The organism is Ensifer sp. LC11, assembly GCF_001695835.1.
Lineage (GTDB): Bacteria > Pseudomonadota > Alphaproteobacteria > Rhizobiales > Rhizobiaceae > Ensifer.
In genome coordinates this window covers 1-54224 of sequence record NZ_MBSO01000017.1, presented here as the reverse complement: position 1 = coordinate 54224, position 54224 = coordinate 1, and the positions used below count along the sequence as shown (strand labels likewise).

The 54224-nt window shown below is 63.4% G+C and carries 63 protein-coding genes and 1 pseudogene (1 of these 64 running past the window's edge); 37 read left to right on the top strand and 27 right to left on the bottom strand.

What is annotated here, in order from left to right:
• From BBX50_RS13950 to BBX50_RS13935, 4 genes are all read left to right on the top strand, one after another.
• Positions 1-243, top strand: the 3' portion of a protein-coding gene (locus BBX50_RS13950) for a di-heme oxidoredictase family protein (RefSeq protein WP_065775926.1). The gene continues 1287 nt to the left of window position 1, outside the view; the window shows 243 of its 1530 coding nt (coding positions 1288-1530); the start codon falls outside the window, past its left edge; the stop codon is at positions 241-243.
• Positions 243-1355 carry an imelysin family protein gene (locus BBX50_RS13945; protein ID WP_065775925.1) on the top strand — a complete coding sequence of 371 codons (1113 nt, stop codon included), beginning with the start codon at positions 243-245 and terminating at the stop codon, positions 1353-1355. The genes BBX50_RS13950 and BBX50_RS13945 overlap by 1 nt, the downstream gene beginning before the upstream one ends.
• Before the next feature lie 208 nt (positions 1356-1563).
• Entirely contained in the window at positions 1564-2553 is a 990-nt protein-coding gene (locus tag BBX50_RS13940) for a magnesium transporter CorA family protein (protein ID WP_065775924.1), read from the top strand.
• A gap of 73 nt (positions 2554-2626) precedes the next feature.
• On the top strand, positions 2627-3712 hold the full coding sequence (locus BBX50_RS13935; protein WP_065775923.1) for a DUF1513 domain-containing protein: 1086 nt from the start codon (positions 2627-2629) through the stop codon (positions 3710-3712).
• A 13-nt stretch (positions 3713-3725) separates the two neighbouring features.
• Here the strand turns inward: BBX50_RS13935 and BBX50_RS13930 are convergent, their stop codons facing one another.
• Positions 3726-4280 (bottom strand): GNAT family N-acetyltransferase, encoded by a 555-nt coding sequence (locus BBX50_RS13930; protein ID WP_065775922.1) that lies wholly within the window; start codon positions 4278-4280, stop codon positions 3726-3728.
• A gap of 387 nt (positions 4281-4667) precedes the next feature.
• On the opposite strand from BBX50_RS13930, the gene BBX50_RS13925 reads away from it, so the two are divergent.
• The 3 genes from BBX50_RS13925 to guaA all read left to right on the top strand — a co-directional run bounded on the left by BBX50_RS13925 (position 4668) and on the right by guaA (position 7412).
• The gene (locus BBX50_RS13925; RefSeq protein WP_065775921.1) at positions 4668-5120 is read left to right on the top strand and encodes a PaaI family thioesterase; all 453 of its coding nucleotides are present in this window, start codon (positions 4668-4670) and stop codon (positions 5118-5120) included.
• On the top strand, positions 5117-5755 hold the full coding sequence (locus BBX50_RS13920) for a 5'-methylthioadenosine/S-adenosylhomocysteine nucleosidase (protein WP_065775920.1): 639 nt from the start codon (positions 5117-5119) through the stop codon (positions 5753-5755). Before BBX50_RS13925 ends, BBX50_RS13920 begins: the two co-directional genes overlap by 4 nt.
• A gap of 94 nt (positions 5756-5849) precedes the next feature.
• Positions 5850-7412, top strand: coding sequence for a glutamine-hydrolyzing GMP synthase (gene guaA, locus BBX50_RS13915; protein ID WP_065775919.1), 1563 nt, complete (start codon positions 5850-5852; stop codon positions 7410-7412).
• A gap of 96 nt (positions 7413-7508) precedes the next feature.
• Here the strand turns inward: guaA and BBX50_RS13910 are convergent, their stop codons facing one another.
• Complete coding sequence (locus BBX50_RS13910; protein ID WP_065775918.1) at positions 7509-7955, bottom strand: MarR family transcriptional regulator; 447 nt, start codon at positions 7953-7955, stop codon at positions 7509-7511.
• 148 nt (positions 7956-8103) lie between these two features.
• On the opposite strand from BBX50_RS13910, the gene BBX50_RS13905 reads away from it, so the two are divergent.
• Entirely contained in the window at positions 8104-8862 is a 759-nt protein-coding gene (locus BBX50_RS13905) for an alpha/beta hydrolase (RefSeq protein ID WP_065775917.1), read from the top strand.
• Between the two features lie 93 nt (positions 8863-8955).
• On the opposite strand, the gene BBX50_RS13900 is transcribed toward BBX50_RS13905, so the two are convergent.
• Positions 8956-9846 (bottom strand): LysR family transcriptional regulator, encoded by an 891-nt coding sequence (locus tag BBX50_RS13900; protein ID WP_065775916.1) that lies wholly within the window; start codon positions 9844-9846, stop codon positions 8956-8958.
• 95 nt (positions 9847-9941) lie between these two features.
• Here BBX50_RS13900 and BBX50_RS13895 point away from each other — a divergent pair, with 95 nt between their 5' ends.
• Entirely contained in the window at positions 9942-11075 is a 1134-nt protein-coding gene (locus tag BBX50_RS13895; protein WP_065775969.1) for an epoxide hydrolase family protein, read from the top strand.
• Positions 11076-11108: 33 nt separating this feature from the next.
• Here BBX50_RS13895 and BBX50_RS13890 read toward each other — a convergent pair whose 3' ends face one another.
• Entirely contained in the window at positions 11109-12023 is a 915-nt protein-coding gene (locus tag BBX50_RS13890; RefSeq protein WP_065775915.1) for a LysR family transcriptional regulator, read from the bottom strand.
• 131 nt (positions 12024-12154) lie between these two features.
• Between BBX50_RS13890 and BBX50_RS30750 the strand changes: the two genes are divergently transcribed.
• From BBX50_RS30750 to BBX50_RS13860, 6 genes and pseudogenes are all read left to right on the top strand, one after another.
• On the top strand, positions 12155-12526 hold the full coding sequence (locus BBX50_RS30750; protein WP_083213682.1) for an Atu4866 domain-containing protein: 372 nt from the start codon (positions 12155-12157) through the stop codon (positions 12524-12526).
• 164 nt (positions 12527-12690) lie between these two features.
• Positions 12691-13425: an SDR family oxidoreductase gene (locus tag BBX50_RS13880; RefSeq protein ID WP_065775913.1), complete on the top strand. Its 735-nt coding sequence runs from the start codon at positions 12691-12693 to the stop codon at positions 13423-13425.
• A gap of 180 nt (positions 13426-13605) precedes the next feature.
• Complete coding sequence (locus BBX50_RS13875; RefSeq protein WP_065775968.1) at positions 13606-13935, top strand: metalloregulator ArsR/SmtB family transcription factor; 330 nt, start codon at positions 13606-13608, stop codon at positions 13933-13935.
• Positions 13932-14398: pseudogene (locus BBX50_RS13870) on the top strand (SRPBCC domain-containing protein). Before BBX50_RS13875 ends, BBX50_RS13870 begins: the two are co-directional and overlap by 4 nt.
• 125 nt (positions 14399-14523) lie before the next feature.
• A complete protein-coding gene (locus BBX50_RS13865; RefSeq protein WP_065775912.1) occupies positions 14524-14937 on the top strand; it encodes a GFA family protein in 414 nt (137 codons plus the stop codon).
• 139 nt (positions 14938-15076) lie between these two features.
• Entirely contained in the window at positions 15077-15658 is a 582-nt protein-coding gene (locus tag BBX50_RS13860; RefSeq protein ID WP_139108321.1) for a hypothetical protein, read from the top strand.
• A 29-nt stretch (positions 15659-15687) separates the two neighbouring features.
• Here BBX50_RS13860 and BBX50_RS13855 read toward each other — a convergent pair whose 3' ends face one another.
• The gene (locus BBX50_RS13855) at positions 15688-16314 is read right to left on the bottom strand and encodes a glutathione S-transferase family protein (protein ID WP_065775910.1); all 627 of its coding nucleotides are present in this window, start codon (positions 16312-16314) and stop codon (positions 15688-15690) included.
• Positions 16315-16484: 170 nt separating this feature from the next.
• Here BBX50_RS13855 and BBX50_RS13850 point away from each other — a divergent pair, with 170 nt between their 5' ends.
• Positions 16485-17543, top strand: coding sequence for a succinylglutamate desuccinylase/aspartoacylase family protein (locus tag BBX50_RS13850; RefSeq protein WP_065775909.1), 1059 nt, complete (start codon positions 16485-16487; stop codon positions 17541-17543).
• Positions 17544-17603: 60 nt separating this feature from the next.
• Here the strand turns inward: BBX50_RS13850 and BBX50_RS13845 are convergent, their stop codons facing one another.
• Positions 17604-18077 carry an Lrp/AsnC family transcriptional regulator gene (locus tag BBX50_RS13845; RefSeq protein ID WP_065775908.1) on the bottom strand — a complete coding sequence of 158 codons (474 nt, stop codon included), beginning with the start codon at positions 18075-18077 and terminating at the stop codon, positions 17604-17606.
• A 210-nt stretch (positions 18078-18287) separates the two neighbouring features.
• On the opposite strand from BBX50_RS13845, the gene tatA reads away from it, so the two are divergent.
• The 5 genes from tatA (at position 18288) to BBX50_RS13820 (ending at position 21776) form a co-directional block, all read left to right on the top strand.
• A complete protein-coding gene (gene tatA / locus BBX50_RS13840) occupies positions 18288-19457 on the top strand; it encodes a tyrosine aminotransferase (protein ID WP_065775907.1) in 1170 nt (389 codons plus the stop codon).
• Positions 19458-19464: 7 nt separating this feature from the next.
• A complete protein-coding gene (locus BBX50_RS13835) occupies positions 19465-20097 on the top strand; it encodes a YitT family protein (protein ID WP_065775906.1) in 633 nt (210 codons plus the stop codon).
• A gap of 110 nt (positions 20098-20207) precedes the next feature.
• Positions 20208-20561, top strand: coding sequence for an ArsC family reductase (locus BBX50_RS13830; protein WP_065775905.1), 354 nt, complete (start codon positions 20208-20210; stop codon positions 20559-20561).
• A 29-nt stretch (positions 20562-20590) separates the two neighbouring features.
• Positions 20591-21064 (top strand): Cys-tRNA(Pro) deacylase, encoded by a 474-nt coding sequence (gene ybaK / locus BBX50_RS13825; protein ID WP_065775904.1) that lies wholly within the window; start codon positions 20591-20593, stop codon positions 21062-21064.
• A gap of 124 nt (positions 21065-21188) precedes the next feature.
• Positions 21189-21776 carry a dual specificity protein phosphatase family protein gene (locus tag BBX50_RS13820; RefSeq protein WP_083213678.1) on the top strand — a complete coding sequence of 196 codons (588 nt, stop codon included), beginning with the start codon at positions 21189-21191 and terminating at the stop codon, positions 21774-21776.
• Between the two features lie 209 nt (positions 21777-21985).
• On the opposite strand, the gene BBX50_RS13815 is transcribed toward BBX50_RS13820, so the two are convergent.
• Entirely contained in the window at positions 21986-22441 is a 456-nt protein-coding gene (locus tag BBX50_RS13815) for a MarR family winged helix-turn-helix transcriptional regulator (protein ID WP_065775903.1), read from the bottom strand.
• Between the two features lie 84 nt (positions 22442-22525).
• On the opposite strand from BBX50_RS13815, the gene BBX50_RS13810 reads away from it, so the two are divergent.
• The 3 genes from BBX50_RS13810 to BBX50_RS13800 all read left to right on the top strand — a co-directional run bounded on the left by BBX50_RS13810 (position 22526) and on the right by BBX50_RS13800 (position 25506).
• Positions 22526-23206 (top strand): glutathione S-transferase family protein, encoded by a 681-nt coding sequence (locus tag BBX50_RS13810; protein ID WP_065775902.1) that lies wholly within the window; start codon positions 22526-22528, stop codon positions 23204-23206.
• A 94-nt stretch (positions 23207-23300) separates the two neighbouring features.
• The gene (locus BBX50_RS13805) at positions 23301-24179 is read left to right on the top strand and encodes an MBL fold metallo-hydrolase (RefSeq protein WP_065775901.1); all 879 of its coding nucleotides are present in this window, start codon (positions 23301-23303) and stop codon (positions 24177-24179) included.
• A gap of 73 nt (positions 24180-24252) precedes the next feature.
• Positions 24253-25506, top strand: coding sequence for an aminopeptidase (locus BBX50_RS13800; protein ID WP_065775966.1), 1254 nt, complete (start codon positions 24253-24255; stop codon positions 25504-25506).
• A 60-nt stretch (positions 25507-25566) separates the two neighbouring features.
• On the opposite strand, the gene BBX50_RS13795 is transcribed toward BBX50_RS13800, so the two are convergent.
• The 3 genes from BBX50_RS13795 to BBX50_RS13785 all read right to left on the bottom strand — a co-directional run bounded on the left by BBX50_RS13795 (position 25567) and on the right by BBX50_RS13785 (position 27567).
• On the bottom strand, positions 25567-25965 hold the full coding sequence (locus BBX50_RS13795) for a VOC family protein (protein WP_065775900.1): 399 nt from the start codon (positions 25963-25965) through the stop codon (positions 25567-25569).
• A gap of 21 nt (positions 25966-25986) precedes the next feature.
• Positions 25987-26616 carry a sigma factor gene (locus BBX50_RS13790; RefSeq protein ID WP_244513155.1) on the bottom strand — a complete coding sequence of 210 codons (630 nt, stop codon included), beginning with the start codon at positions 26614-26616 and terminating at the stop codon, positions 25987-25989.
• A gap of 72 nt (positions 26617-26688) precedes the next feature.
• Positions 26689-27567: an EamA family transporter gene (locus BBX50_RS13785; protein ID WP_065775899.1), complete on the bottom strand. Its 879-nt coding sequence runs from the start codon at positions 27565-27567 to the stop codon at positions 26689-26691.
• A gap of 88 nt (positions 27568-27655) precedes the next feature.
• Here BBX50_RS13785 and BBX50_RS13780 point away from each other — a divergent pair, with 88 nt between their 5' ends.
• Complete coding sequence (locus BBX50_RS13780; RefSeq protein ID WP_139108326.1) at positions 27656-28150, top strand: MarR family transcriptional regulator; 495 nt, start codon at positions 27656-27658, stop codon at positions 28148-28150.
• A 64-nt stretch (positions 28151-28214) separates the two neighbouring features.
• Here the strand turns inward: BBX50_RS13780 and BBX50_RS13775 are convergent, their stop codons facing one another.
• The 3 genes from BBX50_RS13775 to BBX50_RS13765 form a co-directional block, all read right to left on the bottom strand.
• The gene (locus BBX50_RS13775; RefSeq protein ID WP_065775897.1) at positions 28215-28805 is read right to left on the bottom strand and encodes an NAD(P)H-dependent oxidoreductase; all 591 of its coding nucleotides are present in this window, start codon (positions 28803-28805) and stop codon (positions 28215-28217) included.
• Between the two features lie 93 nt (positions 28806-28898).
• Entirely contained in the window at positions 28899-30503 is a 1605-nt protein-coding gene (gene xseA, locus BBX50_RS13770) for an exodeoxyribonuclease VII large subunit (RefSeq protein WP_065775896.1), read from the bottom strand.
• 75 nt (positions 30504-30578) lie between these two features.
• On the bottom strand, positions 30579-32399 hold the full coding sequence (locus tag BBX50_RS13765; protein ID WP_065775895.1) for a hypothetical protein: 1821 nt from the start codon (positions 32397-32399) through the stop codon (positions 30579-30581).
• 172 nt (positions 32400-32571) lie between these two features.
• On the opposite strand from BBX50_RS13765, the gene BBX50_RS13760 reads away from it, so the two are divergent.
• From BBX50_RS13760 to BBX50_RS13745, 4 genes are read left to right on the top strand one after another with little or no spacing between them, the layout of a single operon-like run.
• Positions 32572-33579 carry a glycosyltransferase family 2 protein gene (locus BBX50_RS13760; RefSeq protein ID WP_065775894.1) on the top strand — a complete coding sequence of 336 codons (1008 nt, stop codon included), beginning with the start codon at positions 32572-32574 and terminating at the stop codon, positions 33577-33579.
• Positions 33576-34280: a class I SAM-dependent methyltransferase gene (locus tag BBX50_RS13755; RefSeq protein ID WP_065775893.1), complete on the top strand. Its 705-nt coding sequence runs from the start codon at positions 33576-33578 to the stop codon at positions 34278-34280. The genes BBX50_RS13760 and BBX50_RS13755 overlap by 4 nt, the downstream gene beginning before the upstream one ends.
• Positions 34281-34283: 3 nt before the next feature.
• Positions 34284-34652 carry a transporter gene (locus tag BBX50_RS13750; RefSeq protein WP_083213676.1) on the top strand — a complete coding sequence of 123 codons (369 nt, stop codon included), beginning with the start codon at positions 34284-34286 and terminating at the stop codon, positions 34650-34652.
• Between the two features lie 23 nt (positions 34653-34675).
• Positions 34676-34888 (top strand): hypothetical protein, encoded by a 213-nt coding sequence (locus BBX50_RS13745; RefSeq protein ID WP_065775891.1) that lies wholly within the window; start codon positions 34676-34678, stop codon positions 34886-34888.
• Positions 34889-34984: 96 nt separating this feature from the next.
• Here BBX50_RS13745 and BBX50_RS13740 read toward each other — a convergent pair whose 3' ends face one another.
• Positions 34985-35764: a helix-turn-helix domain-containing protein gene (locus tag BBX50_RS13740; protein WP_065775890.1), complete on the bottom strand. Its 780-nt coding sequence runs from the start codon at positions 35762-35764 to the stop codon at positions 34985-34987.
• Between the two features lie 125 nt (positions 35765-35889).
• On the opposite strand from BBX50_RS13740, the gene BBX50_RS13735 reads away from it, so the two are divergent.
• Complete coding sequence (locus tag BBX50_RS13735) at positions 35890-36303, top strand: hypothetical protein (protein ID WP_065775889.1); 414 nt, start codon at positions 35890-35892, stop codon at positions 36301-36303.
• A 64-nt stretch (positions 36304-36367) separates the two neighbouring features.
• Here BBX50_RS13735 and BBX50_RS13730 read toward each other — a convergent pair whose 3' ends face one another.
• Positions 36368-37354, bottom strand: a complete 987-nt coding sequence (locus BBX50_RS13730; RefSeq protein WP_065775888.1) for a Gfo/Idh/MocA family oxidoreductase — start codon at positions 37352-37354, stop codon at positions 36368-36370.
• A 198-nt stretch (positions 37355-37552) separates the two neighbouring features.
• On the opposite strand from BBX50_RS13730, the gene BBX50_RS13725 reads away from it, so the two are divergent.
• Entirely contained in the window at positions 37553-38503 is a 951-nt protein-coding gene (locus tag BBX50_RS13725; protein WP_065775887.1) for an aldo/keto reductase, read from the top strand.
• Positions 38504-38522: 19 nt separating this feature from the next.
• Positions 38523-38996 (top strand): GNAT family N-acetyltransferase, encoded by a 474-nt coding sequence (locus BBX50_RS13720; RefSeq protein WP_065775886.1) that lies wholly within the window; start codon positions 38523-38525, stop codon positions 38994-38996.
• On the opposite strand, the gene BBX50_RS13715 is transcribed toward BBX50_RS13720, so the two are convergent.
• Together BBX50_RS13715 and BBX50_RS13710 are read right to left on the bottom strand one after the other, a co-directional pair.
• On the bottom strand, positions 38948-39583 hold the full coding sequence (locus BBX50_RS13715; protein ID WP_065775885.1) for a hypothetical protein: 636 nt from the start codon (positions 39581-39583) through the stop codon (positions 38948-38950). The genes BBX50_RS13720 and BBX50_RS13715 overlap by 49 nt on opposite strands.
• A 97-nt stretch (positions 39584-39680) precedes the next feature.
• Complete coding sequence (locus tag BBX50_RS13710; protein WP_065775884.1) at positions 39681-40571, bottom strand: LysR family transcriptional regulator; 891 nt, start codon at positions 40569-40571, stop codon at positions 39681-39683.
• Positions 40572-40806: 235 nt separating this feature from the next.
• On the opposite strand from BBX50_RS13710, the gene BBX50_RS13705 reads away from it, so the two are divergent.
• From BBX50_RS13705 to BBX50_RS13695, 3 genes are all read left to right on the top strand, one after another.
• Entirely contained in the window at positions 40807-41802 is a 996-nt protein-coding gene (locus BBX50_RS13705) for an aldo/keto reductase (RefSeq protein ID WP_065775883.1), read from the top strand.
• Between the two features lie 98 nt (positions 41803-41900).
• Positions 41901-42260, top strand: a complete 360-nt coding sequence (locus BBX50_RS13700) for a nuclear transport factor 2 family protein (RefSeq protein WP_065775882.1) — start codon at positions 41901-41903, stop codon at positions 42258-42260.
• 65 nt (positions 42261-42325) lie between these two features.
• Positions 42326-42655 carry a VOC family protein gene (locus BBX50_RS13695; RefSeq protein ID WP_065775965.1) on the top strand — a complete coding sequence of 110 codons (330 nt, stop codon included), beginning with the start codon at positions 42326-42328 and terminating at the stop codon, positions 42653-42655.
• Between the two features lie 65 nt (positions 42656-42720).
• Here BBX50_RS13695 and pheT read toward each other — a convergent pair whose 3' ends face one another.
• From pheT to infC, 10 genes are all read right to left on the bottom strand, one after another.
• Positions 42721-45147, bottom strand: a complete 2427-nt coding sequence (gene pheT, locus BBX50_RS13690; protein ID WP_065775881.1) for a phenylalanine--tRNA ligase subunit beta — start codon at positions 45145-45147, stop codon at positions 42721-42723.
• A gap of 33 nt (positions 45148-45180) precedes the next feature.
• On the bottom strand, positions 45181-46263 hold the full coding sequence (gene pheS, locus BBX50_RS13685; protein WP_065775880.1) for a phenylalanine--tRNA ligase subunit alpha: 1083 nt from the start codon (positions 46261-46263) through the stop codon (positions 45181-45183).
• 58 nt (positions 46264-46321) lie between these two features.
• Complete coding sequence (locus BBX50_RS13680; RefSeq protein ID WP_083213675.1) at positions 46322-47089, bottom strand: hypothetical protein; 768 nt, start codon at positions 47087-47089, stop codon at positions 46322-46324.
• A 146-nt stretch (positions 47090-47235) separates the two neighbouring features.
• Positions 47236-47640, bottom strand: a complete 405-nt coding sequence (rplT, locus tag BBX50_RS13675) for a 50S ribosomal protein L20 (RefSeq protein ID WP_029742440.1) — start codon at positions 47638-47640, stop codon at positions 47236-47238.
• A gap of 39 nt (positions 47641-47679) precedes the next feature.
• A complete protein-coding gene (gene rpmI / locus BBX50_RS13670) occupies positions 47680-47883 on the bottom strand; it encodes a 50S ribosomal protein L35 (protein ID WP_065372108.1) in 204 nt (67 codons plus the stop codon).
• Positions 47884-48119: 236 nt separating this feature from the next.
• The gene (locus BBX50_RS13665) at positions 48120-49487 is read right to left on the bottom strand and encodes an ATP-binding protein (RefSeq protein WP_065775878.1); all 1368 of its coding nucleotides are present in this window, start codon (positions 49485-49487) and stop codon (positions 48120-48122) included.
• Entirely contained in the window at positions 49484-50149 is a 666-nt protein-coding gene (locus BBX50_RS13660) for a response regulator transcription factor (protein WP_065775877.1), read from the bottom strand. The genes BBX50_RS13665 and BBX50_RS13660 overlap by 4 nt, the downstream gene beginning before the upstream one ends.
• Positions 50150-50156: 7 nt before the next feature.
• Entirely contained in the window at positions 50157-50639 is a 483-nt protein-coding gene (locus tag BBX50_RS13655; protein ID WP_065775876.1) for a hypothetical protein, read from the bottom strand.
• Positions 50640-50931: 292 nt separating this feature from the next.
• Positions 50932-51429: a hypothetical protein gene (locus tag BBX50_RS30475; RefSeq protein ID WP_065775875.1), complete on the bottom strand. Its 498-nt coding sequence runs from the start codon at positions 51427-51429 to the stop codon at positions 50932-50934.
• 165 nt (positions 51430-51594) lie between these two features.
• A complete protein-coding gene (gene infC / locus BBX50_RS13645; RefSeq protein WP_083213674.1) occupies positions 51595-52131 on the bottom strand; it encodes a translation initiation factor IF-3 in 537 nt (178 codons plus the stop codon).
• 219 nt (positions 52132-52350) lie between these two features.
• Here infC and BBX50_RS13640 point away from each other — a divergent pair, with 219 nt between their 5' ends.
• Together BBX50_RS13640 and BBX50_RS13635 are read left to right on the top strand one after the other, a co-directional pair.
• The gene (locus tag BBX50_RS13640; protein WP_065775964.1) at positions 52351-53151 is read left to right on the top strand and encodes an alpha/beta hydrolase; all 801 of its coding nucleotides are present in this window, start codon (positions 52351-52353) and stop codon (positions 53149-53151) included.
• Positions 53152-53439: 288 nt separating this feature from the next.
• Entirely contained in the window at positions 53440-54060 is a 621-nt protein-coding gene (locus BBX50_RS13635) for a transglutaminase-like cysteine peptidase (protein ID WP_065775873.1), read from the top strand.
• Positions 54061-54224 lie beyond the last annotated feature (164 nt).

Below are 54224 nucleotides of genomic sequence, written 5' to 3'. Positions count from 1 at the left end.
CTCGCCGACGGACAGCAGGTGGGGGTTGCGAGCGGCCGCGAATGGCGCACCCCGCCGCTCTGGGGCATCGGCTTGACGAAGACCGTCAGTGGGCACACTTTCCTGCTGCACGACGGACGCGCCCGCAACTTCACCGAAGCGATCCTCTGGCACGGCGGCGAAGGGCAGACGGCCCGCGACGCCTTTGCCGCCCTTGCGGCAAGCGATCGCCGCGATCTCCTTGCCTTCCTGGAGTCACTCTGATGTCCCACCTACGTTCGTTTGCCCTTGCTCTCACGCTGAGTGCCGCTGCCCTACCGGCGATGGCGCAGGAAGGAAGCGCGCTTTCCCCGCGGGTCGTCAACGAGGCCGCCGTGCCGACCGTCATGGCCAAGGCCGTCGACGCCTTCATCATCCCCGGCTACCGCAACCTGTCGCAGAAGACTGCGGCCGCGACGGAAGCGACCACCAAGCTCTGCCAGGCGCCCTCGGGACCCGCATTGGAAAACGCTCAAGGCGCGTTTTCCGATCTGGTCGGCGCCTGGTCGGCGATCGAGGTGGTGAGGCTCGGTCCAGCGCTCGAGCAGAACCGCTTCGAACGCTTCCTCTTCTACCCCGACCGCAAGAGCACGGGCCTCAAGCAGGTGCAGGCGATCCTTTCGAAAAAGGACGACGGCGCCACGGATGTGGCAAAGCTCAAGGGCAAGAGCGTCGCCGCGCAGGGGCTCGGCGCACTCGAATACGTGCTTTACGGCACGGGCTCAGAGGTGCTTTCGGGCAAGGACGGCGATTTCCGCTGCCGCTATGGCCTGGCGATTACAAGGAACCTCGACGACATCGCCAACGAATTCCTGGCTGCATGGCAGAAGCCGGACGGCATCCAGGCCGCCTGGAAACATCCGGGCCCCGACAATCCCGAGTTCCGCGACAATCGCGAGGCGGCCACCGAACTGCTCGGCATTCTCGTGCATGGCGTCGAGACGGTGAAGGATCAGCGGCTGAAGCCGTTCTACGAAGGCAGGGACGACAAGGGACGTCCGAAGCTGGCGATCTACTGGCGCTCCGGCAACACCATGGCGTCGATCGCCGGCAATGTGCGGGGGCTGAAGACGCTGTTCGACGTCGCCGACATGCAAAGCCTGCTGCCGGAAGACAGCCGCTCGGTCGCGGGCTCTGCCGATTTCGTCTTCAAGTCGGTGATCGGCATGGCCGGCAACATCGACGGGCCGATCGACGCGGCACTTACGGACAAGGACAAGCGCGCGAAACTCGCTTTCCTCTCGCTCAACACCAACGACCTGCTCGACCGGTTGAACAAGGATTTCGGCGGCGCGATCGGGCTTGGCGCCGGCTTCTCGTTTGCCGACGGCGACTGACAAAAACAGCCCTTCGGACCGGGTGTTGACAATCACGGCTTTTGGGCGCAAAGCGCTTCCCGTGTCCGCTCTCGTGGGCACGTTTCACCACAAGGACCAACTCACTATGAACCCCGACAGTCGAAGTCGAGCCTTCACGCTCACGACCGTCCGGTCCTGATTGATCAGGGCTTCAGGCGGTCGGATGACTCGCCCTATGGAGCCCAATATGCTGCGCATCTACAAAAGCCAGAACAGCCATCTCGTGCTCGTCGACATGATCGACGGCATTGCATCGCCAGTGCCCGCCATCTGGTATGATCTCTACAATCCATCGGCCGAGGAAACACGCCTTGTCGAGGGCCAGCTCGGCATCGAGATCCCGACCCGCGACGAGATGCAGGAGATCGAGCTTTCCGACCGCCTCTATCAGGAGGACGGCGCCGAATTCATGACGATGACGGCCGCCGCCAAGCTCGACAGCGATTACCCGGTCAAGGTGCCGGTGACCTTCATCCTCAAGGGGGCGACGCTGGTGACGGTCCGCCATGCGGACCCCAAGCCGTTCCAGAATTTCTCCAACCGCATCCAGAAGGCCAACGGCCAGATCTGCGAGAGCGGCGAGCTGGTGATGCTGGGGCTTCTCGAAGCCATCATCGACCGCACCGCAGATGCGCTGGAGCGCGCCGGCAGCGAGGTCGACGCCATCTCGCGCGAAGTGTTCCGCAAGACCAATGCCAGCGCCACCAAGAAGACGCGCGACCTGCAATCGCTGATCGAGCAGATCGGCCAGAAGGGCGACCTTCTGACCGTTATCCGCGAAAGCCTGGTCAGCATCGGGCGGCTGGTCGCCTATCATGTGGCGCTCGAAGGCATGGGGCCGCGCAAGGCTGGAAAGGAAAGCCGTCAGCGGATCAAGCTGATCCAGCGGGACGCGACTTCGCTTGGCGATCACGCGCTGTTTTTGTCGAACAAGATCAACTTCCTGCTCGACGCGACGCTCGGTCTCATCAATCTCGAGCAGAACCAGATCATCAAGATCTTCTCGGTTGCCGCCGTCGTCTTCCTGCCGCCGACGCTGGTCGCTTCGATCTACGGCATGAACTTCGAGGTGATGCCGGAGCTGCAATGGCAGTTCGGCTATCCTGCGGCACTGGTGCTGATGGTGATCTCGGCGATCGTGCCCTATTTCTACTTCAAGCGGCGCGGCTGGCTCTGAGCGCGTCATCCGCCATTCGCAGCCCCGACGGCCTCGTTCGGGACTGCGCGTTTCTAAAGCAAGCGAGGATGGCATGACGGCCACCACGGGACTGATCGACCGACGCAGTTTCCTGACGATGGCGGGCGCGGCCTGGGTGGCGAGCCTCGCACCCGATCGCGCCTTCGCCCTCACGAGGGCGGATGCCGTCTTTGCCTCAGCCTTCATGGCGCCGGACGGAAGCTATGGCGTTGCGACGCTGACGGAGACGGGCGAGATCATCGACCGTGCGACGCTTCCGGCGCGGGCACATGGCATGGCCTATTCGCCCGTCAGCCGCCGGGCGGTCGCCTTCGCCCGCCGGCCCGGCACCTACGCGATGATCCTTTCAACCGACAGCACGGCCGAACCGGTGGTCATCGCCGCGGCCGAGGGTCGGCATTTCTACGGCCATGGCTGCTTCTCGGCTGACGGGCGGCTACTCTACGCGACCGAAAACGACTTTGCCGGCAACCGCGGCATGGTCGGCATCTATGACGGCAGCGACAACTTCACCCGCATCGGCGAATTCCCGACCTACGGCATCGGCCCGCACGACATGACGCTTGCTGCCAACGGACGACTGCTCGCGATTGCCAATGGCGGCATCGAGACCCACCCGGACTTCGGCCGCACCAAGCTCAATCTCGACCATATGGAGCCGAGCCTGACGCTGGTCGACACCAGCACCGGAGCGCTCGTCCAGAAGCATGGGTTGCCTGACGACCTCAGCCGTCTTTCGACGCGCCACGTCGATATCGGCCCGAAGGGCGAGATCTGGTTTGCCTGCCAGTATGAGGGCGCGCGCAACGACCTGCCGCCGCTGGTTGGATCCTTCTCCAAAGGCGAGGACCTGAAGTTCCTGTCGCTGCCCGAGCGGACGACGGAAGCGCTGGCAAACTATGTCGGCGCGATCGCGGTCAATCGCCGCGAAGGGCTTGTTGGACTGACCTCGCCGAAGGGCGGTGTCGCGATGACGCTCGACGCACGGACCGGTGTGGTGCTGAGGCAAGAGCGCGTCGTCGATGCCGCGGGTGTCGCTGCCGCCGACCACGGTTTTGCCGTTTCCTCCTACGATGGTCACTTCAAGCAGCAGAAAAGCCGTGTCACCTGGGACCAGCACATCGTCCGGTTGGTTTAACCCCAAGACGATCTCAGGCCGAGAAGCGGCCCTCGCCGGCAAGCCTTGCGAGATCATTCCAGCGATAGGCGATCTGCTCATGATTTTCGCCGCCGAGGCTGACCTGGCCCTGGCCGACGGCGGTCGCACCCAGATGCTCGTAGAATGCCCTGTTCGGGTTGCTGGAAAGCACCCAGGCAAACAGCGACTTGCCGCCCAGTTCGCGGCAATGGGCCGCAACGCTGCGCACCAGCGCCGAGCCGATGCCCGCCCCTTGAAATTCTTCGAGTACATAGAGCGCATAGAGCTCGCGATCGAAGCGCGGCGGCATCGAGCGGGCCTTTCCATAATTGGCAAAGCCGATCACCCGGTTGCTGCTCATGTCGACCGCGACCATGTGGAAGACGTCGGCGACGCGCATGCGCCGGGCATGTCGCAAGGCCTGTTCCTCAACCGTCATGGCGTCGAGAAAGCCATCGGAAATCAGCCCACGGAAGGTCGATCGCCAGGTATCGACGATAACGGAGGCGATCATCATGATGTCATCAGGGCCGGCCGGCCGGATATCGATGCGTCGGATGGTCTTCATGGCCCCTGATATAGGTGCCGCAGAGCGGCTTCCAAACAGTGTTCGCTGCTGGAAAGCCTGAAAGTCTGTTCTATCTGTGGCAGCGGTGAAAAGAACCATCGTCTACGCGGCCTTCATCGCCACCGTTCTCGGCCTCGGCCTTGTTATGGGCTACACCAACATCCCCGGCGCTCACAAAACCGGCCCTCAATCTGCCCGACTGGATCTTCGCCCCGGTCTGGTCGATCCTCTACGTTCCTGCCCTATCTCGCCTGGGTGGCGTTCGCGACCATGCTCAACGGCTCGATTTTCCTCATGAATTGAACTTGTCGTACCCTGACGGCCATGCCACTGTCCGGCGACGTGCGGGGCAATGGTGCCGCCGAGCGAACAGGGTCTTGTTGACTGATGGACGATATCGATCCCCCGGATTTCCGCAGGCGCATCCGCGAGAGTTTCGCGCGCCAGGCGGCGATGCGCACGATCGGCGCGGAACTGACGCTCGTCGAGCAGGGCACCGTCGAGATCGAGCTGCCCTTCGACGACAAGCTGACGCAGCAGCACGGCTTCCTGCATGCGGGCGTGATCTCGGCGGCAATGGATTCGGCTGGCACCTATGCCGCCTATTCGGTGATCGATCCCGACGCCTCGATCCTGACGATCGAGTTCAAGGTCAACCTGCTGTCGCCCGGACGCGGCGAGCGGTTCCTGTTTCGCGGCGAGGTAACCAAACCCGGTTCGACGATCATCGTCTCGGACGGACGCGGCTACGCGATCCGCTCCGACGGTCCGGCGAAGCTGATCGCCTCGATGACCGGAACGATGATGGTGGTGCGCGGTCGCGAGGGGATCGAAGGATGAGTTTTGGCATCAAGGGCGTCGCCGGGCGCAGGCTTCTCTATGTCATGGCGGTCGATGCCGAATACGGGCCGCACCTCAAGGAGCGTATCCAGCCGCTGATGACCGGCGTCGGGCCGGTCGAGGCAGCCGTCTCGCTGACGCGCACGCTTGCCGAACTCGCAGCGCGACAGTCTCTGCCGGATCTCGTGGTCTCGCTCGGCTCGGCCGGCGCTGCCACACTCGAGCAGACGGAAGTCTACCAGGCCGTTTCCGTCGGCTATCGCGACATGGATGCCTCGCCGCTCGGCTTCGAAAAGGGCAGGACGCCCTTCCTCGACCTGCCGGCGGTGGTGCCGCTGCCGCACAGAATTCCCGGCGTGCCGGAGGCGCGGCTTTCGACCGGCGCCAACATCGTCTCGGGTGCGGCCTACGAGGCGATCGATGCCGACATGGTGGAGATGGAGACCTTCGCGGTTCTGCGCGCCTGCCAGTCCTTCGGCGTTGCCTTGATTGCGCTTCGCGGTATTTCCGACGGCAAGGCGGAACTCAAGCACGTCAGCGACTGGACGGAATATCTGCACGTCATCGACGAGAAGCTTGCTGAAGTGATCGACCGGTTGGAAAATGCGGTTTCGAACGGCGAAATCCGGCTCTGAAACCCCGGAATTGTCGGGGTGCAATTGAATTGTTGCGCTGATGGCGGCCTTTCATTAAAGGCTCGCCATGATCAAGCTTGTTTGAAGGCCCCCAATGACCCAGACAGCCCATCCCGACACCGTCCTCATCGTCGACTTCGGCAGCCAGGTGACGCAGCTCATCGCAAGGCGCGTACGCGAAACCGGTGTCTATTGCGAAATCGTACCGTTCCAGTCGGCGGAAGAAGGCTTCCAACGGTTGAAGCCGAAGGCGGTGATCCTTTCCGGCAGCCCGGCCTCCACGCTCGACATCGGCTCCCCCCGCGCGCCCCAGGTGATCTTCGATTCCGGTCTGCCGGTGTTCGGCATCTGCTACGGCCAGCAGACCATCTGCGCCCAGCTCGGCGGCAAGGTCGAAAGCGGCCATCACCGCGAATTCGGCCGTGCCTTCCTCGAAGTCGAGAAGGACTGCCCGCTGTTTGAGGGCCTCTGGTCTGTCGGCTCGCGCCACCAGGTCTGGATGTCGCATGGCGACCGCGTCACCGCGATCCCCGAGGGCTTCGAGGTCGTGGCGACCTCCGCCAACGCCCCCTTCGCCTTCATCGCCGACGAGAAACGCAAGTACTACGCCGTGCAGTTCCATCCGGAAGTGGTGCACACGCCCGACGGCGCCAAGCTGATTTCCAACTTCGTGCACAAGATCGCCGGCATCAAGGGCGACTGGTCGATGTCGGCCTACCGCGCCAAGGCGGTCGAGGCGATCCGCAGCCAAGTCGGCGACAAGAAGGTCATCTGCGCGCTTTCGGGCGGCGTCGACAGCTCGGTCGCAGCGCTGCTCATCCACGAGGCCGTCGGCGACCAGCTCACCTGCATCCTCGTCGACCACGGCCTGATGCGCAAGGATGAGGCGAAGAACGTCGTTGCGATGTTCGAGGAACACTACAACCTGCACCTCCTGCACATCGACGCCTCCGACCGCTTCATCGGCGAACTCGAAGGCCAAAGCGATCCGGAGACCAAGCGCAAGATCATCGGCCGCCTGTTCATCGAAGTGTTCGAGGAAGAGGCAAAGAAGCTCGGCGGCGCCGACTTCCTTGCCCAGGGCACGCTCTACCCCGACGTCATTGAAAGCGTCTCGTTTACCGGCGGCCCGTCGGTGACGATCAAGTCGCACCACAATGTCGGCGGCCTGCCGGAGCGCATGAACATGCAGCTCGTCGAGCCGCTGCGCGAACTGTTCAAGGACGAGGTCCGCGTGCTCGGCCGCGAGCTCGGCCTGCCAGACAGCTTCATCGGCCGCCACCCCTTCCCGGGTCCGGGCCTTGCCATCCGCTGCCCGGGCGGCATCAGCCGCGAGAAGCTCGAAATCCTGCGCGAAGCCGATGCGATCTATCTCGACGAGATCCGCAAGGCGGGCCTCTACGACGCCATCTGGCAAGCCTTTGCCGTGCTTCTGCCGGTACAGACCGTCGGCGTCATGGGCGATGGCCGCACCTATGAATTCGTCTGTGCGCTCCGCGCCGTCACCTCGGTCGACGGCATGACGGCCGACTTCTACCACTACGACATGGAATTCCTCGGCCGTGCGGCGACGCGCATCATCAACGAGGTCCGCGGCATCAATCGCGTCGTCTACGACGTCACCTCGAAGCCGCCGGGCACCATCGAGTGGGAATAGGCGCGGACGCGTTTCCGGCGTCAGCGATAGAAATTAAAGGGCGTGCTTCGGCGCGCCCTTTTTTGCTTTCGGCCACCGCCGCCTGGAAATGCGGCGTTACTTCACTGCCACCCGCATGCCCTCGCGCAGTTTGCGAACCCGCTCGTTGAGATCGATCATCTCCGGCACCGTGAAGCCTGAATGCTCAAGCAGGGAGTCGGTCAGGCAGCCGGTCTTGATGTGGAGATCGCGACCTTTCGCGGTGAGATGGACTTCCACCTGCCGCTCATCCGTGACGCTGCGATGTCGACCGAGAAAACCTGCAGCCTCAAGTCTTTTGACGGCCGGCGTGATCGTGCTCGATTCCAGGCTCAGCCGATCGGCGATCGCCGAGATCGTCAGGCCGTCCTTCTCCCAGAGCGTGCTGAGCACGAGATACTGCGTATAGGTCACGCCCAGGGCGTCAAGCATGGGCTTGTAGACACGGTTGATGGCGATCGACGCCGAATAGATCGAGAAACAGAGCTGGCTGTCCAGCGGCAGGGTCGTGGGGTCGTCGCTCATCGTGGGCTCCGGAAGGGTTGCGTGCTCTGCTCCGCGAAAATCAATATCGCGATAAAAAGTATCTTTACAACAAAATCGAGTCGGCGTACATGATGATTATCGCGATAACAATTTTCGCGAAAACAAATTCAACTCAAGGAGACCCGAAATGATCAAGACCCTCATTACCGCCGCCGCATTCGCACTTTCCGCAAGCGCACTCACTCCGGCCCAGGCCGCCCCTGCCGCCAAGAATGTCGTTCTCGTCCACGGCGGCTTCGTTGATGGTTCCGGCTGGCAGGGCGTCTACAACATCCTCAAGAAGGATGGTTACAACGTCACCATCGTCCAGAACCCGACCCTTACGCTTGCCGGCGACGTCGCCGTCACAAAGCGTGCGATCGCCGCACAGGATGGCCCGGTCGTACTCGTCGGCCACTCCTATGGCGGCGTGGTCGTTTCGGAAGCCGGCACCGACCAAAAGGTGAAGTCCGTGGTCTACATCGCTGCCTTCGCACCGGATAAGGGCGAGTCGGTTTCCACGCTCATCGCCAACCCGCCCGCCGGTGCACCGGTTCCGCCGATCCTGCCGCCGGTCGATGGTTTCCTGGCGCTCGACAAAGCGAAGTTCGCCGCCGCGTTTGCAGCCGACGTCGATCCCGAGCTTGCCGCCTTCATGGCCGACTCGCAGGTTCCGTGGGGTGTCGAAGCGGCAGCCGGTGCCGTCACCACTCCGGCCTGGAAGGAAAAGCCGAGCTTCTATCTCGTCGCCACCGACGACCACATGATCCCGCCGGCCGCTCAGCGCCTGATGGCAAAGCGTGCAGGCTCGACCGTCGTCGAGACCGCCGGCAGCCACGCCGTCTATGTCTCGAAGCCCGACGCCGTCGCCGCCCTGATCGAACAGGCGGCTCAAGCAAGCGAATAAGCGCAAGCAAAGATCACAGTTGAAAACAGAGTGGCGGGCCCTGGTGCTCGCCCCTTTCTCGGTTGAAACCGCTAAAGAGCCGAGCGTTCCGAGCTAGCTGTTCACATAGGACCGCAAACCCATTGCGAGATAATCGAAAACCAGGCGGCACTGGGGAACGTTCTTCTGATCCTCATGCATGCACAGCCACATGCCAATCTTGGGAGAAAAGACCGCGGGAAGTACTGGCGTAAGCCCCTCTCGCCGGGCGAGCGGGCCGTGGCACACGCCGATCCCGCAACCGGAACGGATTGCCGCGAACTGTCCGGTATCACTGTCGGTGCGGTAGGAGAAACGCTCCCGCGTCACAGGTCGCCCCTGCAGCTGGAATGTGCGCGTGTAGGAAAGCGGGATATCGAAGCCGACGATGGCATGCGCGTCGAGAAGCTCTTCCACGCTTTGCGGCGCCGGACGCGTCTTCAAATAGGCCGTAGCGGCAAACAGGCCGAGGTCCACGTCGCCGATGCGCCTTGCCAACAGGGCGTCCTGCTGCGGTTGCGCCATGCGGATTGCGATATCGGCATCGCGGCGCAACAGATCTTCCAGGCGATTGCTGACAGCCAGTTCCACGACGATCCCCGGATGGTCGCACTGCAACCCTGCCAGAACAGGGGCAACGACTTCCGCCGCTACGATTTCACTGGTCGCGATCCGTACCGTTCCGACGTCGTCCGCCGGAAGTCCGGAGGCGGCTCGCAACAGGGCGTCGGCCGCGGCTGCGAGTTCTTCAGCCCGGGGACGCAGCATCTTTGCCGCGCTGGTCGGAATGAGCCCGTCGGGAGACCGGGTAAAGAGCCTGTGACCGAGCGCCTCTTCAAGCGCCGCGATGTGACGACCAAGCGTCGGTTGGCTCACGCCGAGCACACGGCCGGCGCCCGACAGCGACCCCTCTCTCAGGACAGCGAGGAATGAACGATAAAGCGACCAGTCAGGCGAGACTACCATTCAAACATGAATAGCTGATCGCCAATGACATGCAATTTCTTTTCTCCCTTATGAAGGGCAAGCTCCGGCTCGACAGAATGACGAGAAGGACAAACATGAACATCGCCCCTCCGGTAGCCTTTCAGGTCGACATACCGCAAGACGTGCTCACTGACCTGCAAAACCGCCTCAGACAAAGCCGCATCAGCAGCGTTCTGACAAAGCCATCGACGAACCTTGGCGTTTCGACCGAGCGTTTGAACGAGATTGTCCAGCACTGGATTTCGTTCGATTGGAGAAAAGCCGAGACAGCCATCAACGCCGTGCCGGCGTTCAAGGCGGAGATCGACGGCGTCGACGTCCACTTCCTCCATCTGCGCGGACAGGGACGAAGCAGCGTTCCAATCATCCTGACGAATGGCTGGCCGAGTTGTTTCCTGGAGCTGATGCCGCTCATTCCGCTCCTTACGCAGGACATCGATGGCCTTTCGTTCGATGTCGTCGTTCCGTCATTGCCCGGTTACGGATTTTCCGGACTTCCAGAGGGACCCGGTCTGAACATCACCCGCATCGCCGCCCTGTGGGCCGCACTGATGAAGAAACTCGGCTACACCCGCTTCCTCGCGCATGGCAGCGACATGGGCGCCGGCGTGGTGGAGCGATTGCGGGCAAACCACGCGGCCCAGGTGCTCGGCATCCATATGGTCAACGTGAACTGGTTCTATCCGCGGCCGCACGACATCACCGCAGAGGAGGAAGCCTATCTCCAGGCCGCCCATCGCTGGCAGGCGCAGGAGGGTGCCTATGCCATGCTGCATGCCAGCAAACCGCAGACGCTTGCCGCCGCCCTGCTGGATTCGCCGGCCGGCCTCGCCGCATGGATCGCCGAGAAGCTCGACGCCTGGTCTGATCGCACCGAGCCTAGCGGCGCTCTGTCACTTGACGTCATCTGCACCCTGCTCACGATCTATTGGGCGACGGGCACGATCGGACCGTCGATGTATCTCTACTATGAAGCGTTCGCCGATGCAGGCGTGATGCTGCCGCCGCCAAAACAGGGTGCACCGGTTGCCGTCGCCGTTTTTCCTGCGGATATCCTGCCGGCACCTCGATCCTGGGGCGAGCGATGGTACGAGGTGACGCGATGGACGGAAATGCCACGCGGCGGACACTTTCCGGGATTCGAGCAGCCAGAACTTCTGGCAAGTGATCTGCGCGCTTTTGTCAAGGATCTGGGCATTCATGGCTGACACTGGCCGCGTTGCGCCACGGCTGGGCCGCCACTAAGGCGCCGTCGGGCCGTGCCGCCGGTTCCACTGCCGCAGATGCTCGACGAGCGCACGCAGCTTTGGCGGCTGCTGCTGCCGGCGCGGATAGTAGAGATAGAAGCCGGGGAACGGCGGGCAAAACGCCTCCAGAAGCGGCGTCAGCTCGCCTTTCTCGATGTAGGTCTGAAAAGTCTCGCGCATGCCGAAGGTGATGCCAGCGCCGGAACAGGCGAGGCGGATCATCGTGCTCATGTCGTTGGTCGTCACGCGCGGTTCGACCGAAACGTCGAAGTCGCGGCCGAACTCGGTAAACTCCCATCGATAGGGCGCAATGTCCGGCCTCGCCCGCCAGCCGATGCAAGTGTGCGAAAGCAGGTCGCGCGGATGCTGAGGAATGCCGCGTCGCGCCAGATAATGTTCAGACGCCACGGCCACCTGCTGCTGCTCCGCCGACACCGGAATGGCGATCATATCCTTTTCGACCACCTCGCCGAGCCGGACGCCGGCGTCGAAGCCTTCGCGCACAATGTCGTACTCCTCATCGGTAACCGTGAGATCGACGCTGATGTCGGGATAGTCCTCGATGAACGCGGTCAGCGCCGGGCCTGACAGGAAGCTCTCGGCGATCGAGGAGACACTGAGACGAAGCAGGCCCCTTGGGCGCGCGCGGAGTTCCTGCACAGTCCGTAAGGCGGTCACGAGATCCGTGAGCGCAGGCCGCGCGCTGGCATAGAGCTGCTCGCCGGCTTCCGTCAGCCGGACGCTTCGCGTGGTGCGCTGGACGAGCGCCACGCCCAAGCGATCCTCCAGCCGCTGCAAGCCCTGGCTGACGGCTGAACGGGTCACGCCAAGCCGCTCCCCCGCGAGCCGGAAACTGCGCGCTTCCGCGACTGCGATGAACGTGGACATTCCTTCGAGAGCATCGGTCATTGGTTAGCAATACTAACCACGTCATCTTCGATTGGCAACTTTATCGATCATATCCGGTTTTCTATCTTTCCTCTCACCGGGCGAAACAAACCATCGGGATCGACGCCTGCGCAAAGCGAATGGAGACAGAAATGGCAGTGTTCCCTTCCCGTCACGTCGCCGGGTTCTCGCTCGCCGCCATGGTCGCCTGCGGCGTGGCCGTTGCGGCTTCAGGTGATGCGCGACCCGGTGAGAAAACCCGACTGACGAAAGGCGAAAGCGAAATGGCAGAGCATCCTTATGTGGGAATGTGGGTGACCGATGACGGTCATGTGCGTCACGAGCTGCTGGCGAATGGACGCTACGACGAAGCGCGAGGCGATCGGGAGAGTGCCTATCAGGGGCGTTACGCGGTCAACGGGACACACATCGACTATTGGGACGATACCGGCTTCACGGCGGACGGGGTCTTTGTGGACCGCAACACCTTGCATCATGGCGGCATGATCCTTCGCCGTCGCTGAACCGAGATCCCTCGCGGCCAGCCGGATAGCCGCAACAGCCATCCATCGGAAGACCGGTACCTTACCGGCAACGACCCAACCCTTTGCAGAGCAGCGCCCACGGACGTTCGCAGCACCGGCGGAACTGCTGCTGCCGCAAACCGATCTATCCTAAGGAGAAAACGATGAGCAGTGTAAGAGACAAAGTCGTGGCGATCACCGGCGCAAGCAGCGGCATTGGCGAGGCCACCGCCAGGATGCTGGCAGCCGGCGGAGCCAAGGTCGTCATCGGCGCGCGCCGCGCCGGCCGGCTGGAGCGCATCGCCGCCGCAATTGCCGCCACCGGCGGCGAGGTGCGCTTTCGCACGCTCGACGTCACCAAGCGCGACGAGATGGTCGCCTTTGCCCGGTTCGCCGAGACCGAGTACGGGCGGCTGGATGTGATTGTCAACAACGCCGGCGTCATGCCGCTGTCCCCGCTGGCGGCACTGAAGGTTGAGGAATGGGACCGGATGATCGACGTCAACATCAAGGGCGTTCTGTACGGAATAGCGGCCGCGCTCCCGATCATGAACGCGCAGGGTTCGGGCCAGATCATCAACGTGTCTTCGATCGGCGGCCATTCCGTTTCACCGACAGCCGCAGTTTATTGCGCCACCAAGTTCGCCGTCCGCGCGATTTCGGACGGCCTGCGGCAGGAAACCGATCGCATCCGCGTTACCGTCATCTCGCCCGGAACGACGACGTCCGAACTTGCGGACACCATCAGCGATCCGATTGCCAAAGACGCAATGAAGGCCTGGCGCGCAATCTGTATCAGCCCGGACGCCATCGCCTCCTCGATCGCCTACGCCATCGGCCAGCCCGAGGATGTCGACGTCAGCGAGATCGTCGTTCGCCCGACGGCAAGTCCGCATTGAGACGAATGCGATGGCGAGGCGGGCGGCGCGCAAGGCAGCCGCCCGTCCTGGGCGCATCGATGTTTCGGGGCATGCCTCTCTGGCATGCCCTTCTTCATTTTCGATAGCGCCTCCGCATGCGTGCGGCCAAAATCAATAGCATTGACTAATCAATTAGTATCGACTATTGATTTTTACATGATGATCGAAACCGCCCCCATCACGACAGTCATGCGCGCCCTTTCCGATCCGACCCGACGGGCCGTGTTTGAGCGCATCGCCAGCGCCAACGAAATCACCGTGGTCGAACTGACCCGCGGCAGTGGGGTGACGCAGGGTGCGATTTCCCAGCACCTCAAGTCACTCAAGCAGGCCGGGCTGGTCGCCGAACGCCCGGAGGGACGGAACGTCTATTACCGCGCCGAGCCCGAGGGGCTGGCGCCTCTCGTCGACTGGATGAGCCACTATGGCAGCTTCTGGCGCGACCGCTTTGCCAATCTGCGCAATCTTCTCAAGGAGATCGATCCATGACCGACGCAGCAGCCTTGAAAATCGAGACACAGGACATCGTCATCGACGAGGTGTTGCCGCATGCACCCGAGACGATCTGGAAGACCTTGACCAATGGCGACCTAATGGGTCGCTGGATCATGCCGCCGACAGGCTTTGCACCCGTCGAGGGCACCCGCTTCACCTTCCAGACGACGCCGGCCGGCGCCTGGGATGGGACAATCCAATGCCGGGTGGTGGAGGTACGCCCCAACGAGCGCTTTGCCTATTCCTGGAAGGGGGGAGATGAGGGCAATATCGGCTACGGCTCCCGTCTCGACACGGTGTCACCTGGACGCTCACCAAGGTCGACAACGGCACGCGCCTTCGTCTCGTTCATTCCGGCTTCGTTGTGCCGAAGAACGACACGGCGTTCAGCAACATGAGCAACGGCTGGCCGAAGGTCCTGTCGCGCCTCGGCGCCGTCACCGACGAAGAGAACTAAGGCCAGAGCCGGATCGTCGTTTCGACGGTCCGGCAGCCACCAACACCGAAACAATCGAAGAGAACTGTCGCCGCCGCGCATCGCGACGCGTGCAGGCCTTGCTGTGCCAGAAACCGGAGGCAGATATGAGCAAGCCCTATATCGGTGGATGCGCCTGCGGCGCTATCCGCTACGAAATTTCAGGAGAACCGGTGTTCTCGAACGATTGCCAATGCCGCGACTGCCAGCACGAGAGCGGCACCGGACATGGCTCGCATATGACATTCCGCCGCGACGGCGTGAAACTCGAAGGTGAAGCGACGCTCTGGGACATGGTCGCCGACAGCGGCAAAGTGAAGACCCGCGGCTTCTGCCCTACCTGCGGCTCGCCCGTCTACATGACCTTCGCGGCCATGCCCGAATTCTTCACCATACGCGCGGCAAGCCTTGACGATCCAAGTCGCTACCGACCTCAGGTCGTGACCTACACCGCCCGCGGGCATGATTGGGACCGCCTCGATCCGGCCCTTGCGAAGTTCGAGACGATGCCGCCGATGTGAGAGCGCTGTAACGCCCTTGCGGCGCCGGTACTCGCCTCCCGCGAGCCTTGGCGCGGCCCGCCTGCATTCCCATCTCTGGTCGACGTACAACTGAAGTGCTGCGGTGGCGCGGTCACTTTGACTTGCGATGGAGAATGGCGTGTCTTCGGGCCAACTCGCTTTTGACCTCGGCGCCCCAGGCCGGGCGCCTGTAATCGACATCCTCTACTTCTCATTGCTGCCGGACAGAGAAGTCGCAAGGCGGGCGATGACGATTGCAGAACGAGACTTCGCCGACCAGGCCGTCTCCGGCTTCCTCTATATGCCCGACCGATTGCACCTATCCGTCGACAAGCGCTGGGAGGGAAGCGGCCTCCCCGACCTTGCCGTCGACGATGCGCTGAGACGCGGTGCGCGCGTGGATCTTCCGCCCGTTGCGATCGAGCTTGATAGACTGGAAAGCAACGGCAACGGCACGGACCGGCCGCGCGTTCTGACGACGCACGCGGCATCGCCTGGGTTCAGTGCGCTGGTCCGGCAGGTCACTGGCTTGAACCGCCCTCTAATGGCTGTTCCCCATATGACGCTGTACCGTGCCGTCAGGGCCGCGCCCGCGATCAGCCTTCCTGATCCCATTACCTTTACCGCACGCGAACTCGTGCTGATCCATGCGCGTAAGGGAACGGGCACCTGGAGGATCCTCAAGCGTTGGCCGCTTGCGGCGCCTGTTCACGTTGACTGAGGCGCATCTGCTTGCCGGTTGCGGCAGCCTCACGCCGGCGGGATGAACGGCTGGCTGATCGTCTGGAACACGGGCAGCGCCTCCAGCGTCTCCGCATGCGCCTGCAAGTGCGGATAGTTCGCGATGGTGACCAGACTTGCGTGCACGTCATGCAGGAAGCGAAGAACGACCGCGACGGCGATGTCGGCATGGCCGATGCGGTCGCCGAACCAATACTTGCTCGCGCCTTGCGAGCGGCTTGCTTCGAGCACGCCAAGCGTCTCCTCGATCTGGCGGCGGCAGCGGTCGACCCAAAGGACCGAGACCTCGCCATGTAACCGATTCTCGTAGAACAGGCTGACGGCCTTGTCGCCGAGCCCCGTGGCAAGCGTGGCGATCCTCAGCGCCCGATGGCGCTCCGGTTCGGATCGCGGAAACATGACTTGCTCGTCGGATACGAGGCTATCGAGATAGTCGAGGATGATGTGGCTGTCGGTCAAGGCAAGCCCGTCATCCAGGACCAGGGTCGGCACACGCGTCAGCGGGTTATAGGCCCGAATCTCATCGGCGTTGCCGAAGGAAGACCAGGGACGATGCTCGAACGCAATGCCGTAAAGGGTTAGGGCAATGCCCACCCGACGGACGAAGGGAGAGTCATATTGGCCGATCAGGATCATGTGCCGTCTCCTGCCTGTGCTGGCGGTTTCAAAGAACAATAGGCCCGACCCGGATGTCAAAGCCAGAGCGACAGCTGCGCAATCTGATGTGCTACCCCAGTTCTTAGCGACTTGCAGAGCGCAGCCGGAATGCCGATAAGCGCCACCAATAAACGATACGGGAGGAGCCCATGGATATTTCCGAAATCATCATCGCCGGCGATACGGCCGGCATCGAATGGCGTCTACCGGTCTTCCGCTTCAAGGGCAGAAATGCCGCGGCACCGAAGACCTACATCCAGGCGGCACTGCATGCCAACGAACTGCCGGGCACGGCGCTGGCACACTTCCTGCTTGAAAAACTGCAGCAGGCGGAAAAGAACGGCGGCATCCTCGGCGACATCACCGTCGTGCCCCAGGCAAACCCGATCGGCACGGCGCAATCGCATTTCGGCGAGTTGCAGGGCCGGTTCGATCTCGGATCCCGCACCAACTTCAACCGCGACTTCCCGCTGATTTCGCTCGCCGACCGCGACAGCCTGATCGACGATCTCGACCGCCATTCGGCGACCGACCGGCTAAAGCGGCAGCTGCTGCACGTGGCGCTCGGCGCCGACCTGATGCTGGATCTCCATTGCGACGACGAGGCACTGCAATACGCCTATATCGACGACGCCTTCTGGCCGGAAGCAGGCGACCTCGCCTCGGCGCTCGACATGGAGGCGGTGTTCCTTTCGGACGGTGAAAGCTCCGCCTTCGAGGAGGCCGTCGCCTACGCCTGGAAATACGAAACCGGGCAGAAGAAAACCCGGCTTCCCGGTCGCCTGTCGGTGACGGTCGAGCTGCGCGGCACGCGCGACGTCTATCCGGAACTTGCCAGCAAGGACGCCGAAGGCGTGTTCCGCTTCCTCGTGGCGCGCGGTGCCATCTCCGGCGACACCGATGCGCTCGCCCCATTTGCAGGCGTCATCGCGCCGCTCGACAATATCGAGATGATCCGGGCGCCCGAAGCCGGCGCCATCCTGTTCCATCGCGACATCGGCGAGAGGGTGAGGGCCGGCGACCTGCTGGCCACCATTCTTGCGCGTCCCGGCCAGACCAATGGCGCGCTCGAAGTGCGCGCGCCGCAGGACGGGCTGATCGTCACCCGTGTCTCAACCCGTCTTGCGCGCCGTCGCTCGGACCTGATGAAGATCGCCTGTGCCCAGCCCTCCGGCGCCGTGCGCAAACCGGGTCCGCTCGAGGCCTAAGACACCCGAGGAAATGTGCGGAGCGGTTTTCCGCCCCGACGTCTAAATGTTCAGCGGCCGTCACGCCACCGTGGCGGCCGTCATCTTCGGGCTGTCGAGCAGGATGGTCGAGCGCAGCGTCTTGATCTCGGAGATTTGTTCGAACTCGCTCCAGAGCAGCCGCTTGTAGTCGGCAACGTCGCGCACCGCGATCTTCAGAAGAAAATCGAAGTCACCGGCAACCGTATGACATTCGACGACCTCAGGCATGCGAGCGACCATTTCGATAAAGCGGTGGCCGACCTTGCTGGCCGTTCGCTCCAGAGTCACCTCGACAAAAGCCTGGAAGCCGATGCCGGCGGCCTTCGGATCGACCACGACCGTCTGGCGAATGATGCCCGCCGCATAAAGCCTGGCGAGGCGACGCGACAGCGGCGCCGGCGAGAGCCCGACCTTGGCGGCGAGCTCGTTGTTGCTCAGCGAAGCATCCTCGACCAGCAGCCGGATGATCCGCCGGTCGACCTGATCCAGCTCCATCGATACCTTCTCGACCATGCCCAAACTCCATGTGCGCAAATCAGCAAATGATATGCAGGATTTTGCGCAAATTGTGCGATGTCAACATTGTCTCCATGGCAAAAATCTCATCGATTTTGCGCCGATCCTGACCTAAGAAGGAAGTCGCAGGGCGGCCGGAGGAACGGCGGCCGGCAGGCTTTCTCGACCGATATCGCATCGCTGCCATTCAAGGGGAGATTTTCCGGCATGTTCGACGCTCTGACCCGCCAACCCGATGATCCGTTGCTGGCCCTGATCGGGCTCTACCGCAAGGACGAGCGCCCCGGAAAGGTCGATCTCGGCGTCGGCGTTTACCGCGACGAAACCGGTCACACGCCGATCTTCCGCGCGGTCAAAGCGGCTGAGAAGCGCCTGCTTGAAAGCCAGGACAGCAAGGCCTATGTCGGCCCGGAAGGCGATCTCGTCTTCGTCGACCACCTCTGGACGCTGGTCGGCGGCGACACCGTCGATCGCAGCCACGTTGCCGGCGTGCAGACGCCCGGGGGTTCGGGGGCACTGCGGCTTGCGGCCGACCTCATCCGCCAGATGGGCGGCAAGCGCATCTGGATCGGGCTGCCGAGCTGGGCGAACCATGCAAGCATCTTCAAGGCGGCGGGCCTTGAGCCCGCAGGTTACCCGTTCTTCGACGTGCCGTCGCAGACGGTACTCTTCGACAACATGATGACTGCGCTGCAGGGCGCTGCAGCCGGCGACGCCGTTCTCCTGCATGCGAGCTGCCACAACCCGACGGGCGGCGTCATCACCGACGCACAATGGATGGAGCTTGCCACCGTCATCGCCGAGCGCGGCCTGCTGCCGCTCGTCGATCTTGCCTATCAGGGTTTTGGCCGCGGTCTCGACGAGGACGTCGCTGGGCTTCGCCACCTGATCGGCGTTGTACCGGAGGCGCTGGTTGCCGTTTCCTGCTCCAAATCGTTCGGCCTCTATCGCGAGCGCGCCGGTGCCATCTTTGCGGTCACCAGTTCGGCTTCCTCGGCCGACACGGTCCGCTCCAACCTCGCCGGCCTTGCCCGCACCAGCTATTCGATGCCGCCGGATCATGGTGCGGCCATCGTGCGTTTGATCCTTTCCGACGCGGAACTCTCGCGCGACTGGAGGCAAGAGCTTGAAACCATGCGGCTGCGCATCACCAACATCCGTCGGGCGCTCGCCGAGGGCCTGCGCGACCGCTGGCAGGCGCTCGGCGCCGTCGCCGGCCAGGAAGGCATGTTCTCGCTGCTGCCGCTCGCCGAGGCCGACGTCATGCGGCTGAGGAACGAGCACGGCATCTACATGCCCGGCTCCGGCCGCATCAACATCGCCGGTTTGAAGACGGCGGAAGTCGACGGCGTCATCGCCAAGTTCAAGGACCTCTGAGGACAAGATGGCCGAGCGAAGCATCGACGTGCCCGAAATTCCCGCCGCGCGCCATCGCCTCTACGAGGATGCGCTGGCAATCCTGACGGGCACGCTGATCATGTCGCTCGGCGTCATCATCTACAGCAAGGCGATGCTCTTGACCGGCAGCACGTCCGGCCTGGCGCTGCTCCTGCAATATGCGACCGGTGCCGAGTTCTGGCTGGTCTTTTCCCTCGTCAACCTGCCCTTCTACATCCTGGCGGTCAAAAGGCTCGGCTGGATGTTTGCGCTGCGCACGTTCCTCGCCGTCAGTCTGGTGTCGCTGTTTTCACGGCTGACGGCCGGCTGGGTGGAAATCGCCCGGCTTGATCCGATCTATGCGGCCGTCGTCGGCGGCGGGCTGATGGGCACGGGCCTGCTCATTCTCTTCCGCCATCGCACCGGGCTTGGCGGCATCAACATCGTGGCGATCTATCTCCAGGAGAAATTCGGCATCCGCGCCGGCTACTTCCAGCTCGGCGTCGATCTTGCCATTCTCGCCGCAGCCTTCTTCGTCTTGCCGCCCGCAAACCTCGTTCTTTCGGTCGTTGGAGCCGCCGTCGTCAACATGACGCTGGCGATCAACCACAGGCCAGGCCGCTATGCCGGCGTGACCTGAGGCAACGTCTTCCCTCGAGCGCGCCGGGACGCTATCACTCCTGCCACGCTTTGAAATTGCGCGATTCCGGACGGTTTCCTGAGACGCGCGCCACGATGTTGGGACATGGCATGACGGTTACGATCTACGGCATCAAGAACTGCGACACGATGAAGAAGGCGCGCACCTGGCTCGACGGCCGCGGCATCGCCTATCGCTTCCATGACTACAAGGCCGAGGGCATCGACCGCCCGCATCTCGAAAGCTGGTGCAAGGAGGCCGGCTGGGAAACCGTGCTCAACCGTGCCGGCACGACCTTCCGCAAGCTCGATGAGGCCGACAGGCAGGATCTCGACCAGGAAAAGGCGATCGCCTTGATGCTGGCACAGCCGTCGATGATCAAGCGCCCGGTGCTTGAAGCCGATGGCAATGTGCTGATCGGTTTCAAGCCGGAGCTTTATGAGGCCCTGCTCGCCACTGCATAGTTTGCGCGCCTCAATCCGGAGCGAAGTCGATGTCAAAGACCACGCGTGCCACACAGACGCTCGCAAAAGCCGGCGTCGCCTTCAGCGTCCACACCTATGATTATAACCCCAATGCCGAGCGCGTCGGCCTGCAGGCGGCCGAAGCCCTCGGCGAGGATCCGTGCCGTGTGCTGAAAACGCTGATGGCCGAGGTCGACGGCAAGCCGGTCTGCTGCGTCGTGCCCTCCGATCGCGAAGTCAGCATGAAGAAGCTCGCCGCCGCCTTTGGCGGCAAGTCGGCCGCGATGATGAAGCCGGCCGATGCCGAGCGTTTGACCGGCTACCACGTCGGCGGCATCAGCCCGTTCGGGCAAAAGAAGGTGGTACCAACGGCAATCGAGGAAGCAGCCGTTGCCGAAGCGCAGGTCTATATCAACGGCGGGCAACGCGGGCTGCAGGTGCGGCTTGCACCGCGCGATGCCCAGGCCGCGCTGAAGGCGGTCGCGGCCCCGCTCATCGCCTGACCCTTGCCATCAAAACATCACGGATGCCCTATAGCAGCGGCTGAAGCAGGGTGAGAAGCGCGGGCGCTGCTCCGCCCGCATCCTGCTGATACGTATGACAGCGGGCCGGCCTCGGGGTTCATTCATGGCATCTGCCAATCTTCTGCGTGTGAAGCGTGTCCTGAAGCGCCTCGCCTTTATCACCGCTGCGCTTGGCGCGAGTTTGGCTCTTTACCTTGCCGGCCTGCAATGGACCGGCAATTTCCACACGCTCGTTGCCGGCGAGGTTTATCGCTCGGCCCAGCCAGGCCCCGAGGCAATTGCCGCCTATTCCAAGGCCTACGGCATCCGCACCATTCTCAATCTGCGCGGCGAGAAGACGGATGAGCGCTGGTACCGCGACGAAGTTGCGGCGGCCGCACAGAACGGTATCCGGCTCATCAATTTCCCGATGTCGGCCTCGACGGAAATCGACCGCAAGGAAACCGACGCCCTGATGGCGATCCTGAGAGACGCGCCAAAGCCGCTACTGATCCATTGCCGGGCTGGCGCCGACCGCACCGGCCTCGTCTCGACGATCTACCTGCAGCAGATCGCCGGCGTCGATGAGGAGACCGCCGAGTGGCAGCTTTCGCCGCTCTACGGTCATGTGGCCCTGCCCTATCTCTCCGGCACCTTTGCCATGGACGAGGCCTGGGAAGCGCTGGAGAAATCGTTCGGGCTCAGCAGTTGAGGCGGGCGCGGATTGCGCCACCTTGAACTGCCCCTCATCCGGCCTGCCGGCCACCTTCTCCCCGCAGGCGGGGAGAAGGGAGGTTGCGGCACCCCGCCAAACCAGATGAGAAAAACGAATAGCTAATCGTATCGTGGGTCCCCTCTCCCGGCGGGCGGGGAGAGGGCTAGGGTGAGGGGCAAATCCCAGCACGGCCGGATAACCAAGATCTACCGCAGCTTCGCCAGCAACGCAGCCAGTTGCCGCGCCTCGTCTTCGCTCAGCCTCTCCCCGACATGCGCGTCGATCGACGGGCCGTAAGTTAGCCACATGCGTTCGCGCATCGCCCTACCGGCCTCGGTGATGACAACCCATTGTCCACGACCATCGGCATCGAAGGCCTCGCGACGGACCAGCCCCTCCTTGGCCAGGCGGTCGATCAGACGCGAGAGATTGTATTGGGCAAGCAGCGTGCGCGCTTCGATCTCATAGGGGCGCAGCCGCCCGTCTTCCGCCTGAACCAGTTCCCACAGCACATCGTACCAACCGAGCGGCGGCAAGGCGGCAGCCTTGAAGTCGGCTTCGATGCGCGCAAGCACCCGCTCACGGGCGCGCATCAGCCCGATCCAGACCTCAGTGGTTTCCGGTCCGGGGCGGTTCCCGGCTGCTTTCGCTTCTTTCGTCATAGATGCAATTACATCCATCTTGAAAATCAACGCAAGCCTACATACATGCAACTGCATCTACCTACCTTGACCAGGAGACCGCACATGACCGCCACGCTTACCCTCGTCAGCCACCATCTCTGCCCCTATGTGCAGCGCGCCTCGATCGCGCTCGACGAAAAGGGCGTTCGCTTCGAACGGACCTATATCGACCTCAAAGCCAAGCCCGACTGGTTCCTGAAGATCTCGCCGCTCGGCAAGGTGCCGCTGCTTCAGGTACCGCAGGAAGGCAGCGAGGCGGTGCTGTTCGAAAGCTCCGTCATCGCCGAATATGTCGAGGAAACCCAGGGCGGCCCGAAGCTGCACCCGGCAAATCCGTTCAAGCGCGCCCGCCATCGCGGATGGATGGAGTTCGGCTCGTCGATCCTTTCGGATCTCTGGGGATTCGAAACCGCCAAGGACGCGGAAACCTACGAGCTGAAACGCCAGGCGATCACCGGCAAATTCGCGACCGTCGAGACGGCGCTCGGTGAAGGTCCCTATTTTGCCGGCGACGCCTTCTCGCTCGTCGATGCGACGTTCGCGCCGATCTTCCGCTACTTCGACCTGTTCGACACGCTCGCCGATCACCGCGTCTTCGACGGGCTCGACCGCGTTGGCGCCTGGCGCAGGGCGCTTGCGGAACGGCCGAGCGTCAGGGCGGCGGTGACGGCCGACTACGGCGAGCGGCTCATGGCGTTCCTTTCGGATCACGACGCATACCTGCTGCGCGCCGGGCGAGCCTGAGCCGATTGAGCCGAATGATGCGGCCCTTCAGTTTTGCGCTCTGCTGGCCTATGACAGGGACCAAGTCCTGCCGGAGGAGCGCAACTTGACGAATATGACATCGACCTTGACGATCCTGGAGCCCTACCCCGGCATCTACGCCTATTATGACGGGCGCGTCGCCGGGGTGCGGCTTTATTCGCAGGTGTCGAACTGGCTCGATGACGGCGCCTACGAGCTCGGCATCGCCTCCTATGCGATCGTCGGCGGCAACGAGGCGTTGGTCTATGATACCCATATCTCGCTCGACCATGCCCGGGCGATCCGCGGACATCTCGAAGGTCTCGGCGTCACCACGATCCGCGTCGTGCTCAGCCACTGGCACAAGGACCATGTGGCAGGAAATGCGGCCTTTGCCGATTGCGAGATCATCGCGCTCAACCTGACCGCGGAGCGCCTTGAGGAAAACCGGGAGAAGATCGAAGCGGCAACGCCGCCGATCCGGCCGCTCGTCATGCCCAACCGGCTGTTTGCGGAGACGCTGACACTGACCGTCGGACAGCGGCAGGTGGAGCTCCATTACTTCGCCATCCACAGCGCCGACGGCAACGTGATCTGGCTGCCCGAGGAGCGGCTGCTTTTTGCGGGCGATACGCTCGAAGACACAGTCACCTACGTCAGCGAAGCCGATCAGACAGCGACGCATATCGCGGAACTCGCGCGTCTGCGCCAATGGCCGATCGCCAAGATCCTGCCTTCTCATGGCGACCGCGAGCGCATCGCCAGCGGCGGCTATGGGCCGGACCTGATCGATGCCAACCGGCGCTATATCGAGCGGCTGACGCATGCGATCTCGGTCGGCGCCCCGGTCGGTTCACTCAAGGATTTCGTTGCCGAGGAAATCTCCACGGGCGCAATCCACTACTTCCAGCCCTACGAGGCCGTGCACCGGAGCAATGTCGAGCGGGTGCGCGCTGCGCTCGGCGCGCGCTGATTGCAACCACGCTTCATTTTCGCCGCAAAGCGCCCTAAATCTTCTTCTTCCGAATTCAAAAGACAGGCAGATCATGACCTATCCCGCCAACACGCCCAATCCCATCGACCCTGTGAAACTCGACAAGCTCGCGGAGGTCGCGATCCAGGTCGGCCTGCAGCTGCAGCGCGGCCAGGACCTGGTGATGACCGCGCCGGTCGCGGCAATGCCGCTGGTTCGCCTGATCACAAAGCACGCCTACAAGGCGGGCGCAGGCCTGGTCACGACGCTCTACTCCGACGAGGATACGACGCTGGCGCGTTACGCCTACGCGCCGGATGAAAGCTTCGACCGGGCGAGCGACTGGCTCTTCAAGGGCATGGCCGAGGCCTTTGCTGGTGGCGCTGCGCGCCTTGCGATCTCCGGCGACAACCCGATGATGCTGTCGGCTGAGGATCCGGCCAAGGTCGCGCGCGCCAACAAGGCGAACTCGATCGCCTACAAGCCGGCGCTCGAAAAGATCTCGAACTTCGACATCAACTGGAACATCGTCTCCTATCCGAACCCGTCCTGGGCGAAGCTCGTCTTCCCGAACGATGCGGAAGACGTTGCAGTCGAGAAGCTCGCCAACGCCATTTTCGCCGCCTCGCGCGTCGATGTCGCCGACCCGGTCGCGGCCTGGAAGGAGCACAATGCGAATCTCGCCCGACGTTCGGCCTGGCTGAATGGCGAGCGCTTTGCGGCGCTGCACTTCACCGGCCCCGGCACCGACCTGACCGTGGGATTGGCCGACGGCCATCTGTGGTGCGGCGGCGCGTCGGAAGCCAAGAACGGCGTTACCTGCAACCCGAACATCCCGACCGAAGAGGTCTTCACCACGCCGCATGCGCTGCGCGTCGAGGGTCACGTCTCCTCGACCAAGCCGCTTTCACACCAGGGCACGCTGATCGACAACATCCAGGTGCGCTTCGAGGGCGGCCGGATCGTCGAGGCCAAGGCGTCGCGCGGCGAGGAAGTGCTCAACAAGGTGCTCGACACCGACGAGGGCGCGCGCCGGCTCGGCGAAGTGGCGCTGGTGCCGCATTCCTCGCCGATCTCGGCCAGCGGCATCCTGTTCTACAATACGCTCTTTGACGAAAACGCCTCGTGCCATATCGCGCTCGGCCAGTGCTATTCGGGCTGCTTCGTCGACGACATCAAGCTGACGCCGGAACAGATTCGCGCCCAGGGCGGCAATTCGAGCCTGATCCACATCGACTGGATGATCGGCTCGGGCCAGGTCGACATCGACGGCGTGCGCGCCGACGGCAGCCGAGTTCCGGTTATGCGAAAGGGCGAATGGGCCTGATTTGATCCATCGGCCGCCGCATATCCTGCGGCGGCCGAGTCTTCAGCAAGTTGCGTTCGGTCAGCCGTTGGCCGCGCGCTTGAGACGCGGCATCTGCGCCGACTGATAGAGTGACAGCACGTGGCCATCCGGATCGGCGAATTCCGCCGACCAGCCGCCGGGCGCATGGCTGACCGGCGTGACGATCGTCGTCCCCTTTTCAGCGAGGCCGGTGACCACATCGTCGATGCCGCCCTCGGCGAGATCGAAGACGACGATCGGCGTGTTGCCCGGCTTGCTTTCCGCAACGAAGAAGACCAGCTCGACCTCGTCTTCTATCTTCGCCATCAGCCAGCTGCCGGCTTCGTCGTCCTCCATGCGCTGGACCTTGAGACCAAGAACATCACCATAGAAGGCTTCCGTTCGGGCGAGATCCGAGACGAAATAGCAGATGGCCCCGATACGTGGTTTCGACAGCATTGGTTGCTCCCTTTCTGTTTGTTACGCCGGCTTGTTGCCGCCGGTTGCCGTTTCGTGAGACGCGCGCGGTGAAAAATTGATCGCGAAGAGATGACCATCCGGATCGTGGCTGGCAAAAGCGGCGCGGCCGCTCCGCGTGACCGGCAGCAGTGCCTGGCGGATGCGGCCGCTTTCGAGCGGATAGCGCAGCCCCGTCAGTTCCAGACTGGTCTCGCCGTGGCCGGCATCACGCCACGCGCGGCGCAGCATCAGGATGCGCTGGCGTAGCGCGTCGTCGGAAATGCCGAGGAGATGGCGAATTTCGAGGCGATTGTGACCGGCGATCGCAAGCAGCATCACGATCCGGAGGCTGGCCGGAAGCGTGGTCGCGAAAATCAACGGATCTCCAGAACGCTCCTCTTCCGGTTCCGGCACCTCCATCTGCTGTTCGCGGCCAAGGCGACGAGCGGCCGTGCGCGCCTGCATCGTGGCGAGCTTGCGGATGACGCCGCAGAACCAGGCCCGATCGCCGCCGGTTGGAAATCGTCCGGCCTTGAGCGCGACGATCAGCGCTTCATGCAGCAAATCCTCCGCTTCGGCCGCGCGGCGACTCTGCCGCCTGGCGAAACGGAGGAGATCGGAATAATGCGCCGGCGTCAGGTGCTCGGTCATCAGGGCAGCGCTTCCCAAGGATTAAGGTTCCCGCCAATGTGAAGCGCCCGCCCTATGGTTGCAAGTCCGCACTCAAGCGCGGGCCGGCCGCACCTTCGGCAGCAGCTGCGCGCGCTGACTGAGCCAGACGCTGACGAAGACGACGAGGATGCCGAGCGCCTGGACCGGCGTCAGTTGCTCGCCAAGCACGCCCCAGCCGAGCAGGATGGCGACGACCGGGCTGAGGAACCCCAGCGGCGAGACGGCCGACGGCTCAAGGCGCGACAGTCCACGAAACCACAGCAGGTAAGTGAAGGCCGCGCCGATCAGGCCGAGATAGGCAAGGCCGAGCATGTTTGCCACCGTCAGCGACGGCAGGGATGGCTCGAAGAACAGCACCACCGGCACCAGCAGCAGACCGCCCGCCGCCAGCTGCCAGGCGGTGAAAGTGAGCGGGGGCACGGGCGGCGCCCAGTGACGGCTGAGCACTGTGCCGAAGGCCATGGAGACGGCGCCGGCAAGACCGGCAAGAACGCCGAGCGGATCGAGCGTCGCCCCAGGTGTCAGCACCAGGAGACCGACGCCGACGATGCCGGCAAGGCCGGCGACGACACTGAGGGTGCGAATGGGCGAGCCGAGAAAGACACGCGACAGCAGGATGACGATCAGTGGCTGGACGGCGCCGACCGTGGCAGCGACGCCGCCCGGCAACCGGTAAGCCGAGACAAACAACATCGCCCAGAAAAAGGAGAAGTTGAGCGCGCCGAGGATGAAGGTGCGCGGCCACCAGATGCCCTCGGGGAGGCGCCGGACGATCAGCAACAGGAGGAGCCCGGCAGGCAAGGCGCGCAGCATCGCAACCGTCAGCGGGTAGCCGGCGGGCAGAAACTCTGTGGTCACGAGGTAGGTACTGCCCCAGATGGCCGGAGCGAGTGCGGTCAAGGCGAGGTCGACGGTTCGGTTCGTGCTCATATCTTTATCTCAAGAATCTCTATATCAAGATAAATTGAACCTACCACGGTTTATCTCTATGTCAAGATACTCTATGCTGAGGAAAATGATGGAGGCTTTGATGGATCGCGTCGACAGGATACTGGCCCAATGGAACCGGGAACGGCCGGATCTGGACGTGTCGGCCATGGGCCTTCTCGGCCGCCTGTCGCGGCTCTCGGCCCATATCGCCCGCGAGATAGACAAGAGCTTTTCCGAACGTGGCCTCAACGCCTCAAGCTTCGATGTGCTGGCGACGCTGCGGCGGTCCGGCGCGCCCTATCGGCTCTCGCCCGGTGAACTCTTGGATACGACCATGGTGAGTTCCGGCACGATGACCAACCGCATCGACCAACTGGAAAAGGCCGGTCTGGTCGAACGGATCGCCAATCCCGAGGACAGACGCAGCGTCATCATCGCCCTGACGGAAGAAGGGTTGAGCCGTGTCGATGAGGCGGCGACAGCGCATGTGGCAAACCAGCACCGGGTCGTTTCGGCGCTGTCGCCGGAGGAGCGCACGGCACTCGACTGCCTGTTGCGCAAGTATCTCGCGGCGTTCGAGTAACGCAGTTCCAGGAAACATGTGAAACGGTTTTCCGTCCGGCGCTGCGTACTTTCAAGGGACCCGATCAGATGGTGGCGACCAGCCGGCGGACGCGGTCCAGATGCGCTTTGCGTTTGGCATCCGTTGCACGATCCATGTCGTGCAACGCGAGCATGCGGAAGTTCAATCCCTTGGCGCAGAAAGCGGCGATGCCGCGCTTCAGCAGCCGTTTCACCGGATTGCCCATATAGAGGTGCACCACCCACCAGGGCGAACCGGTCGTCGTCAGCGCCCAGAAAAGCTTGATGTTGTGAAGGCGCGGGATGATGCGGCCGCCGGCCGGATCATTGTCGAAGGCGACGCCGGGCGCAAAGACCCGATCGAAGAAGCCTTTCAGGATCGCCGGAAAATTGAACCACCACTGCGGAAAGACCAGAACCAGTCCGTCTGCCGCCTGCAGCCGCGCGATCAAGCCGGCTGTTGAGCTGGCATCGTAGTTGTCGGTGAAGTAGGTGCCACGTTCCGCCAAGCTCAGGCGCGGATCGAAGTCTTCCCGGTAGAGATCGAGCAGATCGACGGAATGGCCGCTTGTTTCCAAAACCGATTGCGCTTCGCGCGCGACGCTCGCGGCAAAACTGTCTTCGAGCGGGTGAGCAAGCACGAGCAGGATACGCATGGTTCTCCCTGATGATCAGTCAACGGACAGTGCCTGCGTGGCACTGGCTTTGCCGGTGCGGCGTTGTCGCCGCGCCGGCAAAGCTTGGCCCGGCTAAAAAAGACTGCCCTGCTTCGGCGCCCCTCCCGTTGGCTCCGGGTCCTTCGCCGGCTTCTTGCGGGGCGCTGGCGTTTGCGAAACGGGTTCGCCGCCACCCTCGCCGGCGACTGCCGAGACGCGGCCATCGGCAAACTCCAGGCTGAGCGTCATGCCCGGAGCAACGGCAGCCGCCTGGCGCACCGGACCACCGTCAGCGTCCCTGACCAGCGCGAAGCCGCGCTGCAGCACGTTGCGATAGGAGAGCGACTGCAGGATGCGGTCCTGAGCGACGATGACGCTGCGCAAACGGCGAACATCGGCGCGCACGGCCGCATCGGAGCGGGCGGCAAGCCCGCCAACGCGGTCCGATGCCCGATGGATCTGGCCGACAAGACGCGACGGCAGCGCGCGCAAGGCTGCGTCTGCCGCCGACACGCGTGCTTCGCCGCGATGCACCTGGCGCTCGACGATGCGCTCGGCCTTGTGCATGGCGTCGACGATGCGCTGGCGGCGCTCCGAGAGCTTGCCCTTGAGAAGATCGGACCGCAACTCGGCCGAGACACGTTCGAACTGGCGCCTTTTATTGGCGGTGTTCATCTGAAGGCCGCGCCCGAGACCGAGCGCCGCCTCGTCAAAGCGGCGGCGCGGCAGCGCCAGCAACTGGTCGAGGGATGGCAGAGCACGCGCGAGCGCTCGCACCGCCTGACGGCGATTGTCCATCTGCCGCCCGACTGCCGCCTTGAGGCGCGCCGAAAGGCCGGAAACTCCCGCTTCAAGATCGGCCCTGACCGGCACCGCCATTTCCGCAGCCCCCGTCGGCGTCGGCGCGCGCTGGTCGGCGGCATAGTCGATCAATGTCCAGTCGGTCTCGTGTCCGACCGCAGATATCAACGGGATCTGAGAAGCGGCGGCGGCGCGAACCACAGCCTCGTCGTTGAAGCCCCAGAGATCCTCGAGGCTGCCGCCGCCGCGCGCGACGATCAGCACGTCCGGCCGGGCAATCGCCCCGCCTGGTTCGATGTCGTTGAAGCCGCGGATTGCCGCTGCCACCTCGTCGCCTGAACCATCGCCCTGGACCCGAACCGGCCAGACGACGACATGGACGGGAAAACGGTCGGCGATACGGTGCAGGATATCGCGGATGACCGCACCCGTCGGCGAGGTCACGACGCCGATCACCTTGGGCATGTAGGGCAGCGGACGCTTGCGGCCGGCATCGAAGAGGCCTTCGGCGGCAAGCTTGCGCTTGCGTTCCTCCAGCAGCGCCATCAAGGCGCCGGCACCAGCCGGCTCCATCGTCTCGATGACGAGCTGGTACTTCGACGAACCGGGGAAGGTCGTGACCTTGCCGGTCGCGATCACCTCCATACCCTCTTCAGGGCGGAAGCGCAGACGCGAGAACGTGCCCTTCCAGATCACCGCATCGATGCGCGCCCGGTCGTCCTTGAGCGCGAAATAGGCGTGCCCCGACGAATGCGGGCCGCGATAACCGGAAATCTCGCCGCGCACACGCACCTGATCGAAGGCCTGTTCGACCGTTCGCTTGATCGAGCCCGAAAGCTCGCTGACCGAATACTCGGTGAGATTGCTCGGAGAATCGCTGTCGAAGAAAGAAGCCATGGCTTCTTTTACCGCACCCTTCGTCGAAGACCAGCATATCCGTTCAGCTATCCACCCGCCAAAGGCAGGCGCCGCTCAGGGTTTCAGGGTAAAAAGCTGGATGGGCGAACCTTGCGAAACCGGCAAAGGTGACAGGAAGGCCGGGACACGCCCGGCAGCCAACGCCGCATAGAGCCCTTGCGGGGCACGGGCGACGATCAGTTGCGTCTGAACGTCGGCGGCGCAGAAGGCGAGGATCGGATGTCCAAGCCTGCGCAGCATGGCAGCTGCGTCCTCTGGCTGCGCCAGGCCGATTTTCAACTCCTCCAGCATGCCGCCCGCGTTTCGATGGTAGGGCGCGCTGAGCACGCGGTGTCGGGTGCGGCGAAGGAGTGTCGCGCCCGCATCCGACGGGCCGACAACGAGCGACGGCGCCAGGCCTTGCAGATCGGCAAGCGCACCTTTTGCCAGGCACGCCTCGCCGTTGGTGAGCTCGGTTTCTGTCGCTGCAAGTTCGCCGATCCCCGTTTCGGCGAGCGCTCCGGCAACGGCCCAAACCGCCGGAACGGAAATGACGAGCGCGCCGACGTAAAGCAGGGACGCCCCCGCACGGGCGGTTCCACCGCCGGACAACACCCGGAGATCCGAAAGCAGCAGCGAAATCGGCACGATGGCCAGCAGATTGGAGAAAGCCATGCCGCGAACCTGGACTAGCGCGATCGCGAGACTCGAGAACACCAGAGCGAAGAGGACGAGGCTGAGGCCGACCCGGTCGCGGCGCCAGATGCGCCAGATGCAGATGGCCGAGGCGAAGGCGCCGGTGAAATAATAGGCGCCGAGGTTCGCCGGCTCCTGTCCGAGCAAGGCAAGGAAGGAACGGGCCTCGATGACATGGTCGAGCCAGAGTTCGACAAGCAATGGGTCGAGACTGGCCAGCGGATTGCCCAGGCACTGCGGCGCGACCGCAAGTGCCACGGCGACGACGCCGAGGCCGCAGCCGCCGAGTGCCGCAAACCGCACCGCCCGCGAACGACCGCTTGTCAGAGCGGCTGCGAGCGACAGCAGGAGACCACCGGCCAGCGCCAAGGCATAAAAAGCGATCGAGAGATTGTCGCAGGTCACGGCCAGATAGAGCCGCGGCGGAACGGTCGCAAAGAAGATGACGCTGAGGCTCGACGCGAGCGAAAGGCCGAAGGCGACCGTCGCGCGCGCCGCCGCTTGCCCGACGATGACCCATTGACAGGCTACAATGGCGCAGACCACGGCCACGAAGGGTGTCGTTTCCGCCCCGACCGCGATTGCAAGCGCGGCGGCCGCGCCGGCAATGGCATAGCTTGAGGCGTGGAACTGCCGGTCGACCAGCATCGCCGTAAGCACGGCGGCCAGGACCAGCTGCACGTTGTGGTGATCGATCGCCCCTCCCAGAAACCGGTTCGACGTGGAGATGAAGACAGCCGTCAGGACCAGGCAGAAATGCATGGCCGCGGTGCCGCCGGCGCGTCGCCCGGCAAGGCCCATTGCCGCCAGCAGCGGAACGGCGAGGAAGATCGGCCAGACCGCCAGCGCCAGGACTTCGGCCTGCGCGGCGCCGGCAAAGGGCCGAAAGAGGGATATCAACGCGGCGATCGGCAGGTCGATCAGACGCGACCAGTGCATCAGCGTGCCGCCCTCGAGGCCCAGACGGATTTGCGTCAGGTCGAACCAGCTTTGGCCGGCCAGGAGATCGCGGACCTCGACCAACCGCATGACGTCGTCGTTGTCGCGCCCCACATAGTCGGTCGCGCCGCGAAACCGGACGACGAGCAGGAGGATGGTCGGAAGTCCGTAGAGGAGCACCATCCACGGCAGGCTCGACCACAGTCGCCCCGTCCTTCGCGTCGCCGCCATTTCCGATAGTGTCGCCGTGTCGCTCGACATAGGTCCTGCCCTCTCGATCCGGGGCCACATACTAAGAGCTCGCGATCAAGAAAGCGTAAAACCGCAGCCCGTGATCGCCCTCGTCGAACGGCCTGGCGCCCCGGCCCTTGGCGTCTTGTTAACACCCTGCCGCCTATGATGGCCGCAACCCAACTCGAACCGAGCCTTCCGGATGTTCGACCGCTTCAACATCGCCGTTCTCCTGCCTTGCTACAACGAGGCATCGACCATCGGACAAGTCGTCCTGGGCTTCCAGGCGGCGCTGCCGACCGCGCGTATCTACGTCTACGACAACAACTCGACGGACGGCACGGCTCTCAAAGCCATGCTCGCCGGTGCGACCGTCGTGCGGGAACGCAGGCAGGGCAAGGGGCACGTGGTGCGCCGCATGCTCGCCGACATCGACGCCGACATCTATGTCATGGCCGACGGCGACAGCACCTATTGCCCGACCGATGCGGAAGACCTCGTGCGCACGCTGATCACCGAACGCGCCGACATGGTTGTCGGGACGCGCCGCGGCGTTCACAACGACGCCGGCCGGCAGGGTCACGCCTTCGGCAACAGGATTTTCAACATCCTCTACCGGTCGATATTCGGGACCGATTTCAACGACATTTTCTCCGGCTACCGCGTTTTTTCGCGTCGCTTTGCCAAGAGTTTCCCGGCCGTTTCCAACGGGTTCGAAATCGAGACCGAGATGTCGGTGCACGCTTCACGGCTGAAACTGCCGGTGGCCGAACTCGAACTCGATTACGGTCGGCGCCCGGAGGGATCCCATTCCAAGCTGTCAACCTTCAAGGATGGCGCCAAGATCCTCTGGACCTTCGTGATGCTGATGAAGGAAACGCGGCCATTCACTTTCTTCGGCCTCATCAGCCTGGCGTTTCTGGCCGCAAGCACAGCCTTCATGACGCCGGTCCTGCTCGAATACTTCGCGACCGGGCTCGTCCCCCGCATGCCGACCTGGGTCCTCTCGCTGGCCCTGCTTCTGGTGTCGATCATGATGTTCACGGCTGGCCTGATCCTCGATTCGGTCTCGCGCGCCCGCACGGAACAACTTCGGCTGCACTATATCGCGACCCCCGCGCGGGTCGCATCCTCGGAGATCGGCAAGAGCGAGGACCGCGCAACCGCGACGCAGCCGATGGCAAGAATTGTTGGGGAACGCCGCGGATGAACCGGGAAACGACCAACCGCATACGCTTCCTCATCGAAGACGTCATTCCACCGATCTTAAGGGACTCGCGCCTTTTCAAGGGCATGGCGAGCCTCGCCTGGGGCAAGCATATCGCGCATCTCGCCGAGTTTCGCGCGCGGGCACCCTTCCTGTCAGCCGGTGAATATGAAGACCTCTACCGGAAACATCCGCGCGTTCATGAGGGAACGGACAATTCCGAAGCCTGCGTGCGCAAAATCGCGGCAAGCGTCGCCGGCGAGAGCGTCTGCGATGTCGGCTGCGGCACCGGCGTCCTGTTGAAGCGGATCCGCGCGGCCAACCCCAGGGTCGGGAGACTGACGGGCGTCGACTTCGCCGTCGACGACGCTGCTGCCATCGAAGGCGTGGAATACCGCGCGGCGATGATCGAAGACCTGCCGTTTGCGGACGGTGAATTCGATACCGTCGTCTGCACCCACGTCATCGAGCACATTCTCGACTACCGCAAGGCGATCGCCGAGCTGCGCCGGATCACCCGCCGGCGTCTGATCATCGTGGTGCCGCGCGAGCGCGAATACCGCTACACCTTCAATCCGCACTTCAACTTCTTCCCCTATACCCACTCCTTCCTCAGGGCGGTCCACCCCGTTCCAGCCGAGCATGAGTGCATCGATATCGGCCGCGATATCTACTATCGCGAAGACAAAGCTTCGGCGGCGTAAGGCATGGCGATGAATCTCAGTCTCGCCCCCACCGTCTGGATCGGACTGGTCTTCACACCGGTGCTGATCTCTGCCGGACAGATCCTCTTCAAGCTGACAAGTGCCAAGACCGGTGACGCCAATGCGCAAGGGCTGTTGGCGCTTGCGCTCAGCCCGACCTTGCATACCGCCTTGGCCGTCTACGGCATCGGCACCATCATCTGGATCTTCACGATCAAGTCGGTGCCGCTGACAATCGCCTATTCCTTCATGGCCCTGACGTTCTGCATCGTGCCGCTGCTTGCCGCCGTTTTCCTCGGCGAGGCGGTGACGCTGCGCTACGCCTTCGGCGCCGCGCTGATCATCAGCGGCATGATCATCATCAACGCTTAAGGGATGGCCGGGATCAGCACCCCATGATCGTCATCGCCTCGTTCCTTCTCGGTATCCTCGCATGCGGCCTCAGATCGACGCGCGCCTGCCTGTTGGCCGGCATGGCGGTGCTGGCACTGGCAGGCCTCGGCGGAGACTGGATCCAGGCAACCGCAGCAATCGGCGCCTACAATATGGGCGTCGCACTGGCGCTTTGCGGCGCCATCGCCATCGGCCTGCAGCGTGACCGCCGGTAGAACACGAAGCTGGCGTCCGCTTGAGAGCGGCATGCTCGAGAACAATTCCAGAAAAGGTGTGAAGCGTTCTTCCGTCGACGTTTCAAATGTGTTGGCTCATCCCTTCCGCTCGAAAAACGCCTTGGTCTCCTCGTCCGCCGGGAAGAAGGATTCAATCAGAACGCCCTCGACCAGGGCATCCTGGGTCGAGCCGAAGGTCTGCAGCGTGGTGATGAAGCTTAAGCGCAAGCCGCCGATATCGAGGTCGATCGGCAGCACCGGCAACCGGTCCGTATCGGGGTGGTTTTCAATGGCGCGCTCCACGGCGGGATTAGACGCGGCTTTTTCCAGGCGCTTGCCGAGGCGGCTGCGCGGCCCCTGCAGCCAGGCCTCGGTGCGCACGCGCTGCACGAGATCTGCTGCGGCCGCTTCCCAGTTCAGGACCAGCCTTTGAACATTGTCGTTGCCAAGGAAGGCATCGAGAAAATTCTCGCCCGGCTGGAAAGGCACGTCGGCTGCGGCCGCCAGGCTCGCCAGCGCCGGATTGACGACGAGCAGCGTATATTCGTGGTCGAGCACCAGGCCGGGATAGGGATCGTGACGGGCCAGGATGAGCCTGATGGCGTTGGCGACGGCCGGGGGCATGGCATCAAGCCCGGCGGCGGGCCGCGTCGCCATGCGCGGTCGATAGCCGGCTGCGGAAAACAGCGTGCCCTGGTCGCGCGCCGGGATATCCAGCACCGAAGCCAGCCGCAGGATCATGCCTTCCGAGGGTTTGGAGCGCCCGGTTTCGAGGAAGGACAGGTGGCGCGCCGATATGCCCGCCGCCACGGCCAGATCGAGCTGGCTCATGCGGCGATGCCCGCGCCATTCCTTCAGGTGATTACCGAATTGCATGCCGATTCTCCGTTTTTCCGGAGAGTGGCCCGCGCCGCGGGCAAAATCCATTACCTTGGAGGTAATTGGTTTGATGACGCCGAGCCGGCAATCTCCAGCCATCGACAAACGGACGGATCCGACCGATGACCCTCTCGAACCGCAGCCTGCTCAACAAGACCTTCCTCGCCGACGGCGCCTACTCGCTCGCCGTCGGCGCCGTGCTGATCCTCGGTGCGGCGCCGCTTGCCGCGCTCTTCAGTCCCGCCGCAACGCCGGCCATGATGAAAGTGCTCGGTGTCGGGCTGATATTCTGGGGGATCTTCCACCTTTCGGCAGCGCGCAACGGCGGCCCGGTCACGACGGCGGCGCGCATCAGCATAACCGGCGACGTGCTCTGGCAGGTGGCGAGCCTCGCGCTGCTTGTCGCGGCTTACCCATCGCTCTCGGTCGCTGGCATAGGTTTCATCGTCATCGGCTTGATCACGGTCGCCGACTTCCTGTTCTTCAAGGTACGGGGCCTGGCGCGGGAGCGGACGGCGATTGCCTTGAGAGGATGATCGCAAGAGATCAGGAAGAGGCAAGTGGCCCGCCGGCCAACCGGCGGGCCACTTGCCTGTGCGGTCAGATCGTCTCCCAACCGTCCTTGTCGCTGGCGCGATAGATGGCATCGATGAATTTCTGATTGAGCCGCGAGTTTTCGAGCGTCACGACCTCTTCCGGCTCGCCCTTGGCGGCTCGGGCGAAGGCCTCCGCCTGTAGCTTGTACTGGCGCGCGTCCTGGAAGCGGAAGAGCTGGGACTGGGCGTGGTTCTGATTGGTGAGCTCCACTTCCTCGCGACCGTAGCGATCGGCATTGAACGGCGACTTCACCTCGATGAAACCCTTGTCACCGTGGAAGACCATGATCTGGCGGCCGGCGAGTTGGGTGGAGATGTAAAAACTCAGCTCGAAGTCACCGAAATCAGCCCGCACGCTCGAATAGATGTCGGTGCCGAACTCCGGATCGCGGTCGGTGCTCGCCTGCACGCGCACCGGTTCCTTGGCCGTGACAAAGCGGGTGGTGATCGTCGGGTAGACGCCGATATCCGGCAGGCCGCCGCCGCCGAGCGCCGGGATGTTGCGCATGTTGCCAGGGTCACGGTTGTAGTAGGTGAAAGCGCCTTGCACGTGACGCAGCCGGCCGATCGCACCCTCGGCGATCAGCGAACGCACCTTGCGCCAGACGGGGCTATAGGTGACCATGAAGGCTTCGGCGATCAGCACGCCGTTGCGGTCACGCGCCGCAATCAGCGTATCGATCTCGGAGGCACGCAGCGCGATCGGCTTTTCGCAGAGCACGTGCTTGCCGGCATTGGCGGCCTTGACCGACCATTCCACATGCTGCGCCGTCGGCAGCGGGATATAGACCGCATCGATGACATCCGACGCCAGCATCTCCTCGTAGGACCCGAATGCGTGCGGCGCCGAGAAGCGGTCAGCCATGGCCCGCGCCTTGGCGAAGTCGCGGCTGGCGACAGCCGATACAACGGCGTTTTCGGCATCCTGGATGGCCGGCACGACGAGGTCGCGGCCGATCCTGGCCGTCGACAGAATTCCGAAACGTAACATGATGGAGCTCCCTGATTTGGTGAGAGAGACTAGCGCCGAGGTACGTACCTATCAAGCGGCAGACTTCGGTTCGGCGGCGATGAGCCGTGCTCAGAAAAATGCCGAAGGACGGGTGACAATGTCAGCTTATCTGCCCTATCTTTCCCTGGCATCCTCCCGATCGCAATGTGCTTTCATCCAGTCCAATGGAGCGAAACCATGGAAAAACTGAGACTTGGCCGCACCAACCTGACAATCGCACCACTCGTCTTCGGCGGCAACGTCTTCGGCTGGACCGCCGACGAGAAGACCTCTTTTGCCCTGCTCGACGCCTTTTTCGATGCCGGATTCAACGCCATCGACACGGCCGATGTCTATTCCTCCTGGGCACCCGGCAACCAGGGCGGCGAATCCGAAACGATCATCGGCAAATGGCTGAAACAGTCGGGCCGGCCGCGCGACAAGGCGGTGATCGTCACCAAGGTCGGCTCGGAACTCGGGCCCGACCGCAAGGGGCTTTCGCGGCGCTGGATCCTGCAGGCGGTCGAAGATTCGCTGAAGCGGCTCAAGACCGACCATATCGATCTCTACCTCTCCCATTGGCCCGATCCGGACACGCCTTACGAGGAAACGCTTGCGGCCTACGACGAGTTGCTGACGGAGGGCAAGGTCCGGGCGATCGGCGCCTCCAACCTGAACTCGCTGCAACTGCGCGAGGCGCTCGACGTTTCCGCAAACCAGGGCCTGCCGCGCTACCAGGTCTTGCAGCCGGAATACAATCTTTACGACCGCCACGCCTTCGAGGGGCCGCTGCGCGACCTCTGCATTTCCGAGGAGATCGGCGTCATCAGCTATTTCGGGCTGGCACGCGGTTTCCTGTCGGGAAAATACCGCACGCACAAGGATCTCGAAGGCTCGGCGCGTGGCAGCGGCGTCGAGAAGTATCTTGACGGCCGCGGCATGCGCATTCTCGGCGTGCTCGACGACATCGCGGCGGAGACCGGCGCAACCCAGGCCGAAGTTGCGCTCGCCTGGGTCCGCACGCGCAAGGGCATCACCGCCCCGATCGCCAGCGCCACCAGCCTCGCGCAATTGGAGAGCCTCATTCGTTCTGCCGAACTCGAGTTGTCGGATGAAGCGATCCGACAACTCAACGATGTCGGCGAGTGACGGGAGCAAGACCGATATAATGGCATTGACGATACGCGCTGCGGCTGATCGCGACGAGGCGGACTGGCGCCGCCTCTGGACCGGCTATGTCGCCTTCTCCGGCACCTATCTCGCCGAGGACATCATCGACCTCACCTGGAGCCGGCTCATCGATCCGTCGACGCCGCTCTTTGCACGCCTGGCGATCCTCGACGGGCAAGCGGTCGGCTTCGCGATCTGCCAGGAGCAGCTCGCCACCTTCTTCCGGCGGCCGATCTGCTACATCGAGGATCTCTATGTCGATCCCGCTTCACGCGGCCAGGGTGTCGCACGCGCCATGATCGACGACCTGATCGCGCTCTGCCGGGACAAGGACTGGGATCGGCTCTACTGGTACACCGAAGCCGACAATGCCACGGCGCGGCGGCTCTATGACCGCTACTCCGGGACCGACGCGCATGTGCGCTACAAGGTCAATTTCGGCACCATCCTCAGATCCGGGAACCCGGCGTAAGCACCGGTGTGGCTGCCGGTCTGGTTTGCCATGCCGGCTTTCGTCAGCACGCCCCGTGGCTCGACAAAACTCATGATCCGCCGCGCGGGCCGCTCGTGCCACTGGATGTTGAAAGCCCAGAGCTTCGGGAAGAAGCAGAGCGAGGCATAGGGCAAATGGTCGTGTATCCACCAGGCGATCGACTGCCAGCCGCCGATGTCGCCGCGCCGGTCCCAGACCCAGGGAATGACGATGCAAGCGGTGGCGCCGATGCATCCGTCGGCGTCGCGCATGTCCCAGATATGGTCGGCCGCAGACGCCGCATTGGTGGAGCAGTTCAGGCCATTGGCATTGCCGAAGCCGTTGACGGCACGGTTGCGGTAACCTGACCGAATGACCAGCCGGCCGAAGGTCGCCTCCAGCGGTTCCAGCAACTCCTCGCAGAGACGCCGTCCCGCCTCGATGGCCAGATCCGGATCGTCAGGAATGTTCGGGATGCGATAAAAATCGGCAATCTCCGAATGCAGGAACTCGCGGAAAAAGAAGTTCCTGGACAGCCGCACCCGACCGAGATCTTCAAGCCCCTTCATCGAGCCGGGTTTCTTCATCGTTCTCCCCTTTCGATCTCAACACGGGACCGCACGTCCGCCTGCCAACGACTTTCCAGCTCAAGCGCCAAAGCACCACCCGTTTCCTGACCGACCGCTATTTGCCGTAGCGGAAGAAATCGATGAAGGCGCGCAATGCCGGCCGCATCTGCCGGCGGCTCGGATAGTAGAGAAAGGGACCGGCATAGGGCGCGCACCAGTCCTCAAGCACCCGCTCCAGCCGCCCTTCTGCGATCGAGGTCTCGACGCGCGACAGAAAGAGATAGGCCAAACCTGCGCCGCCGATCGCCGCCTTGATGATCGGGCGATCCTCGCCGAGGATCAGCGGCCCTTCGACCGATACCGTCAGCTCTTCGCCATCCTTCTCGAACTCCCAGCGATAGAGCGTGCCGTTGGAGAAGCGCCGCCGGATGCAGCGATGCCGCGCGAGATCGCGCGGATGCTGCGGCCGGCCGTAGCGCTCGAAGTAATCAGCGGATGCGACGACCGCACTTTCGAGTTCCGGCCCGACCTTCACCGCGATCATGTCGGCTTCGAGGCTTTCGCCGAGCCTGATGCCTGCGTCATAACCCTGTTCGACGATATCGGTGAAACCATCCTCGTTGGCGATTTCCAGAACAATCTCCGGATAGAGATCGAGGAAGGCACCCAGCCGCGGCGCAAGGATGAGATCGGCAGCGAAGCGCGGCGCGGTGATGCGCAGGTTTCCGGCCGGCCGCTCACGGGCGTCGGCAGCGGCTTCCAGCGCGTGGGCAATCTCGTCGAGCGCCGGCGCCAGCCTTTCCAGCAGCCGGTGTCCCTCCTCCGTTGGCGCCACGCTGCGCGTGGTGCGCGAAAGCAGCCGAATGCCGAGGCTCGCCTCGAGGCTGCCGACGGCGTGGCTGATAGCCGACGGCGCCACGCCCAGCTCGCGCGCGGCAGCGCGAAAACTGCCATGGGCGGCAACGGCGGCCAGCACCGCGAGTTGGGAGAGCTGCGTCCTGTTCATTGATCGAAATAATAGAACAGCCTGTGAGAATTGACAGTGATTTTCAAAGTGCCGGTGGCCGTCCTATTCTTCACTCGTCGCCGACAACGGAGCAAGGAGCGCGTCCGAGCGGTGGCTACGCCGCCCGCCTGAAGGGGCGCGGCAGCACCTCGACCACCACTTCACGCATCGAACGAATGGACATGCGCTCCCAGCGTGTTTGTTTCGACGCGTGCCAGCCAGACAGGGAAACGACATGAAGACCCGCAAACTTGGGAATGACCTTACCGTCTCCACCATTGGCCTCGGCTGCATGGGCATGAGCTTCGCCTATGGCGCCACGGATGAGGCGGAATCGATCCGCACGCTCCACCGGGCCATCGACCTCGGCATCACCTTCTTCGACACGGCAGAGGTCTATGGGCCCTTTGAAAACGAGAAGCTGCTCGGCAAGGCGCTTGGACCCGTGCGTGACAAGGTGACGATCGCCACGAAATTCGGCTTCCGCATCGAGCCGGGCGTTCCTGCGGCCCAGGCGATCAAGGGTGTCGATGGGCGGCCAGAGCATGCCAAGGCAGTGGCGGAAGCCTCGCTCAAGCGGCTCGGGACCGATGTCATCGACCTCTACTACCAGCATCGCGTCGACCCTGACGTTCCGATCGAGGAAACCGTCGGCGCCATGGCGGAACTGGTGCGCGAGGGCAAGGTGCGGACGCTCGGCCTTTCGGAAGCAAGTGCCGCCACCATCCGCCGGGCCCACAAGATCCATCCGATCGCCGCCGTCCAGAGCGAGTACTCGCTGTGGTCACGGGACCCGGAAGCGGAGGTGCTTTCTACCTGCCGCGAGCTCGGCATCGGCTTCGTTCCCTATAGCCCGCTTGGTCGCGGCATGCTGACCGGCGCCATTCGCAAGGCCGAAGATCTGGAGACCGATGATTTCCGCCGCTCGCTGCCCCGCTTCCAGGCGGAAAACTTCGACGCCAACGTGCGACTGGTCGAAACGCTCCAGGCGCTGGCGCAGGAGAAGGGTGTGACCGCTGCTCAACTGGCGCTCGCCTGGGTGGTCAACCAGGGCGACTTCATCGTCCCGATCCCCGGCGCCCGCAAGCTCGACCATCTGGAACAGAATGCGGCCGCCGCGCATATCAGCCTTTCAGCCGATGAATCGAGCCGGCTTGCCGCCGCCCTCTCCCCGGCATTGGTTGCCGGCAAACGCTACACCGACGCATCCCTGGCGCTCACCAACCGTTGAGCCAAACTCTCTCCGCCCGACCAGGCGGAGAGACCCATCGAAATTCCCGTGGGACGCACTACCTCTGATCCACAAGCAACAATCGGGGAGGAGAGAGAATGTCCGACGAGCAGGCGATCAGCGCGGTGGTGCACCTCTATGTGGATGGCATGGCCTTTGCCAACGAGGGTGCCCTGCGCAAGGCCTTTCATCCCGACGCGGCAATCATCGGCAACTACAAGGGCGCGCTTGAGTGGATGACACGTGACGGATTCATCAAGGCGATCATCGAGACCGGTGCCTCGCCTCCCGGGACGCAGCCGGAGATGGACGTGCAGAAGATCGACATTACCGGCGACGCCGCAACCGTGAAGGTGGTCGACAGTTTCGCCGGCGAGCGCTTTTCCGACCATCTGTCGCTGGTGAAGATCGACGGACGCTGGGTGATCGTCAACAAGATCTACCACCTGCACGGGTGAAGGATTTGACACAGCCTCTCCAAGCCACCGGCAGGCTCGTCGCCATCGAGCACGTGCAGCTCGCAATGCCGGAAGGCGGCGAAGACGCCGCGCGCGGCTTCTATGGCGGACTGCTGGGGCTGACGGAGGTCGCCAAACCGGCCAATCTTCTCGTGCGCGGTGGCTGCTGGTTCGAGCAGGGCGGCATCCGCCTGCATCTCGGCATCGAGCGCGACTTCGTGCCGGCGCGCAAAGCCCATCCAGCTTTCCTGGCCGACGATCTCGACCGACTGATCCTCAGGCTCGAAGCCGGCGGCGTGGAGATTGCATATGACGAACCACTCGCCGGATACTTCAGATGTTACGTCAGCGATCCCTTCGGCAACCGGATCGAGCTGATGCAGCGCACGGAATGAACCACAAACGAAGCGGGCCGCTGCAATGCAGTGGCCCGCTTCGTTTGATCCCGTATCTGTGCGGATCAGGCGCGCAGCACGCCGCCGGTCGTCTTCGTCACATTGGCAACGATCTTGGCGGTGAGCGCCTCGAAGTCCTCATCGGTCAGCGTGCGCTCGACCGGCTGGATGGTGACTTCGATGGCGATCGACTTCTTGCCTTCACCGAGCGACGCGCCCTCGAAGACGTCGAAAACGCTGACGCCGGTGACCAGCTTGCGGTCGGCACCGGAAGCCGCGCGCAGGATGGCGCCTGCCTCGATCGCCCTGTCGACGACGAAGGCAAAGTCGCGCTTCACCGCCTGGAACGGCGAAAGGTCGAGCGCCGGCTTGGTGCGGGTCGCCTTCTTCTTCGGTTCCGGCATGGCGTCGACATAGATCTCGAAGCCGCAGAGCGCGCCCGAGACGTCGAGCGCTTCGAGCGTCTTCGGGTGGAACTCGCCGAAAGTGCCGAGAACGATCTTCGGCCCGAGCTTGATCGTGCCGGAGCGGCCCGGATGATACCAGGCAGGACTGCCCGGCTCGAACTGGACGTTGCCCAGTGGCACGCCGCAGGCTTCAAGCACGGCAATCGCGTCGGCCTTGGCGTCGAAGACGTCGACCGGCTTTCCGCCGCCCCTGGCCGCATTCGACCAGAGGCGACCAGCACCGGTGAGCGAGGCCGTACCGCGGCGGATGCCGCCGGCAACGCGACGCTGGGCATCCGGCGTATCGCCCTCATAGGTACCGGACACCTCGAAGAGCGCGACGTCACCAAAACCCTTGTCGGCGTTGCGCTGGGCAGCGGTCAGCAGACCCGGCAATAGCGACGGGCGCATGTCGGACATATCGGACGCGATCGGGTTGGCGAGCTTCAGCGCGGCTGAGCCGCCGCCGAAGAGCTTCGCCTGATCCTCGGAGATGAACGACCAGGTGACGGCCTCGAGCATGCCGCGGCTCGCCAGCGTGCGCTTGGCAAGGCGTGTGCGGATCTGCAACGTCGTCAGGATCTTGCCGTTGACCGTGCCGTGGCTCGGCAGCGGCGCTGCGACGATGTTGTCGACGCCGTGAATACGCATGACCTCTTCAACGAGATCGGCCTTGCCGTCGACATCCGGGCGCCAGGACGGAACCGAAACCTTGAAACGCTCGCCCGAGCCTTCGACGCCGAAGCCGAGTTTCTTCAGGATCGAGACGCTTTCCTCCGAGGAAACTTCGAGGCCGGTCAGCCGCTTCACTTCGGAAACCGGGAAATCGACGAGCTTCGGCTGGTAGCCGGCATAGCCGACCACTTCCGCCTTGGCCGCCTTGCCGCCGCAGAGTTCGAGCACCAGCTCGGTGGTGCGTTCGAGGCCGGGCACCATGTATTCCGGATCGACGCCACGCTCGAAGCGGTAGCGCGCATCGGTGATGATGCCGAGCGTGCGGCCGGTCTTGGCGATGTTCATCGGATCCCATAGCGCCGATTCGATCAGCACGTCGGTGGTGTTCTCGTCGCAGCCGGAATGTTCGCCGCCCATGACGCCGCCGATCGATTCGATCGCCTTTTCGTCGGAGATGACGACGTTGTTGGGGCCAAGCTTGTATTCGCGCTGGTCGAGCGCCAGCACGGTCTCGCCGTCCTTGGCGTGACGAACGGTCAGATTGCCCTTGACCTTGGCGGCGTCGAAGACGTGCATCGGCCGACCCTGATCGAAGGTCATGTAGTTGGTGATGTCGACCAGCGCGTTGATCGGGCGCAGGCCGATCGCCAGCAGCCGCTGCCGCATCCACTTCGGCGATGGGCCGTTCTTGACGCCGCGCACCAGCCGCAGCGAAAAGCCGGGGCAAAGATGCCTGTCTTCGCCGAGGTCGAGCGTCAACTTCACCGGTGTTTCGCCTTCGACGGCGAAGGACGGCGCCTTACGCGCCTTCAACGTGCCGAGGCCGGAGGCCGCGAGATCGCGGGCAATGCCGTAGACGCTGGTGCAGTCCGGGCGGTTCGGCGTGAGGTTGATCTCGATCATCGGATCGTCGAGGCCGGCGTAAGTGGCATAGCTCGTGCCGACGGGCGCATCGGCAGGAAGGTCGATAATGCCGTTGTGATCGTCGGAGATCTGCAGTTCCTTTTCCGAGCACATCATGCCGCGGCTTTCGACACCACGGATGGTGCCAACAGCAAGAGTGACGTCGATACCGGGCACATAGGTGCCCGGGGCTGCGAAAGCGCCGACGAGGCCCGCGCGCGCATTCGGCGCACCGCAGACGACCTGGACCGGAGCGCCGCCGCCGGTATCGACCATCAGCACCCGAAGCTTGTCGGCATTCGGATGCTGCTCGGCGGAGACGACCTTGGCGATGACGAAGGGCTTGAAGGCGGCCTTGTCGTCGACGTCTTCCACCTCGAGCCCGATCATCGTCAGGCGCGCGCAGATCTCTTCCAGCGAAGCGTCGGTTTCAAGGTGGTCCTTGAGCCAGGAAAGCGTGAATTTCATGATTTCACCTGTGTCCTTTGTTTCTGCGCGCAATCAGGCCGAGAGACCGCCGAACAGCGTCGGCATGTCGAGCGGGCGGAAGCCGTAGTGGGTCATCCAGCGAACGTCGGCGTTGAAGAAGTCACGCAGGTCCGGCATGCCGTATTTCAGCATGGCGATGCGGTCGAGGCCCATGCCCCAGGCAAAGCCCTGGTACTCGTCCGGGTCGAGCCCGCCGGAGCGCAGCACGTTCGGATGCACCATGCCGCAGCCGAGGATCTCCATCCAGTCGGTGCCCTCGCCGAACTTGACGATCGGGCCGGAGCGGTCGCACTGGATATCGACCTCGAAGGACGGCTCGGTGAAGGGGAAGAAGGACGGGCGGAAACGCATCGTCACCTGGTCGACCTCGAAGAAGGCCTTGCAGAATTCTTCCAGCACCCAGCGCATGTTGGCGACATTCGCGGTCTTGTCGATCACCAGGCCTTCGACCTGGTGGAACATCGGCGAATGGGTCGCGTCGGAATCCTGGCGGTAGGTCTTGCCGGGAATAATGATGCGGATCGGCGGCTGCTGCGCTTCCATGGTGCGGATCTGCACCGGCGAGGTGTGCGTGCGCAGCACCTTGCGCTCGCCCTTCTCGTCCGGATTGAAGAAGAAAGTGTCGTGCATCTCGCGCGCCGGATGGCCCTCGGGGAAGTTGAGCGCCGTAAAATTGTAATAGTCGGTCTCGATGTCAGGACCTTCGGCGATCGAGAAGCCCATGTCGCCGAAGATCGCGGTGATCTCGTCAACGATCTGGCTGATCGGATGAATACGGCCGCGCTCGGCGGGCGAGGATCGGACAGGCAGGCTGATGTCAACCGTCTCGCGCGCCAGGCGCTCGGCGATCGCCTGGTCCTTCAGCGCCGCCTTGCGGGCGGAAATCGCCTCGGCGACCGTGTTCTTCAGCGCGTTGATCTGTGCGCCGCGCGTCTGGCGCTCTTCCGGCGTCATGGTGCCCAGCGTCTTCAGGAGCTCGGAGATCGAGCCCTTCTTGCCGAGCGCGTTGACGCGCACCGTCTCGATCGATCCTTCGTCGCCGGCAGCATCGATGTCCGCCAGCAGTGTCCGTTCCAGTGTTTCCAGTTCGCTCATTCTGTCTGCCTCGATGCGGGAATGGGTTCGGTTCTATATCGGTTCTAGTCGTCAGGAATTATGATTGCGTGGCGTTCGCCAGATAGGCAGTCGCCGCGATGAAGCGAATGAGGTCCTGTCCCTGCCGAAGGCGCAGCAGGAAGCGCGCAAGCGGCAGCAAACGGGTGATGGCCGGCATCATTTCGCCAAGCGCGTGAACCGCCTGGGTCGGAGCAGCGAGCTTCCAGGCCGCAAATGCGCGGTCTGGCGTCTCGGGCCGCAGCGCTCGGCTCGCCACCTGCAGGAACAACAGCCACACGTCTCGCGCCTGGGCCGTCGCCAGCGGCATTACCGTTGCCGGAACTTCCTCGAAATCGAGAAAGCCGAAGGCGTCTTCGTCGATCGCGAAATCGCGCGGATGCGGTCGGCCATGGCAGAGCCCCGCGGCGTGCAGACGCCCGAGCTCAGCGGCGCAACGCACAAGCAGCTGGTCATGCGCTTCGGAATCGCTTTCGCGCAACGGGCCCATATGCTTGCTGACCGGCAGCCCGAGATGGGTGAGGACCAGCACAGTCGGGCCGCGATAAACGATCTGCGGCGTCCTGAACCCGGCCGCAGAGAAACATTCGATCTGGCGAACCTCGCGCTCGATCATGCCGTCGATGTCGAGCAGCGGAGAGGGCCGCAACATGGCGAGGCCGCCAAAGCGGGAGGCAAACGCCAGGGCCCGGGAGCCCAGGCGCGGACCGGGGCGCCGGTAGCGCTTGATCCAGACCGTACGATCCTTGAGCTCGCAGCGCTCAACACGTTCCCTGCCGGCAGCAAGCGCTGCCAGCAGAGCCTTCATATCCTCGTCGTCAAGATCTGGAACCGCCGCTGGTCCTTGTCGATCGTCGTACACTTTCGTCCCGCAGAATAAGAAAAACCCGCGCCAGCCCTGCCAGCGCGGGTTTCCCACCAAAATTTCAAGAACGGTTTTGGGAAAACGCTGGCTTAACGAACAGCGCTTTCAAATTCGTTGGCCGTGCCGGCTTCCTTGAGATAGGCAAGCGCCTTCTTGGAAGCTTCGACGAGGGCGCCGAATGCTGCCGGCTCATGGATCGCCATGTCGGACAGAACCTTGCGGTCGACTTCGATGCCAGCCTTGTTCAGACCGTCGATGAAGCGGCCATAGGTCAGGCCGAATTCGCGGACGGCAGCGTTGATGCGCTGGATCCAGAGAGCGCGGAAATTGCGCTTGTTGACCTTGCGGTCGCGGTAAGCGAACTGCTTGGAACGATCAACCGCAGCCTTTGCAGCGCGGATGGTGTTCTTGCGGCGGCCGTAGAAGCCCTTGGCTGCCTTGAGTGTCTTCTTGTGCTTGGCGTGAGCGGTTACGCCGCGTTTTACACGTGCCATGTCATGATCTCCTTAACGTGTCCAAAATGCCTGAAAGTCTTAGAGACCGTTGGGCAGGTAGTTCTTGATGACCTTCTTGCCATCAGGTTCCGCGAGAACCATGGTTCCACGTGCGTCGCGGATGAACTTGTTGGTACGCTTGATCATGCCGTGGCGCTTGCCAGCAGCTGCTGCACGAACCTTGCCGGTCGCGGTGATCTTGAACCGCTTCTTGGCAGACGATTTCGTCTTCATCTTGGGCATTTTGCTACTCCATTGTTCTTAAGAATTCGAAACGGACAGACGAGGTCCATTTCCAGCGTTAAGAACGGCCACGGCATGCCCTGCCGGACCGTTCGGACGGGGGCTTATAACCGCACATCCAAAAAAGCGCAACTGGTGAATCGACAATGCGTTTGCGTGCAACAGCCGGGGCGTTGCCGGCGCGCTGATCCAACGCATCCGGCGGCACTCCGAAGCGGCTTGGAGGCAGTCGCGTCTTAAGCCGGATCACGTGGCCGGTGACGACGGCCGCGCGCATCGAAAGCCAGCGCCGCCTCAAGACCGCCCAACGGCGATTGGCCGAGAGAAAGGACCGCCCCGTAGGCCTCGGCTATATCGGCACTGATCGCCAGCCCCAGCCCCGAGCCCGAGGCAGAGGCAGGACCGGCGGCGCTGCCATGCGCTCCACGGCGCATCACGTGTTCCCGGTCGCTCTCGGCAACACCGGGGCCGTCGTCGCCGATGGCGATCCGCACCCGACCGTGATCCTCTTCAGCCGAAAGGCGGATGCGCGCCTGCGCCCATCTGGCAGCGTTGTCGAGCAGGTTGCCGAGACATTCCGCCAGATCGGCCGGATCAACGTCGAGCGAGATCGACGGATCAACGTCTATCTCCCAGGCAACGCCACGCTCGGCGGTCACCGGGCGCAAGACACTGACCAGCTTGTTGCCAAGGCTGGCGATCGAGGTCGTTGCCATGCGCTCGACACCCATGCGGGCGGCCTGAAGTTGGCGGTCGGCGCGCTGCCGCACGAGGTCGACCTGTTCGAGGGCAATCGCGCGCTGCTCCTGTGGCAGGCTCTCGGCAAGCTGTGCAAGCACAGTCAGCGGCGTCTTCAATCCATGAGCAAGATCGCTGGCGCGGGCACGCGCCTGCGCGAGCGCCGTTTCGCGCTCGGCAAGCAGGAGGTTGATCTCACTGACGAGCGGCTGCACCTCGCTTGGGCCCGCCGAACCGAAGTCCCTCTCCTCGCCGGAACGAACGCGCGCCGCCCGCTCTCGCAGGCGTGCGAGCGGCGCGAGCCCGAGCGCGCCTTGCAGGAGTGCTGCACCGGCAAGCACGAGGGCGGTTGCCAGCAGCATTAGCCGGATCTGGCCGTGAAAGGCGGAAAGCGCATCGTCGAGCTCGCCGCGCGAAAAGCCAGCCGCAACCGCGAACCGCCGGGCGCCCACCCCTTCACCAAGCGTCAGGCTTTGCTGGTAGACCAGGACCGGCGCCCCGTCCGGCCCCTCCACCTCCAGAAAACCCAAATGGCGTGGCGCGGACGCCTGACCGATGTCGATCACCGTATCCCACAGGGAGCGCGAACGAATGGGAGCGCCGCCATCGCGGCTGAGCTGCCAGTAGCGACCGCCGGCAGGCAGGCTCAAACGCGGGTCGGCCGGCTCGCGCGGCAACACGAGCTGGTCGTTGCGCACCCTCACCTGGGCGGCGACCGTATCGACGAGGGTTGCCATTTCGGCGCGATAGCGACCGACGACGTAGCCGGTGAAGAGGCTACTTAAGGAATACCACACCACCAAAAGCACCAGGCCGATGGCAACCGACGCGCCGATTGCAAGCCGCAGCCTGAGCGAGCGGATCATGCCGTGCCATCCGGCAACACGTAGCCAAATCCGCGCCGCGTTTCGATCGCACCGCTCTCGGTTTTCTTGCGCAGGCGCGCGACCATTGCCTCGACGGCGTTCTTGGCCGCATCGTCATCCCGCCCCTGAACGTGGCTCGCCAGTTCGAGCGGGGTGACAACCTCTCCCTTGCGCGTGACCATCAGGGCAAGCATGCGGTATTCGAGCGGGCTGAGCTCAAGCGGCTGCCCGTCGAAGGTCACGCGCCGGGTGGCTTCGTCCAGCGTGAAGCGGCCGGCTGCGCGCACCGATGCCAGACGGGGACCGGCGCGCCGCAGCAGAGCCCTCATCCGCGCCAGCAGCTCCTCGGCACGAAAAGGTTTCGGCAAATAGTCGTCGGCACCGGCATCGAAGCCGTCTACCCGCTCCATCCAGGAGCCGCGCGCCGTCAGGACCAGGACCGGCGTCTCCACTCCCGCCTGCCGCCAGCGCTTGAGGATCGACAGCCCGTCCATACCCGGCAGACCGAGGTCGAGGATGACCAGGGCGTAGTTACCGCTTTCGCCCTGCTCCCAGATGTCGGGCCCATGGACAAGCGTATCGACGCCATAGCCTTCCGCCTCAAGCCTGGTTGCCACGTGCGCTGCGATGTTGGGATCGTCTTCTGCCAGAAGAATCCGCATTCCGTCCTCAGAAACCGAAGATGTTCATGAATTTGCCGGTCCGCGCGTCGATGCGCAGGTTGCGGATGGTGCCCTGTCGGTCGCGCGTGCGCAGCCTGTAGATCTCCCCGCCGCCCGAGCGCTTGAGATCGATCGCGATGACGGTGCCGTACCTGTCCTCGTCGACAAGCCGCAGAACATCCTTCAACGGCAGGATGTCACCCTTTTCGACCCCTGCCCGCGCGCGCTCCTGGTCACTCCGGCGGCCGCGGCCGGCACCGTCCCGACCAACCTCATCGTCGTCATCGGCATCATCGTCATCGTCGTCGTCATCATCGCTACCGTGACCACCGCTCCCCGAGCCGCCGCCATGACCACCCCCGCCGCCCGAACCGCCGTCGTCCGAATCGTCGTCCTCGGCCAATGCGGCCGAACCGCCGGGCTGCGGCGCAAGCGAAAGCACAAGCGAACAGCAAAGGAGCGCGATCAGGTTTCGTCGTGTCATCGCCATGGCTTCATCCGGTCGCAATTGCCCCTCGTTCCGTTCAGCGGGCTTTTCCTTAGCGCGTATGCGGAACGATCCGTCAAGACGAGATGCCCACTTGCCTTCAAGCAGCCTGCGGTTGCCAACGCGAACCTACGCCAGCCGCGCCGACAAGACCAGCAACGCACATACCCCCAGCGCCGGGGTCGGCACGGGGGGTATGCGCTGGCCGGGTCGAACCGCCGGGCGGGCTGGTGGCGAGCGACCCTTGCTCCGGCGCATGGTGCGGGGTGAATGCGCCGGGGCCATTCCGAACACGTCAGGGCGCCGGGCGGATCGAGACGCTGGTGACCGGCCCCGGGTTGCGACGGATATCGCTGTCGTACGGCTCGCCCGTCACGATCCGGATGCCACGCTCGTAGTCCACGTCAACCTCAAGGACGCGGCCAAGATTGTCGACCGCGACCAGCGATCCATTGCGCAGGCCGCGAAGGCTCTCATCGGAAACCCGCAACTCGATCTCATGCGGATCACGCGCGTCGTCGAAATCGTCATCGTCATCATCGCGAGGGCCTAGGCCCCGGTCGTCATCATCATTGTCGTCGTCATCGTCCTGGCCGCGATCGTCGTCGCGATCACGGTCGTCACGATCGCCACCCGAGCCGCCACGATCATCGTCGTCATCGTCGGCAAGCGCGGCGATCGACAGGGGATGAGCAGGGCCGTTCGCAGCCAAAGACAAGCCGAGAGGCGCCGCCACCAGCCCGCAAATGCCGGCGGTGGAAACGAGTAAAACCTTGCGCAACGCTGCATACATATCTCTGGTCCTTCTCCCGATTGCGTGACACCCGGAGAATGACATTCGTCCCCTGACAGATCGCTGAGGGCGGTTGTCAGCATTTTGTCAGGCGGCGGCGGCTGGCCCCAACAACGAAAAAAGCCGCCCGGAGGCGGCTTTCATCGATTCGATGCTTGCAACGGCTCAGCGCGGCGCCAGAACCATCATCATCTGGCGGCCTTCGAGCTTGGGCTCGGCCTCCACCTTGGCGATCGCCTGGGTGTCGTCCTTGACCTGGAGCAGAAGCTTCATGCCCAGTTCCTGGTGCGCCATTTCGCGGCCGCGGAACTTCAGCGTGACCTTGACCTTGTCGCCGTCTTCAAAGAACCGATTCATCGCCTTCATCTTCACGTCATAGTCATGCGTGTCGATGTTCGGGCGCATCTTGATTTCTTTGATTTCGACGATCTTCTGCTTCTTGCGCGCTTCGGCCGCCTTCTTCTGGTTGGCGTATTTCAGCTTGCCCAGATCCAGAATCTTGCACACCGGCGGTTCGGAGTTCGGTGCGATCTCAACCAGATCAAGACCGGCTTCTTCCGCCATGCGGAGCGCCTGGTCGATTGGCACGTTGCCGATATTCTGGCCTTCGGCATCGATAAGTTGAACGCGGGGAACCCGGATTTCCTTGTTTGAGCGCGGCCCCTCCTTGACTGGGGCGTCCGCTTTGAACGGTCTGCGAATGGTCGTACTCTCCTCGAGCTATTTCCGAAATGTTGTTTAATTCGTTCGCCGGCGCGATCCCAAACGAAGCGCCTGAATCTGTCACCGACGGCAATGTGTGAATTGCGACGCCAGAGTCAATAGCACGGCTCGCAAGGAAAATCACCACCTGTCGATACCAAGACGAATCTGTTTTAGAAAGAAATTCGCCAGCAAAACGGGCCTTTGGAGAGAATGGGCATGCAGAACACGCCAGCCGAGACGGAAATCAGCTTCATTGAGGTCGGCGCAGCGGAGGCCCGGCGCAGGATCGCAATGGGCGTGCGGCACCCGGAGAAGCCCTCCGGTCAGCCGACGCTCGTGTGGCTCGGCGGCTATCGCTCGGATATGACCGGCACCAAAGCGGTCGAGGTCGAGCGCTTCGCCATGGAGCGGGGTGCGACCTGTGTGCGCTTCGATTACTCCGGCCACGGATCCTCCGGCGGCGCTTTCAGGGATGGCACGATCTCGCGCTGGCTCGAAGAAAGCCTTGCCGTCATCGATCACGCCGCCCCCGGCCGCCTCGTCCTGATCGGCTCGTCGATGGGTGGCTGGATCGGTTTGCGGGTCATCCAGGAGCTTAGGCGGCGCGGCGACGGAGACCGCGTCGCCGGCCTGGTGCTGATCGCGCCGGCGCCGGATTTCACCGCAGAACTGATCGAGCCCAATCTCACGGAGGCCGAGAAGTCCTCGCTTTCCGAGCGCGGCTACTTCGAGGAACCGTCCGAATACAGCCCGGAGCCGAACATCTTCACCCGGGCCCTGATCGAGGACGGCCGGGCCAACCGGGTGCTCGACGGCACAATCACGACCGGCTGCCCGGTGCACATTCTGCAGGGCATGCGCGACCCCGATGTGCCTTATGCGCACGCCCTGCGGCTGATGGAGCACCTGCCCGGCGATGACGTCGTCATGACGCTCATTCGCGATGGCGATCATCGCCTGTCACGTGAAGAAGACATTGCTAAAATGAAACAGGCGATCGCCGCAATGCTTGCCTGAGGCGGCGGAAGCATACGCCCCTCCACTTCTCGACAACCTCTCCTTCCGATAGGGCCAGGCGCCGCACAACACCTGCGGCAACGGCTTCGTGCGCGTCAGGCGCCAGCCTTAACCATAAAACCCGATGTCGCTATTCCGGCGATTGACTCCACCGCCCCGACGTTATTAACTCTTTATTAACGATTAGAGCAGCGCCAGGGGACGACCTAAACAAGCTGCCTTCAACTCAGGATTGCGCGAATACGTCCGGACACGAAGAGCCGGCATGCCGCGTCGCAGGGGATTTGTATGGCGTCTTGGACTGGGGTTAAGGGAAGTATCGCGGCGTTTTGCGCACTTTTCATTTCAGCAAACACGGCAATCCCCGCACAGGCGGGTTCCTCTCCTTGGATGCAGACCGGCTCGGCGACTTCGCAGCCGATCGGGCACTATGAATTCTGCCAGAAGTACAAGAGCGAATGCAGTGTGAAGTCCAAGGGCACGGTTGCTCCGCGCGTGACGGAGCGCGGATGGGCTACCATCCGGCAGGTGAATGCGACCGTTAACCGCGAGATCATGCCGGTCACCGACCTGGAACTGCACGGCAGGGATGAGGTCTGGTCCTACCCGGATAGCGCCGGCGACTGCGAGGACTTCGTGCTCGAAAAGCGCAAGCGCCTGGTGAAAAAGGGCTTCTCCGCCAGCGACCTCCTGATCACCGTCGTTCGCAAGCCCGATGGCGAGGGCCATGCGGTGCTGACCGTGCGCACGTCGCAGGGCGACTTCGTGCTCGACAACCTCGAAAACGGCGTCAAGCTCTGGACCCATACCCCCTACCGCTATCTGAAGCGCCAGGCCTCGAACCACAGCGGCCGCTGGGTCACCATCGAAAACGGCACGGAAATCGTGGTCGGTTCGGTCGGCAACTGAGCCAGAGCGAGGCAAGACTTCCAGAAAGGGCCGGTTGAACCGGCCCCCAGACTGCTGACAAACCTCTGGCGTTTGCCGGGGGTTTTTGATTCACTGGGTTATGTTGAAGAAACCCGCTCCCGAACAGACCGCACTCGAGATGGTGACGCTCGACAGCCTGGTTC

Coding starts and splice junctions, on each gene's coding strand:
- BBX50_RS13945 (WP_065775925.1), top strand. CDS start 243: ATGTCCCACCTACGTTCGTTTGCCCTTGCTCTCACGCTGAGTGCCGCT.
- BBX50_RS13940 (WP_065775924.1), top strand. CDS start 1,564: ATGCTGCGCATCTACAAAAGCCAGAACAGCCATCTCGTGCTCGTCGAC.
- BBX50_RS13935 (WP_065775923.1), top strand. CDS start 2,627: ATGACGGCCACCACGGGACTGATCGACCGACGCAGTTTCCTGACGATG.
- BBX50_RS13930 (WP_065775922.1), bottom strand. CDS start 4,280: ATGAAGACCATCCGACGCATCGATATCCGGCCGGCCGGCCCTGATGAC.
- BBX50_RS13925 (WP_065775921.1), top strand. CDS start 4,668: ATGGACGATATCGATCCCCCGGATTTCCGCAGGCGCATCCGCGAGAGT.
- BBX50_RS13920 (WP_065775920.1), top strand. CDS start 5,117: ATGAGTTTTGGCATCAAGGGCGTCGCCGGGCGCAGGCTTCTCTATGTC.
- guaA (WP_065775919.1), top strand. CDS start 5,850: ATGACCCAGACAGCCCATCCCGACACCGTCCTCATCGTCGACTTCGGC.
- BBX50_RS13910 (WP_065775918.1), bottom strand. CDS start 7,955: ATGAGCGACGACCCCACGACCCTGCCGCTGGACAGCCAGCTCTGTTTC.
- BBX50_RS13905 (WP_065775917.1), top strand. CDS start 8,104: ATGATCAAGACCCTCATTACCGCCGCCGCATTCGCACTTTCCGCAAGC.
- BBX50_RS13900 (WP_065775916.1), bottom strand. CDS start 9,846: ATGGTAGTCTCGCCTGACTGGTCGCTTTATCGTTCATTCCTCGCTGTC.
- BBX50_RS13895 (WP_065775969.1), top strand. CDS start 9,942: ATGAACATCGCCCCTCCGGTAGCCTTTCAGGTCGACATACCGCAAGAC.
- BBX50_RS13890 (WP_065775915.1), bottom strand. CDS start 12,023: ATGACCGATGCTCTCGAAGGAATGTCCACGTTCATCGCAGTCGCGGAA.
- BBX50_RS30750 (WP_083213682.1), top strand. CDS start 12,155: ATGGCAGTGTTCCCTTCCCGTCACGTCGCCGGGTTCTCGCTCGCCGCC.
- BBX50_RS13880 (WP_065775913.1), top strand. CDS start 12,691: ATGAGCAGTGTAAGAGACAAAGTCGTGGCGATCACCGGCGCAAGCAGC.
- BBX50_RS13875 (WP_065775968.1), top strand. CDS start 13,606: ATGATCGAAACCGCCCCCATCACGACAGTCATGCGCGCCCTTTCCGAT.
- BBX50_RS13865 (WP_065775912.1), top strand. CDS start 14,524: ATGAGCAAGCCCTATATCGGTGGATGCGCCTGCGGCGCTATCCGCTAC.
- BBX50_RS13855 (WP_065775910.1), bottom strand. CDS start 16,314: ATGATCCTGATCGGCCAATATGACTCTCCCTTCGTCCGTCGGGTGGGC.
- BBX50_RS13850 (WP_065775909.1), top strand. CDS start 16,485: ATGGATATTTCCGAAATCATCATCGCCGGCGATACGGCCGGCATCGAA.
- BBX50_RS13845 (WP_065775908.1), bottom strand. CDS start 18,077: ATGGTCGAGAAGGTATCGATGGAGCTGGATCAGGTCGACCGGCGGATC.
- tatA (WP_065775907.1), top strand. CDS start 18,288: ATGTTCGACGCTCTGACCCGCCAACCCGATGATCCGTTGCTGGCCCTG.
- BBX50_RS13835 (WP_065775906.1), top strand. CDS start 19,465: ATGGCCGAGCGAAGCATCGACGTGCCCGAAATTCCCGCCGCGCGCCAT.
- BBX50_RS13830 (WP_065775905.1), top strand. CDS start 20,208: ATGACGGTTACGATCTACGGCATCAAGAACTGCGACACGATGAAGAAG.
- ybaK (WP_065775904.1), top strand. CDS start 20,591: ATGTCAAAGACCACGCGTGCCACACAGACGCTCGCAAAAGCCGGCGTC.
- BBX50_RS13820 (WP_083213678.1), top strand. CDS start 21,189: ATGGCATCTGCCAATCTTCTGCGTGTGAAGCGTGTCCTGAAGCGCCTC.
- BBX50_RS13815 (WP_065775903.1), bottom strand. CDS start 22,441: ATGACGAAAGAAGCGAAAGCAGCCGGGAACCGCCCCGGACCGGAAACC.
- BBX50_RS13810 (WP_065775902.1), top strand. CDS start 22,526: ATGACCGCCACGCTTACCCTCGTCAGCCACCATCTCTGCCCCTATGTG.
- BBX50_RS13805 (WP_065775901.1), top strand. CDS start 23,301: ATGACATCGACCTTGACGATCCTGGAGCCCTACCCCGGCATCTACGCC.
- BBX50_RS13800 (WP_065775966.1), top strand. CDS start 24,253: ATGACCTATCCCGCCAACACGCCCAATCCCATCGACCCTGTGAAACTC.
- BBX50_RS13795 (WP_065775900.1), bottom strand. CDS start 25,965: ATGCTGTCGAAACCACGTATCGGGGCCATCTGCTATTTCGTCTCGGAT.
- BBX50_RS13790 (WP_244513155.1), bottom strand. CDS start 26,616: ATGACCGAGCACCTGACGCCGGCGCATTATTCCGATCTCCTCCGTTTC.
- BBX50_RS13785 (WP_065775899.1), bottom strand. CDS start 27,567: ATGAGCACGAACCGAACCGTCGACCTCGCCTTGACCGCACTCGCTCCG.
- BBX50_RS13780 (WP_139108326.1), top strand. CDS start 27,656: ATGGAGGCTTTGATGGATCGCGTCGACAGGATACTGGCCCAATGGAAC.
- BBX50_RS13775 (WP_065775897.1), bottom strand. CDS start 28,805: ATGCGTATCCTGCTCGTGCTTGCTCACCCGCTCGAAGACAGTTTTGCC.
- xseA (WP_065775896.1), bottom strand. CDS start 30,503: ATGGCTTCTTTCTTCGACAGCGATTCTCCGAGCAATCTCACCGAGTAT.
- BBX50_RS13765 (WP_065775895.1), bottom strand. CDS start 32,399: ATGTCGAGCGACACGGCGACACTATCGGAAATGGCGGCGACGCGAAGG.
- BBX50_RS13760 (WP_065775894.1), top strand. CDS start 32,572: ATGTTCGACCGCTTCAACATCGCCGTTCTCCTGCCTTGCTACAACGAG.
- BBX50_RS13755 (WP_065775893.1), top strand. CDS start 33,576: ATGAACCGGGAAACGACCAACCGCATACGCTTCCTCATCGAAGACGTC.
- BBX50_RS13750 (WP_083213676.1), top strand. CDS start 34,284: ATGGCGATGAATCTCAGTCTCGCCCCCACCGTCTGGATCGGACTGGTC.
- BBX50_RS13745 (WP_065775891.1), top strand. CDS start 34,676: ATGATCGTCATCGCCTCGTTCCTTCTCGGTATCCTCGCATGCGGCCTC.
- BBX50_RS13740 (WP_065775890.1), bottom strand. CDS start 35,764: ATGCAATTCGGTAATCACCTGAAGGAATGGCGCGGGCATCGCCGCATG.
- BBX50_RS13735 (WP_065775889.1), top strand. CDS start 35,890: ATGACCCTCTCGAACCGCAGCCTGCTCAACAAGACCTTCCTCGCCGAC.
- BBX50_RS13730 (WP_065775888.1), bottom strand. CDS start 37,354: ATGTTACGTTTCGGAATTCTGTCGACGGCCAGGATCGGCCGCGACCTC.
- BBX50_RS13725 (WP_065775887.1), top strand. CDS start 37,553: ATGGAAAAACTGAGACTTGGCCGCACCAACCTGACAATCGCACCACTC.
- BBX50_RS13720 (WP_065775886.1), top strand. CDS start 38,523: ATGGCATTGACGATACGCGCTGCGGCTGATCGCGACGAGGCGGACTGG.
- BBX50_RS13715 (WP_065775885.1), bottom strand. CDS start 39,583: ATGAAGAAACCCGGCTCGATGAAGGGGCTTGAAGATCTCGGTCGGGTG.
- BBX50_RS13710 (WP_065775884.1), bottom strand. CDS start 40,571: ATGAACAGGACGCAGCTCTCCCAACTCGCGGTGCTGGCCGCCGTTGCC.
- BBX50_RS13705 (WP_065775883.1), top strand. CDS start 40,807: ATGAAGACCCGCAAACTTGGGAATGACCTTACCGTCTCCACCATTGGC.
- BBX50_RS13700 (WP_065775882.1), top strand. CDS start 41,901: ATGTCCGACGAGCAGGCGATCAGCGCGGTGGTGCACCTCTATGTGGAT.
- BBX50_RS13695 (WP_065775965.1), top strand. CDS start 42,326: ATGCCGGAAGGCGGCGAAGACGCCGCGCGCGGCTTCTATGGCGGACTG.
- pheT (WP_065775881.1), bottom strand. CDS start 45,147: ATGAAATTCACGCTTTCCTGGCTCAAGGACCACCTTGAAACCGACGCT.
- pheS (WP_065775880.1), bottom strand. CDS start 46,263: ATGAGCGAACTGGAAACACTGGAACGGACACTGCTGGCGGACATCGAT.
- BBX50_RS13680 (WP_083213675.1), bottom strand. CDS start 47,089: ATGAAGGCTCTGCTGGCAGCGCTTGCTGCCGGCAGGGAACGTGTTGAG.
- rplT (WP_029742440.1), bottom strand. CDS start 47,640: ATGGCACGTGTAAAACGCGGCGTAACCGCTCACGCCAAGCACAAGAAG.
- rpmI (WP_065372108.1), bottom strand. CDS start 47,883: ATGCCCAAGATGAAGACGAAATCGTCTGCCAAGAAGCGGTTCAAGATC.
- BBX50_RS13665 (WP_065775878.1), bottom strand. CDS start 49,487: ATGATCCGCTCGCTCAGGCTGCGGCTTGCAATCGGCGCGTCGGTTGCC.
- BBX50_RS13660 (WP_065775877.1), bottom strand. CDS start 50,149: ATGCGGATTCTTCTGGCAGAAGACGATCCCAACATCGCAGCGCACGTG.
- BBX50_RS13655 (WP_065775876.1), bottom strand. CDS start 50,639: ATGGCGATGACACGACGAAACCTGATCGCGCTCCTTTGCTGTTCGCTT.
- BBX50_RS30475 (WP_065775875.1), bottom strand. CDS start 51,429: ATGTATGCAGCGTTGCGCAAGGTTTTACTCGTTTCCACCGCCGGCATT.
- BBX50_RS13640 (WP_065775964.1), top strand. CDS start 52,351: ATGCAGAACACGCCAGCCGAGACGGAAATCAGCTTCATTGAGGTCGGC.
- BBX50_RS13635 (WP_065775873.1), top strand. CDS start 53,440: ATGGCGTCTTGGACTGGGGTTAAGGGAAGTATCGCGGCGTTTTGCGCA.